The sequence below is a fragment of the Streptomyces sp. NPDC029014 genome (assembly GCF_055564695.1).
In genome coordinates this window covers 1-42677 of record NZ_JBVHVT010000079.1, presented here as the reverse complement: position 1 = coordinate 42677, position 42677 = coordinate 1, and the positions used below count along the sequence as shown (strand labels likewise).

The window sequence follows — 42677 nt, the reverse complement described above, 5'->3', positions numbered from 1 at the left end:
CCCGCCGACGGCACCGGCTCGCACCGCCTCGCCCTCGGCAGCACCACCGACACCTTCACCGACCCGGACGGATTCGTCTGGGAGGCCGCCGCGTAGCTCGCGCCCACGCCGCGCCGACCACCCGCCTCGCCTCACCGACCCGTCCTGTCACGCCTTGTATGAGAGGAAGACCGCCATGCCGTCCATGAAGTCGCCCACCGAGGAGTACAGCGGATTCACCGCCGAGGAGCGGGCCGCGATGAAGGAGCACGCACAGGAGCAGAAGAAGACGGCGGCGCGGCGCGGTGCGTCGAAGGCGGAGAAGGAGGCGGCAGCGGAACAGGACGTCCTCGTGAAGATCGCCGAGATGCCGGAAGCGGACCGGGTGCTCGCCGAGCGGATCCACGAGATCATCAAGGCTGCCGCTCCCGATCTCGCGCCCAGGCTCTGGTACGGGATGCCCGCGTACGCCAGGGACGGCAAGGTCGTCTGTCACTTCCAGAGCGCGGAGAAGTTCAAGTCGCGGTACGCGATGCTCGGGTTCAGCGACCAGGCGGCACTCGACGACGGTGCGATGTGGCCGACCGCCTTCGCCCTGAAGGAGCTGACCGCGGCCGACGAACAGCTCGTCAGCGCACTCGTGAAGAAGGCGTGCGCCTAGCCCGAGAGCGGCCGACGGTTCACTCTCCGGCGGTTCCGAGGGTCTCGGCGGCCGTCGCGAAGCGGTGCGGCGATGGCTTCGGCTCCAGCACGTCGCGCAGGTAGCCGAAGTACTCCGTTTCCGCCGTTCCTGTGAGTACCGCCAGCAGGAAGGCGACGCACCCCATGTCGTGGTGCTCCCATAGCGGGCCGCGCCCCTCGTTGTAGAGCACGGTCCACTCGTCGGGGTGCTGACCGGGCCGCGCCAGCCAGTACAGGAAGGCCCCCGTGCCCTCCTCGAAGGCCCAGGGCACAACCCTCGCTCCCGCCTCCTGCAGGGCGGCGGGCTTGTCCTCGAACTCCCACAGGTCCGCCAGGATCTCCTCCCGTTCCGCCGTCTGTGCGTACAGGTCGCAGTCGTCGTAGGCGGAGTCGGGGACGAGCAGCCAGATCGTCTCGTCGAAGATGCCGTCGCCGTATTTTTCGACGAGCTGCTCGTAGTCGGCGGGCAGACCCGCACCCAGGATGCGTTCGGCTTGCGCCCAGTCCACCGCGGGGGGCGGATCGGTGGGCGGCGGGCACAGGCGGACGAGTGCATCGAGGGGCATCACGGGAGGGACGCTACAGGCCGAGCGGGCCGATGGCGGCCTTGTCCACTCCGGACCGGCTCCGCCGCTGGGGGAAGCGGCTGGGCGGTTCCTCCACCATCCGGTCCTGCTCGCGCCGGCGCCGGGCGGGCAGCGGGCGGTGCCGCGGTTCCTCGCGGACCTCGGCGAGGGCGTGCCGCAGCCCGGAGGCGGTGGCGAACGGATCACCCGGAACACCGTCTCCTTCGGGAACGGGCGGCCGGCCTTCTTCGCCCGGAGCACGTTCTGCTTCCTCAGCCGGATCTCGCCGGATCTCGGAGATGAACGTCCCGTCCGGCAGGTCGTGCTGCTTGCGGCCGAGCTTGTCGGACGGCAACCGGGCCAGCAGATGGGCGCCCTGGACCGCGCGGAAGTCGCGGTAGAACGCCGAGCTCCAGAAGCCGCGGGCGGCGATGACCAAGTCGTCCGGCCCGACGACCGAGCGGGCGAGGGGCTCAGCGACGAGACGCCGCCGCTCGCCCCGGCCGTACTCGGCTATCACCGCGTCCACCAGCTGCGGCGTGAACACCTCGGTCAGCGCGCCGAGCCCCAGCCAGCGGACCGGCCCCCTCGAAGGTCCACGCCGGGGCAACGGGTTCGGCGGGCCGGAGGCAACGGCACCGCTCGTTGCCCGACCGCCTCGGACGGCGGGACGCTGGTGGCGCGACCCGACGGATTCGGCGCTGCCCGTGGTGCCGGACGGCGCTGCCGAAGGACGCGCCCGCCCGGCAGACGTTCTGCGGGCCGGTCTGCCGCAAGCGGGCCCGGCGCCGCCGCCAGGGCCGGGACCTGCTGACCAGCAGGGGCACCGCGGTCATCTTCAGCGACAACGTGTTCGTCCCCGAGGCCGCCTCGCTGGTTTGAGCCCGGTGCCGCGACTGACGAACCTGGCGGAGAGTCGTTTCCTACCGGCTCGGGGCGCGGCCAACCGCTCCCGCTACGTCCTAGTGCTCCGGCTCCCAGGCGCGGAGCAGGTCGAGCAGCCCTGCATCTCCGTCGACGTGCAAGGACTGGGCCGGGATACGGTCGTACAAGTAGATGATCAACTCACTGGCCGTGCCATGGATGGAGACGCCGGCTGCGTCCGAGTCCTCGCCGGTCGCGGCAGTGGGCGCGGGGATGCGGGTGGAGCGTGCGCCGTCGCCGTCGACCGTGAGGCGCCAGGAGCGGCCCTCGGCGGTGTGGAAGTCGAAGGTGGCGGGCTCGTGCGGCCAGGCGCTGGGCGTCGCGACGCAGGTGAACAGGAACTCCTCCACACCGTCGAGTGCCACCTCGCCCGGCAGCGGCTGCGGGGCGCCCCCGGTGAGCTGGGCGTCGTACGTGTGGACCGCGGTCTCCTGGGCCCGGTGCCGGGCGACTCCGCCGGAGGTCCGCGGCGTCTGCAGGGCACTCCACCACGCCCAGCAGCCGGCGTCCGGGCCCGCCTCGCGCAGGGCGCTCAGCAGGAGCTGCGTCGACGCGGCCAGCCAGGCCAGCAGGGCCTCACGCTCCCGAGGCACTTCCAGAGCAGCGCGCGCAGCGGTGGCCTCGGCCGGGGGAGCGTCGGCAGGCCCCGCGCTGACTATGGCGGCCCAGAAACGGTCTCCCCCGCCCAGGTGCTTCACCAGGTCGAACAGCGTCCACTCGGGGCAGGTCGGCACCTGTGCGTCGAGACTGGGCGCGGCGGCGACTGCGGCGCGGAAGGCGGTCGACCGTTCGTCGATCAGTCGCAGCAGGTCAGGGAACTCAAGATTCTTTTCCACGCCGGATGTCTATCACTGTGCTCCGGTGATCGGACAGCCATTTTCACGGTCGCTGCCGGTTGGCCATTGCGGACGTCGTCGTCGCCTCCCACCGCTCGGGTGACAAGCTGCGCACTGCTGCGAGGACCCCGTCCTCGGCCGCGGCAACAAGTGCGCGGTCGCCACCCTGGTGGCCCGCCACCACGAACCGGCACCCCTGGTCCGCGACGGCGTGTTCTTCGCCTGTCCCGCCAGCCCCTGCTCGTCGACCGGGGCACGTTCGTCGTCAACGTGCTCGGCGCCCACCACGGCGCTTCGCTGCTCCGGGTGCGGACCGGTTCGCCGGCGGCGGGTTCGACACCTGGTCCGGCAGCGGTCTGCCCTGTCTGCCGGACGCTTCGGTGCTCCTGTGGTGACCTGCTGCTGAGCGGTCCGCTCGAGGTGGGCACGAACGGCTCGAGCGGGGCTCTTGTCCGGTACCAGCGAAGCTGCCGCGTTCCCGTGCAGACTCCCCCGCAGCGGACGGTGGCCGTCCGGGTGGCCTGACGACATGGGGGGCTCCGGTGGAACTGGCGTGGCGGGGCGGGGAACTCGGCCTGCTGGACGAGCTCTTCACGGCTGCCCGGCAAGGCGGGGGCCGCGCGGCACTCGTCACGGGCAGCCCCGGCACCGGCAAGAGCGCCCTGCTGCGCGGAACTGCCGAACGGGCCGGCCGCGCGGGCGCGCTGGTGCTGAGCGCGACCGCCACCCCGGCCGAGACCGATCTGCCGCTCGGCGTCGTGGGGCAGCTGCTCAGCGGCGTGGGCCCCGACGCCCTACCGCCCGCCTCCGCACCGCCCCACGTCCTCCACGCGGCGCTACGCGACCATGCGGGGCACGCGCCCGTCGTGGCCCTCGTCGACGACGCCCACCATATGGACGAGGCATCCGCGCGGTGCCTGCTGTACGTGTGCGGACGGCTCGCCGGCACCAGGATGCTGCTGGTACTGAGCGGCCGGCCGGCGTCCCCTTCCCCGGGGGGCCCGCTGCCGCTGCCGCTGGCCGAACTGCTGAGACACCCCCGCTGCATGCCCGTACCGCTCACCGTCCACGACGAGGACGCGGTGGCCGGCTTCCTGGCCGCGCCCGAGGGCGGCGCGATGGACGAGGCGACGGCACGGCGGCTCGCCTCCGACTGGCACCGGTTCACCGGTGGGAACCCACGACTGCTGCACGGACTGCTCGACGACCACCGGGCCTGCGAACCGGTGCGGCCCTCCCGCCCGGTGGCGGGCACGGCGTTCCGGCGGGCCGTCACCGGTTGCCTGCACGGCGCCGGAGCGCCGGTGGGGTCCGTCGCGCGCGCCTTGGCCGTACTCGCCGACACGGCAACGCTCACCCTGCTGGCCCGGCTGCTGGAACTGCCCGAACGGGCCGTCGCGGCCTGCCTCGACGAGCTGGACGCGGCCGGGCTGCTGGAGGACGGGCGGCTGCGCCACGAGGGCGTGCGGGCAGCGGTGCTGGAGGAGTTGTCCGCCGAGGAGTCGACGCGGCTGCACAGCGCGGCGGCCCGCATGCTCTACGAGAACGGCGCCGAACCCGCGCCGGTCGCCCGCCACCTGGTGGCCGCGGACGCCTCGGGCCGCCGGCCGCCCGGCCCGGCGTGGGCCGTTCCGCTGCTCGCCGAGGCGGCCCGGCAGGCGCTGGGCTCCGGCGAGGCCCGTCAGGCCGCCGAGTTCCTGCGCACCGCCCACCGGTCGGGTTCGGGTGCCGAGGAGGACGGCGGGCTGCTCACGGCACTGGCCCACGCCGAGTGGGAGGCCGACCCCGCCGCCGTCATCCGCCACCTGCCGGCCCTCGAACGGGACCTGGCCGCCGGGCGGCCGGACGCCGAGGACGCGGCGGGCGCCGTGGGACTGCTGCTGTGGCACGGGCGTCCGGCCGGGGCCACACAGGCCGCCGCGCACCTCGGGGATGCGGGCGGTGCGGGCCCGTTGGCGGCGGCCGCGTACGTCTATCCGTACCTGCGCCCCGGGGACGCTCCGGAGGGGCGCCCGCACGAGGACATGGACGAGCACACCGAGCGGGTGCTGGAGTCGGTCGTCTACGACCACGCCCCGCAGGGGTCCGTCGCCGACGTGCTGTGCGCCCTGCTGCACGCGGGGGAGACCGGGCGGGCGGACCGCTGGTGCGCGCTGACGGCCGGCGCGGAGCGGGCCGAGGCGGCGACCCCGGCGCGGCGGGCGGGGGCGCTCGCGGCGGCCGCCGTGGTGCACTCCCGCACCGGGGCCCACGACGCCGCCGCCCGGTACGCGCAGAGGGCGCTGTCGCTGCTGTCGCCGGGCGCCTGGGGCGTGGCCATCGGCATGCCGCTGTCGGCCGCCGTGCTGGCGGCGACCCGCCGGGGCGCCCACGAGGAGGCGGCCGCGTGGCTGCGCGTACCGGTGCCCGCCGCGATGTTCCGCACCCGGGCCGGGCTCCACTACCTGCTGGCCAGGGGCCGCTACCACCAGGCCGTCGACCGGCCCCGGGCCGCCCTCGGCGACTTCCACGCCTGCCGGGACCTGCTGGAGCGGTGGCGGCTGGAGCCGCGCGGCGCCCTGGACTGGCGTACACCCGCCGACGGTGCGCTGCGGGCACTGCGCGGCGGGCAGGAGGCGGGCGCGGACCCGATCGCCGAACTGACCAGGGCCGAGCGGCGGGTCGCGGTGCTGGCCGCCGACGGGTGCACCAACGGGGCCATCGCGGCCCGGCTGTACGTCACCACCAGCACGGTGGAACAGCACCTGACGCGGATCTACCGCAAGCTGCAGGTCACGTCCCGTACGGACCTGGCCGCCCTGGCGGCGGCGCACCCGCGCTGACGGCCGGTCGGAGTCGGGCGTCCGCAGTCAGCGCCGGGCATCCGCCGTACGCAGCCCGCGCCCGTTCTTGCGGCCCAGCAGCCCGGCGGCCACCAGCTCCTCCAGTGCCGGCGCCGGTACGTACTCGGGGGTGCCGAAGCGTTCGTACAGCCGGTGCTGGATGGCGAGCGAGACGTCGAGACCGATGGTGTCCAGCAGGGCGAACGGCCCCATGGGGAAGCCGAATCCGTGCCGGATCGCGTCGTCGGTCTTCTCGATGTCCACGTCGTGCCGTTCCAGCAGGGCGAGGGCCGCCCCCAGGTAGGGGAAGAGCAGGCTGTTGACGATGAAGCCGGTGCGGTCCGGGCACTCCACCGCCGTCTTGCGCAGCGTGTGGCAGAAGGCCCGCGCCGTGGCGAGGACGCCCGGGTCCACCGTGCCGGTGTGCACCAGCTCGATCAGCTTCATCACCGGTGCCGGGTTGAAGAAGTGGATGCCCACGACGTCGGCCGGTCGGCCGGACGCCTCGGCGCACGCGGCGACGGAGAGACTGGAGGTGGTGGTGGCCAGCACCGTGCCGGGGGCGCACACCTCGCCCAGCGCCTCGAACCGCTCGCGCTTGACGTCCGGGTCCTCGGCGACCGCCTCGATCACCAGGTCGCAGTCGGTGAGCGCGGCCATGCCGTCGGCCCCGGTGAGCAGCTCGAGGGCGGCCGCCTTGGCCTGGGCGCTGACCTTGCCCCGGCGCACCCCGCGGGTGAGCGAGTCGGCGATGGACTCCAGCGCCTGGTCCGCCTTGGCGGCGCTGCGGGCGACCAGGACCGTGGGATATCCGGCCGTGGCGGTGACCTCGGCGATGCCGCGCGCCATGGCGCCGGAACCGAGCACGCCGACGCGGCGCACGGCACGGCCCGCCGGCTCCCCACCGCCGTACGCCGGGCCGTCGGAGAGGACGGCTCCCGTCTCGTCGTACGCGTAGAACCCGTCGCCGGTCTTGCGGCCGAGGCGCCCGGTGGCGACCATCCGGGTCAAGCGCGGAGCGGGTTCGAAGGCGGTGTCACCAGTGCGCCGCCACCGGTCGGTCAGCTGGGCGTGGACCGTGTCGAGGCCCATGCGGTCGAGCGTCTCGAGAGGGCCGGCCGGCAGTCCGCAGCCGAGCCGCATGGCGGTGTCGATGGCGCGCTGGGTGGCGTAGCCCTCGTCGAGGAGCGCGACGGCGCGGTTGAGGAAGGCGAGGACCAGGTCGGTCGCGTCGGCGGCCGGGCGGGCGCCGATCGTCACCGGGGTGAGCCCGGCCGCCGTCATCAGCCGGTCCAGCGCGTCGGCCGCTTCCGGGGAGGTCAGGGCGGTACGCACCGGCTCGGCGGGGGCGCCGGGGGCGGGCGGGGTGAACAGGCGCAGCCCCGCGACGTCCGCCGGGCGGCCGGTGGCGATGGCCAGGCGGGCGACGGACAGCGTGGCCGTGGTGATCACGACGGGGGTGCCGGGCGGGCAGACGGAGGTGATCGTGGCGAGGACCGCCGCCTTGACGGCCGGGTCGTCGGGAACGGCCTCGACGACCAGGCCGGCCATGCGCAGCGCCGTGTGGTCGGCGGTGAAGGTGACGTCGGGCCGGTCGCCGGCTTCGGCGCCCGCCGTCTCCGCCGCGGCGGTGACGGCCTTGAGCCGCCCGGCCACCCGGGCGAGGACGTCCAGGTCGGTGTCGACGGCGACGACGGTGTGGCCCGCCTGGTACAGCAGGTGCAGCAGGGCCTCGCCGATCGAGCCGAGGCCGACGACGGCCGTCACCGGTGCGGTGTTCTGTCGCTCCGTCATGAGGTCTGTGCCGTCCTTTCACGGAAGCGGTTGATGGCGTGGACGTGCCGGTCGCGCATCTCCTCGTCCCGGACGCCCAGCCCCTCGTGGGGGGCGAGGGCGAGGACCCCGACCTTGCCCTGGTGGAGGTTGCGGTGGACGTCGTACGCGGCCTGGCCGGTCTCCTCCAGGGAGTAGACCTTCGACAGGGTGGGGTGGATCTTGCCCTTGGCGATGAGCCGGTTGGCCTCCCAGGCCTCGCGGTAGTTGGCGAAGTGGGAGCCGACGATGCGCTTGAGGGACATCCACAGGTAGCGGTTGTCGTACTCGTGCATGTAGCCCGAGGTGGAGGCGCAGGTGGTGATGGTGCCGCCCTTGCGGGTGACGTAGACGGAAGCGCCGAAGGTCTCGCGGCCCGGGTGCTCGAAGACGATGTCCACGTCCTCGCCGCCCGTCAGCTCGCGGATGCGCTTGCCGAAGCGCTTCCACTCCCGCGGGTCCTGGGTGCGCTCGTCCTTCCAGAACCGATAGCCCTCGGCGTTGCGGTCGATGACCGCCTCTGCGCCCATCGAGCGGCAGATCTCCGCCTTCCCGGGGGAGGAGACGACACAGATCGGCGTGGCCCCGCCGGCCAGCGCCAGCTGGGTGGCGTACGAGCCGAGGCCGCCGCTCGCGCCCCAGATGAGCACGTTGTCGCCCTGCTTCATCCCGGCGCCGTTGCGCGAGACGAGCTGGCGGTACGCGGTGGAGTTCACCAGGCCCGGCGCCGCCGCCTCCTCCCAGCTGAGGTGCTCCGGCTTGGGCATGAGCTGGTTGGACTTGACCAGGGCCAGCTGCGCCAGGCCGCCGAAGTTCGTCTCGAAGCCCCAGATCCGCTGCTCCGGGTCGAGCATCGTGTCGTCGTGGCCGTCCGCCGACTCCAGCTCCACCGACAGACAGTGCGCGACGACCCGGTCGCCGGGCTTCCAGCGGTTGACGCCCGGGCCGGTGCGCAGCACGACGCCGGCCAGGTCGGAGCCGAGGACGTGGTACGGCTGGTCGTGGCGCTCGGCGGCGGGGGAGAGCTTCGCGTACCGCTCCAGGAAGCCGAAGGTCGGCAGCGGCTCGAAGATCGAGCTCCACACGGTGTTGTAGTTGACCGAGCTGGCCATCACCGCGACCAGAGCCTCCCCGGCCGACGGCAGCGGCACCGGCACGTCCTGGAGGTGCAGGGACTTGCGGGGGTCTTTGTCCGCGGAGTCCATGCCGTCGAACATGCCGGTGTCCTCCTTGCGGACGACGGCACCGCGGTAGCTCTCCGGGAGGCGTACGGCCGCGAAGTCCTGCGGTGTCGCGTCCTCGGAGAGAAGGGCACTGATGATCTCGTCCACGTGAATTCCCTGTTTCTCTTGAGAGCCGAGGAGGGCGGGCCACTGCGTACCAGCGTCGGACGGCACGCGGCGGCGCGGCACCCCTGTCCGCCCCCTCAACGGGCACGCCCCTCACAGGGGCCCTCTGAGGGGTGGGTGAGGGGGGTCGGTTAGGGGGGCCGGAGGGGCCGCCCGCACGCATCCTGGGCCGAGGCTCCACTCCCCTCGGCTAGGAGAACTCATGACGGGAATCCCCGGCGACAGCCCCTGGTTCAGGAACTACCGTCCCGCTCCCGACGCGCCCGTGCGCCTGGTGTGCCTGCCGCATGCCGGTGGCTCGGCCAGCTTCTACTTCCCCGTCGCGCGGGAACTGTCGCCACGCGTCGAGGTGCTGGCCGTCCAGTATCCGGGCCGCCAGGACCGGCGCGCGGAGCCGGCCGTCACGGACCTTCAGGCGCTGGCCGACCGGATCGCCGGGGCGCTCGGCCCGTGGACGGACCGGCCGTACGCCCTGTTCGGGCACAGCATGGGCGCCGTCCTCGGCTTCGAGGTGGCCCGGCGCATGGAGGCCGCTGGCAGCGGCCCCACCGCACTGTTCGTCTCGGGCCGCGGCGCGCCCTCCGTGGACCGCGCGGACGAGTGGCACCCGGAGACCGACGAGGAGGTCGTCGCCGAGATCCGCAAGCTCGACGGGACCGGGGACGCGCTCCTCGACGACGAGGAGACGCTGCGCATGATCCTTCCGGCGTTGCGTGCCGACTACCGGGCGGTGCGCGGCTACCGCTACCGGCCCGGACCCGCCCTGGACTGCCCCGTCACCGCGTTCACCGGCGACCGCGATCCCCATGCCCTCGTCGAGGAGGTACGGGCCTGGGAGAACCACACCCGGTCCGGTTTCGGCCTGCGGGTCCTGCCCGGCGGCCACTTCTTCCTGGTCGACCAGCAGGCGGAGGTGCTCCGTACGGTCGAGGACCGGCTGGCCAGGACACCCGTGGCGGCCTCGCTCTGACCCCGCCCATTCGGGCACGGCTGGTAGAGGCTTTGGGCGGGGAGCCCTCGCCGCGGCTCCAGCGGCTGCACCGGTCGCCGACTTCCGCCCACGGTCCGGAAGGCCGTGGGCCGGCCTACGTCCTGCAGGCCGAGGCCGAGATGACCGCTTGTGGCGGGGAAGCGGTGCCGCATCGGCCCGCCTGCGCAGGGCTCGGCCCCACCCGGTGCCGCGGCACCGCAACCGGCCGCTCTCCTCACGCGAGCACGTGCTGGCCACGGAACGCTACGGGGGCCGGGCCGTGACCTGGCGCAAGGGCTCCAAAGCCGCGATGAGCGCTCGTCCGGCTGATCGCGCAGTGGCCCGAAGGCGAGGCGGAACTGGGCCTGGACCACTTCGAAGGGCGCTCGTTCACCGGCTGGCACCGCCACGCCACCCTCGTCACCGCCGCACACCTGTTCGCCCTGCACGAGACGGGGCTGCCCGGGCCGGCGCTGCTCGCCGTCGGTGCCTGCCCGACGCCGGGAGCGACCCGTCGGACGCCTTGGGGCGCCTCCGACGAGCGGTTGCCCGGGCTGCTCGACGGGGTCGGCGCCGTCCCGGAGGGGGCGGCGCCCCCGAGGGTTCTGGGATCGGGCCGTGACGCCAGTGCTCTGCGACGACCTGGCCCTCGCCCACGACCTGCGCGTCGCCGCCCGCCGGCCGGCCGTGGCCGGGCCGCGTCGTTCGGCGCACCGCGCCGGGCCGCGTCGTTCGGCGCACCGCGCCGGGCCGCGTCGTTCGGCGCACCGCGCCGGCCCTCATGCGGGCCGGCGCCCCATGAGCGGCGGCGGCACGGCTCCGACGGGCTGACCCGCGCCCCGATCAGAACGACACGTGGTCGTGCGTGATCCGGCGCTCCCGGGTGCGCAGCTCGCCCTCCTCGTACACCAGAACGTCGTCCACCACGCTGCTCAGCGCGACGGCCGGAGCCGGGTCCCAGGGGCGGCTGGTCATCGTCAGCATGTAGAAGCTCGTGAGCAGGGTGCCCTCCGGACCCGGCTCCACGTGCAGCATGTTGAACCAGTGGCGGCAGCGCACCGGCTCCGTGCCGAAGCGGCGGGTGTGGGCCTCGCGCAGCGCCGCCGCGATGCCGTCGCGGCCGAGCACCGCGGGGACGTCGGGCGGCGCCGCGAACACCCCGTCTGCGGTGAACGTCGACGCGAACTCATCCAGCCGCAGCGCGTCGAGCAGCCGAACCTGCCGGGCGTAGTACCGCTGAGCCTCCACGTACAGGGTGGTCAGGCTGGTGCCGGGCCGGGGCTCGGTCGCGTACGTCGTCATGGCGTTCTCCTTCGGTTCGTCAGGTGAGGTCGTCGCGGGTCACGACGCCATGGCGGGTGCGCCACTCGCCGCGCGAGCGGACCGAGGTCCTCCATGACACAGGTACGGTGCAGCCTCGGCTCGCCTCCGGGCGACGTCGCGCGTGCACCAGCGCGTAGGCGCGTGTGCGCAGGGTCCCGTCCGGGTCCGGCGTGACGCCGAGCATCCCGATCCAGTGCCGCAGCCGCTCGCCGTCGCGCCCCCGCTGGGCCCTGTTGCAGTGGACGCTTCGCGGCCGGTCCGGCACGTCGAAGGACGGCGTCCTCGGTGAACGTCCCGGCCCGGCGTGCGGCCTCGTGCGCGTCGAAGAGCTGCATCCGGTGCGCTCAGGGCTGCTGGACCCGTGCGTGCAGGCCGCCGAAGTCCGGTACCTCGGCGGGTGCCCGCCCGGGTGCTCGCGGGGTGGCCCTCGCGCGGCCGGGCAACATGGTGGTCATGGGACCGGCCCTCCGTTCCATCGGGTACGGACAGCCTCCGCGGAGCAGATCGAGCGCTCGTCGAAGATCCCTCAAGCGGCCCGGCCGAACGTGTTCCCGTACCGGGCCGGCGGCTGGCCCGAACTGCTTCCGCACGTCTCCCGCCCGGTCCTGACCGAAGACGCCCCGGCCTCCAGGCCATGGCCGTGGACACCACCACCGCCGACGGCCGCACCCACACCACCGAGTCCCTCCGCCTCTGTTTCCCCCACGCCGGCCGCCTCGACTACGAACAGACCGCCACCCCCGCCCTGGTGCCCGCGCACACCGGCGAATGGACCGTCACCCCCGACACACGCCCGGCACGGTGGAGCGTCCACCGCTGCTCCGGTCCCGCTCGAGCCACCGCCGTGAGAGTCGGCTGAGACGGACTTCCTCGGAGGGGGAACGGGGCAGCAGTGGGCACTCGACTCTTCCCGGCCAGCCGTACACCTCAAGGAGAGGCATGAGCCCCAACATCATCACCGCCGAGAAAACCCGCGACCGGACGGCGCTGTCGCCCCACGGGCCGATCCCGTGGCACCTCGCCCTGGTCAGCGGGGCCAACGGCACGTCGCTCGACGCCGGACTGGCCGGGCTGAAGGCCCGGTTCACCGGGTCGCCGGCACTGGAGGACGTTCCGGTGCGGATACGCACCGTCGGCGCCGCCGACGGCGGCCACCGCGGTGCCGTGCTGGCCGGCGAGGGCGGTGCGACGGAGCTGGGCACCAAGGAGCCCGTGCAGGCCGCCGCGCCCGTCGCGTTCATGTTCCCCGGCCTCGGCGACCACTACGTGGACATGGGCCGCGAGCTGTACCGCGACTTCCCCGTCTTCCGGGACGCCGTCGACACCTGCGCCGACGCCCTCGTCCCCGAGCTGGGCCTGGACATCCGCGAGGTCGTCTTCCCCGACCCCACGCCCTCGGAGCGCACCGCCGAGGCCCCGGCCGTGGACCTGCGGCGCATGCTCGGCCGCGACACCGGCCCGCAGAGCGAGAGCGAGCGCAGGCTCAACGCCACCCGCTTCGCCCAGCCGGCGCTGTTCGTCGTCGAGTACGCCCTGGCCAGGCTCTGGGAGTCGTGGGGCGCCCGGCCCCGCATCATGATCGGATACAGCCTGGGCGAGTACGTCGCGGCCACCCTGGCCGGAGTGCTGTCCCTCGAGGGCGCGCTGACGCTGGTCGCCCGCCGCGCCGCGCTCATCGACGCGCTGCCGCACGGCGCCATGCTCGCCGTGATGCTCCCCGAGGAGCAGGTCCGCCCGCTGCTCGGCGACGGTGTCTCGCTCTCCGCCGTCAACGGCCCCGAGTTCTGCGTGGCGGCCGGACCGGTCGCCGCCGTCGAGGCGCTGGAGCGCGACCTCACGGAGCGGGGCGTCGTCCACCGCCGCGTCCAGTCCACGCACGCCTTCCACTCGTCGATGATGGAGCCCATCGCCGACCAGGTGACCGAGCTGGCGCGCGGCCTCGCGCTGAACCCGCCGAGCATCCCGTACATCTCCAACGTCACCGGCCGTCCCATCACCGACGAGGAGGCCACGGACCCGGCGTACTGGGCGCGCCACCTGGTCAGCCCGGTCCGCTTCGCCGACGGCCTCGCCGCGCTCGGCACCGGCGACCTGCTGCTGGAGAACGGCCCCGGCCAGACCCTGAGCAGCATGGCCGCCATGGTCCGCGGCAGCGACGCGGGCACCGTCGTCGCCTCCATGCGCCACCCGCTGGAGCGCCAGAGCGACTCGGCTGTCGCCCTCAAGGCGCTGGGCAGGCTGTGGCTCGCGGGCGCCGACATCGACTGGGCCGGCTTCCCCGCCTCCGAGCTGGACGTCGTGGCCGACGGCGCCCCCGCCGCCGCCCGGGACACCGACGAGGCCGCCGCCCCCACCCCCACCGAGCTCGAGCTGCACGCCCTGTGGGCCAAGCTCCTGAAGACCGAGCGGCTGCCCCGTGACGTCAGCTTCTTCGAGGTCGGCGGCAACTCGCTGATCGCCGCCCGGCTGATCCTGCGCATCAAGCGGACCTTCGGCACCGAGCTCACGCTGCGCCAGGTCTACGAGTGGGCCACCCTCACGAGGATGGCCGCCGCGATCGACGTCCTGCGGGCCGGCGACGAGCTGCCCCGCGCGCACGAGGGCTCCTCGCACACGGGCAACTCGCTGGCCCGTTTCACGCTGCCCAACGGCCTGACGGTGTCCCACCAGAACGAGGCGGAGACCCTCCACTTCTACGAGGACATCTTCGACCACCGTACGTACGCCAAGAACGGCATCTCGATCCCGGACGGCGCGACGGTCGTCGACGTCGGCGGCAACATCGGCCTGTTCACGCTCTTCGCGCACTACGAGGCCAAGGACGTACGCGTCTTCACCTTCGAGCCGGCGCCCCCGATGTTCGAACTGCTGAGCCGGAACGTCGCCGAGCACGGCGTCAACGCCAAGGTCTTCCGTCTCGGCGTCTCCGACGTCGAGGCCGAGGCGAACTTCACCTTCTACCCGCGCAGCTCGGGCATGTCCTCGTTCCACCCGGACGAGGACGAGGAGAAGCACAACCTCCGCACCATCATCGCCAACCAGCAGAAGGCCGGGGAGGCCGATGCGGAGGTCGCCGAGCTGGTCTCCTCCGACGAGCTGCTCGACGTCCGGTTCGAGGCCATCGAGTTCACCGCCACGCTCCGCCCGCTCAGCGCGGTCATCCGCGAGGAGGGCATCGAGCGCATCGACCTGATCAAGATCGACGTGCAGAAGAGCGAGCGCCAGGTCATCGACGGCATCGCCGACGAGGACTGGCCGAAGATCCAGCAGATGGTGCTGGAGGCGCACGACGCCGACGGCGAGGTCGCCCGGCTCGTCGCTCTCCTGGAGAGCCGCGGCTTCACGGTCAGGGCCGAACAGGACGAGCTGTACGTCGGCACGGACATCCACAACATCTACGCCGTACGCGGCGCACGCTAACGGAGTCGGACGAGAAATGGAATTCACGACGGTAGGGGTGGTCGGCGCCGGTGTCATGGGCGTCGGTGTCGCACAGAACCTCGCGCAGACCGGGCACCGGGTGGTGCTCGTCGACGTCTCCGACGAGGTCCTCGACAACGCGCGCCGCGAGCTGCGCACCAGCCTGCGCGCCTACGCCCTGTTCAACAAGGGCTCCCGCGTCGACGTGGCCGAGGTCTTCGAGAAGATCGAGTTCACCACCGACTACGAGCTGCTGGCCAAGGCCGACTTCGTCGTCGAGAACGTCACCGAGGACTGGGGCGTCAAGCAGCAGGTGTACGAGCGGATCGACCGCATCGTGCGCCCGGAGGTGGTCTTCGCCGTCAACACCTCGGCGATCTCCATCACGCGCGTCGGCTCGGTGACCTCGCGGCCCGAGCGGGTCGTCGGCATGCACTTCATGAACCCCGTGCCGATGAAGCCGATGGTCGAGGTGATCCGCGGCCACCACACCACGCCCGAGACCCTCGACACCGCGCGCCGCTTCCTCGCAGGGATGGGCAAGGACTGCATCGTGGTCGAGGACGTCCCCGGCTTCGTGTCGAACCGCGTCCTGATGCTCACCATCAACGAGGCCGCCTTCCTCGTCCAGGACGGGGTGGCTCCCGCGGCCGACGTCGACCGGATCTTCAAGACCTGTTTCGACCACAAGATGGGCCCGCTGGAGACCGCCGACCTGATCGGCCTCGACACCATCCTCAAGTCCGTCGAGGTGCTCTACGAGAGCTTCAACGACAGCAAGTACCGGCCTGCTCCCCTGCTCAAGAAGATGGTCGCCGCCGGCCTCCTCGGCAGGAAGAGCGGCGAGGGCTTCCACAAGTACCACTGACCTCGAAGACGACAGGACGGAACAAAGATGAGCACGGACAACAGGACCAGGATCGCCGAGTACCTGTCCCGCTTCTTCCCGGTGCACGGCCTCAAGGACGACGACGACATCTTCGAGCTCGGCTTCGTCAGCTCGATGTTCGCGATGCAGCTCGTCTCGTTCATCGAGCACGACTTCGGCATCACGATCGAGAACGAGGACCTGGAGCTGGAGTACTTCCGCTCCATCGACGCCCTCGACGCCTTCGTGACCCGCAAGCTGTCCGCCCCGGTCGCCCGGTAGAGACGAGAGCGGACGCCACGACATGACCGCGACGCTGACCGCGCAGCAACGGCAGGCGCAGGAGGAGTTCCGCGCCTTCGCCGACCACCACATCGCACCGGACGCCGACTCCTGGCACCGGTCGCAGCGCACCCCGCCCGAGGTCGTCCGGCTGCTGGCGCGCGAAGGGCTGCTCGGGCTGCCCATCCCGCGTGAGTACGGCGGCGGCGGCGGTGACGCGGTCACCCTCGGCCTGCTCGCCGGCGAGCTCGGCCGGGCGTGCTCCTCGGTACGCAGCCTGCTCACCGTCCACACGATGGTGGCGCACGCGATCAACCGGTGGGGCAGCCGGGTCCAGCGGGACACCTGGCTGCCCCGGCTCGCCGCCGGCGAACGCATCGGCGCTCTCGCCGTGTCCGAGCCGGGCGTCGGCAGCGACGCGGCGGCCGTGACCACCCGGCTCGTCCGCGACGGTGACGACTGGGTGGTCAACGGCCACAAGAAGTGGACGACGTACGGGGAGACCGCCGACCTGTTCCTGGTCGTGGGCCGCTCCGAGGAGGGGCCCACCGCCCTGCTCATAGAGCGGGACACCCCGGGCGTCAAGACCGAGCTGATCGAGGACATGATCGGCATCCGGGCCTCCATGACCGCCGACGTGTACTTCGACGACTGCCGGGTCCCGGACGCCAACGTCCTGGCCCGGCCCGGTCTCGGCGTCTCCCACGTGGTCGGCGCAGCCCTCGACCTCGGTCGCTACACCGTCGGCTGGGGATGTGTCGGCATCCTCGACGCCTGCCTGGGGGCGAGCGTCGACTACGCCTCCACCCGCGAGCAGTTCGGCTCCCTCATCAAGGAGCACCAGCTCGTCAGACGCATGATCAGCACCATGTACACGGACGCCCGCGCCGCCCGGCTGCTGTGCCTGGAGGCCGGCCGGCTGCGCGATCAGCGCGACCCCGGCGCCCTGGCCGCGACCTCGACCGCCAAGTACTTCGCCGCCACCGCCGCGGGACGCGCCGCCGCCGACGCCGTCCAGATCCACGGCGCCAACGGCTGCAGCTCCGACTACCCCGTACAGCGCTACCTCGGGGACTCCAGAGTCATGGAAATCATCGAGGGCAGCGCCCAGCTCCACCAAGTGGGCCTTGCCGAGTACGCGTTCCAGGAACGCGGACTGCGAAGGAGACAACGATGACCGCGACGGCCGTCACCACCGTCAAGTGTGTGGTGTGGGACCTCGACAACACCGTGTGGGACGGCGTGCTCCTCGAGGACGGTGACGTCACGCTCAGACCCGCCGTCGTGGACGTCATCCGCGCCCTCGACGAGCGCGGCATCCTCCACTCCATCGCCAGCCGCAACGACCACGACGCGGCCATGGCCAAGCTGGAGGAGTTCGGCATCGCCGAGTACTTCCTCCACCCGCAGATCAACTGGGGCAACAAGTCCGACTCCGTGAAGGCCGTCGCCGAGGCGTTCAACATCGGCATCGACACCCTCGCCTTCGTCGACGACCAGCCCTTCGAACGCGACGAGGTGCGCTTCGCCCACGAGCAGGTGCTGTGCGTCGACGCCGTCGACGCCGAGCGGATCCCCGGCATGCCGCAGATGCAGCCCCGGTTCGTCACCGCCGACTCGCGCGAGCGCCGCCACCTGTACCGCGCCGACGTGGAGCGCCAGGAGGCCCAGGACGCCCACCTCGGCACCGACGAGGAGTTCCTCGCCTCCCTCGGCATGCGCTTCACCATCGCGCCGGCCCAGGAGCGTGACCTGCAGCGCGCCGAGGAACTCACCGTACGCACCAACCAGCTCAACGCCACGGGCTACACCTACTCCTACGAGGAGCTGGACGCGTTCCGCCGCTCGCCCGACCACGACCTGCTCGTGGCCGGGCTGGAGGACAAGTACGGCACCTACGGCAAGATCGGCCTCGCCCTCGTCGAACGCGGTGATGCGAGCTGGACCGTGAAGCTGCTGCTGATGTCCTGCCGTGTGATGTCCCGGGGCGTCGGCTCGGTCCTGCTCGGGCACCTGATCCGCAGCGCCCACGACGCGGGCGTGACGCTGCGCGCCGAGTTCGTGCCCACCAGCCGCAACCGGACCATGTACGTCACCTACAAGTTCGCCGGCTTCCGCGAGGTCGCCAAGAACGGCGACGTGTCCGTCCTCGAGCACGACGGCACCCGCTTGCAGGGCTTCCCGCCGTACATGGACGTCACGGTCGAGAGCTGACCGCCGCAGGCGGACCCCGCCCACCGGCTACCCGGACTTATGGAGAGAGACGGAAGGCAACGATGAACGCCCAAGCCAACGAGGAGCGACTGCGCAGGGCGATGGCCGCCGTCCTGCAACTCCAGCAGCGCAACGCGGAGCTGGAGAACCAGCGCCACGAGCCAGTGGCGATCGTCGCCATGGCCTGCCGGCTGCCCGGCGGGGTCGACACGCCCCGGGCGTTCTGGGACCTGCTCGCCGAGGAACGGGACGCCATCGGTCCCCTCCCCTCCCGGTGGGACGCCTTCGACCTGTACGACCCCGACCCGGGCGCCCCGGGCAAGAGCTACGCGCGTGAGGGCGGCTTCCTCGACGGCGTCGAGAAGTTCGACGCCGACTTCTTCGGCATCTCGCCGCGCGAGGCACAGTCCATGGAGCCGCAGCAGCGGGTCGTCCTGGAGGCCTCCTGGGAGGCGCTGGAGCGGGCCGGGCTGCGGAGCGACCAGTTCAAGGGGAGCCGCACCGGCGTCTACATCGGCGCGATGCGTCCCGACTACGAGACGATCCGCACCGACCTGGAACTGCTCGACGGTTACCAGGGCACCGGCGTGTCGTGCAGCGTCATCTCCGGCCGCGTCTCCTACGCACTGGGCCTCCAGGGCCCGGCGGTGACGGTCGACACCGCGTGCTCGTCCTCACTGGTGGCGATCCACCTGGCCGCCACCGCGCTGCGCAACGGCGAATGCGACATGGCCCTGGCCGGTGGTGTGACGGTCATGAGCTCCCCCGGCATGTTCGTGGAGTCCAGTCGGCTCGGGGCGATGTCCCCGGACGGGCGGTGCAAGAGCTTCTCGGCCGAGGCGGACGGCGGCGGTTGGTCCGAGGGCGTCGGCATCCTGGTCCTGAAGCGGCTCTCCGCCGCCGAGCGCGACGGCGACCGGGTGCTGGCCGTGATCCGGGGCAGCGCCGTCAACCAGGACGGCCGCAGCCAGGGGCTGACGGCACCCAACGGACCCGCGCAGCAGCGGGTCATCCGAGACGCCCTCGCCGCCGCCCGTCTCACCCCGGAGGACATCGACGCCATCGAGGCGCACGGCACCGGCACACCGCTGGGCGACCCGATCGAAGCGGGCGCGCTCGCCGGGGTGTTCGCCTCCGGGCGTACCGCCGGGGAACCGGTGTACCTCGGATCGTCCAAGTCCAACATCGGGCACTGTCAGGCCGCCGCCGGTGTCGTCGGCGTCATGAAGATGGTGCTCGCCCTCCAGAACGACACCCTCCCCAAGACCCTGCACGCCGAGCGGCCGAGCCCGCACATCGCCTGGGAAGGCAGCGGTCTGGAACTCCTGCGGGAGGCCCGCACCTGGCCGCGGGGCGGGCGCACCCGTCGCGCGGGTGTGTCGGCCTTCGGCATCAGCGGCACCAACGCACACGTGGTGCTGGAAGAGGCCCCGGTGCCCGGGACCGTGGACCCCGAAGCGGGCTCCACGGCCCCGGAGGGGCTGCCGGCCACGCTGCCGCTGGTGCTGTCCGGCCACGACGCGCAGGCGCTGGGCGCACAGGCCGAACGCTGGGCCGCCTGGCTGGAGGCCCGGCGCGACGTGCCGTTCGCCGATCTGGTGCGCACGGCCGCCCTGCACCGCTCCCACGGGGAGATCCGGGCTTCCGTCCCCGCCGCCGGAGCCGAGGAGGCCTCCGCGGCCCTGCGGGCGCTGGCGGACGGCCTCGCGCACTCGGACACGGTGGTGGGCAGCGCGCGGGAGCGCGGCAAGGCCGTGTTCGTCTTCCCCGGCCAGGGTAGTCAGTGGGCCGGGATGGGGCGCGCGCTGCTCGCCGAGTCGGAGGTGTTCCGCGCCGCGGTGGAGAGGTGCGACGCCGCACTGAAGCCGTTCACCGGGTGGTCCGTCCTGGAGCTGCTCCGCGGTGACGCGGGCGAGGACCTGCCGTCCCTGGAGCGGATCGACGTCCTGCAACCGGCTTTGTTCGCCGTCATGATCGGCCTGGCCGAGCTGTGGCGCACCCTGGGCGTGGAGCCCGCCGCCGTGGTGGGCTCCAGCCAGGGCGAGGTGCCGGCCGCCGTGGTCGCCGGCGCCCTGTCCCTCGAGGACGGCGCCCGCCTGACGGCGTTGCGCTCCCAGGGGCAGCTGCGGGAGTGCAGCGGTCGCGGTGCGATGGCTCTGGTCGAGATGCCCCTCGCCGAGGTCGAAGCGCTGATCGCCCCGTACGGAGAAGCGCTGTCGGTCGCCGTGGTCAACACCGCCGCCTCCGTGGTGGTCTCCGGCGACGTCGCCGCGGTCGAGTCGCTCCTGGAGGAGCTGGCGGGCCGTGACGTCTTCAGCCGCCGCATCCAGTCCGACACCGCGGGGCACTGCGCCCACGTGGACCCGGTCCTGCCGTGGCTGGCCGAGCAGCTCGACGGCATCGAGGCCCGCCCGGCACAGGTGCCGTTCTACTCCACGGTGACCGGCGGGCTCCTCGACGGCACGCGGCTCGACGCCGCGTACTGGTGCCGCAACGTCCGCGACACCGTCCGCATGGACCTGGCACTGGGCGAACTGGTCGCGAACGGCTACGACGTCTTCGTGGAGATCAGCCCCCATCCGGTGCTGAGCATGCCGCTGACCAGCGCCACGGCCGGCGTGGACGGCGTGGTCGTGGGCAGCCTCGGCCGTGACCGCGGCGGGCTGTCCCAGGTGCTGCGTTCCGTCGGCGCCCTGCACGTGCGGGGCTACCAGGTCGACTGGAGCCGTGTCCTGGGCGGCGGCCCCGCCGCCGACCCCGCCGACGCACCGACCTACCCCTTCCAGCGCCGCCACTACTGGGCCGACCCGCCGGCCCCGGCGTCCACCGCCCGGCCGGCGGCCCCGAAGCAGGTCGCGCGGGACGGCGCCGCCGACGGCGGCCCCCGCAAGCCTGCCGGGCTGCGCGGGCGACTGGCCGGCCTCGCGGACCACGAGCGGCTCGCCGCGCTGACCGACATCATCCGGCGGGAGGCCGCCGCGGTGCTCGGCGCCGCGCAGCCCGTGCCCGCGGACAAGAGGCTGCAGGAGCTCGGCCTCGACTCCATCATGGGCCTGCAACTGCGCAACCGCCTGTGCGACCTGGCGGGCAGCACGCTGCCCACGAACATCGCCTTCGCCTGCCCCACCGCCGCGGACCTCGCGGAGCACCTGCTCTCGGACGTCCTCGCCGCGGGCGCCGACGACGCGGGGCCACTGCCCCTGACGCGTGCCGAGGACCGTGACGTCCACCCGGCCACGGAGGGCCAGCGGCGCCTGTGGTTCCTGGAGCAGATGAACCCGGGCTCGGCCCAGTACAAGGTCGCCCTGCGGATCCGGACCGCCCGGCCGCTCGACCACACGACGCTGACCCGCGCCCTCGAGTGGATCGTCGCCCGTCACGAGGGGCTGCGCACCGGACTGGAATCCCGGGACGGCGACCTCGTCCAGGTCGTCCACACGGGCGTACCGGTCGCCGTCACCTTCGAAGACCTCCGCGGCCTCGGCCCGGACGCGCTCGACGAGCACCTGCGGTACGAGGAGCAGGAGCCGTTCCGCCTGGGCGGCGCCTCGCTGTTCCGCTGCCGCGTGCTGGACCTGGCGGCGGACGACCAGGTGGTGTGCTTCAGCTTCCACCACGCGGTCACCGACGGCTGGGCGATCTCGCTGTTCCTGATGGAGCTGTTCCACGCCTACGAGGAGTACGCGGCGGGACGCGCACCGGACCCGGCGCAGGCCGAGTTCCACCTCGGTGACTATGCCGCCTGGGAGCGGCGCAGCATCGCGGAGGGACGCTTCGAGGAGGCGCTCCGCTTCTTCGCGACGGAGCTCGAGGGCGTGGAGCGGCTGGAGCTGCCGCCCGGCCCCGACACCGTCGCCGAGGGCGACGAGGGCGGGGACACGCTGTACTTCACCGTCCCGGCCGACCTGCGGGCCGGGCTGGAGGCGCTCGCCTCCCGCACCTCCGTCACCCCGTACACCGTGCTGGTCAGCGCCTTCGCCACGCTGCTGGCGCGCACCACCGACCAGTACGACTTCGCCGTGGGCACCGTCTGGTCCAGCCGCCATCTGCCGGCCACGGACGGTATCCACGGGTTCCTCGCCAACACGCTGCCGCTGCGGTGCGACCTGACGGGAGACCCGCGGTTCGACGACCTGCTCGCCGCGATGTCGCCGCGGGTGCGGGGCGTGTTCGAGCACCAGAGCGTCCCGCTGACCGAGGTCGTCCGCGCCGTCGGCGGTGTGCGCACGGGTGACGAGAACCCGCTCTTCCGCGCCGTCTTCAACTACGGGGGCGCCGCGATGCCCACCATCGGGGAGGGCGACGCGACCTGGCACCTCCCCTCGTCCGGCAGCCTCGGGGGCAACGTCCGAGGCGCCTCCAAGTTCGAACTCGGCATCACGCTCATCCCGTGCGGGGACGAGCTGCGGGGTGAGTTCGAATACCAGGCGCACGTCATGGGCAGGGCGGCCGCGCAGCGCATGGTCGCCGGTTTCCGCACCCTCCTCGAGTCGATCGTGCGGGATCCGGAACGCCCCCTCAGCCGTCACGCGCTCCTCGCCGACGAGGAACTGGCCTGGCTCGTCGAACGCGGCGGCCACGTCACCCCGCACGCCCCCGGTACGGCGACCGCTCCGGAGCTGGTCTGGGACCAGGTGCGCCGGACGCCCGACGCGGTGGCACTGGTGTCCGACGGGCACGAGCTGACCTACCGCGAGATGGCGTGGCGTGCTTCCGCCCTGGCGGACAAGCTGCGCGCCGCCGGCGTCGGCCCCGAGACCCCGGTCGGTGTGCACCTGCCCAGGTCCGCCGAGCTCGTCGTCTCGGCCCTCGCCATCTGGCTGGCCGGCGGCGCCTACCTGCCGGTGGACCCGGGGTACCCGCAGGCACGGGTCGAGTACGTCATCGAGGACAGCGGGATCGAGGTCGTCGTCACCCGTGGCGCCACCGCCGCCGACCTGGCCGGCACCGGTGTGCGGATCCTGCTGGCCGACGACATCCACGACGCCCCCGTCCCCGCCGGGGACGCGCTTCCGGACATCGCCGCCCCCGCCCTGAGGGACCTGGCCTACGTCATCTACACCTCCGGCTCGACGGGCAAGCCCAAGGGCGTGCTGATCGAGCACGGCCAGTTCGTGAACTTCTGCCACGCGGTGGACGAGCGCATCGGCGGCGGTCCGGGAGACACCTGGCTCGCCGTCACCAGCCCCTCGTTCGACATCTCGACCGTCGAACTGCTCTGGACGCTGACCCGCGGCTACCGTGTGGTGATCGCCCAGGGCAGCGTCGGCGAGTGGTCGTCCTACCGCTCGTACGCACCCACCCACCTCCAGTGCACGCCCTCCCTCGCCCGGCTCCTCCTGGCCGACTCCGCCGGACGCGCCCTGCTGCGCGGACTCGACCGGATGATCGTCGGCGGGGAGGCGCTGGACCGGGGCCTGGCGGCCAGGCTCATGAGCACCTGCAGGGGCGGGCTCACGAACATCTACGGCCCTTCCGAGACGACGGTGTGGTCCACCACCTGGCACGCCGAACCCGGAGAGGTGTCCCTGGGCGACGCCGTCCGCAACACCAGCCTGTACCTCCTCGACCGGTACGGCTCACGCGTGCCCCGCGGCAGCCGCGGCGAACTGTTCATCGGCGGCCTGGGCGTCACCCGCGGATACCTGAACCGGCCGGAGCTCACCGCCGAACGGTTCGTGCACGACCCGTTCGCCGAGGACGGCGACGCCCGGATGTACGGCACCGGGGACATCGTCCGGTACCGCGAGGACGGCAGCCTCGAGTACTGCGGTCGCAGCGACGCCCAGATCAAGCTGCACGGACACAGGATCGAGCTGGGCGAGGTCGAGGCGGTCGGCGGCGAGCACCCGGCCGTCGCCGAGTGCGCCGCCGTGGTCCGCCGCGACGAGGGCGCCGACCCCAGGCTCTGCCTGTACTACGTCCCGTCCGACGCCCACGGCCCCGACGACGACGAACTGCTGCGGTACTTCCTCGCCCGGGTCCCGTCGTACATGGTGCCTTCGCAGCTGGTCGCCATGGACGAACTGCCCCACACGCCCAACAAGAAGGTCGACCGCAAGGCGATTCTCGCCCTGCCCGCGCCCGGCCCCTCCGCAGCGCCGGCGGCGGCCCGGGGCGGTGACGACTCACTGGAGGACCTCGTCGCCCGTGCGTGGGCCGAGGTGCTCAACCGCACCGAGGTGGACCGGGACCGGGGCTTCTTCGAGCTGGGCGCCAGCTCGATGACCGCGCTCCGGGCACACCAGGCGATCTGTGAGGGACTGGGACGCGAGTTCCCGCTCTCGGCGCTCTTCCGCCACCCCACCGTCCGCCAGCTGTCGGCCTTCCTGGGCGGTGCCTCGCACACCACCGCGCCCGGCCGCGCCCCGGTCCGCCGAAGCACGTCCGCCGACGAGCCGGTCGCGGTCATCGGCTTCGCCTGCCGCCTGCCGGGCGCCCCGGACGTCGACACCTTCTGGAACAACCTCAAGAACGGCACCGACTCGATCCGGCACTTCAGCGTGGAGGAGCTGAGGGCGGCGGGCATCGGGGACGACGCCCTGTCCGACCCCGACTACGTACGGGCGAAGGGGTACGTCGACGGCGGCTCCCTCTTCGACGCCGCGTTCTTCGACTACTCCCCTGCCGAGGCCGAGGCGATGGACCCGCAGCACCGGCTCTTCCTGGAGTGTTCCTGGGAGGCGCTGGAGCACGCGGGCCGGATGCCGCAGCGGTTCGACGGTGCCATCGGCGTCTTCGCCGGTGCCGGGGTGAGCGGCTACCGCAGCAGTGACGAAGCAACCGACATGTCCGACTTCTACCGCACCATGGTGGGAACGAAGAACGACTTCCTGGCCACGAGGGTTGCGCACAAGCTCAACCTGCGCGGACCCGCACTGACGGTGCAGACCGCGTGCTCCACGAGCCTCGTCGCCACCCACCTCGCCCGGGAGAGCCTCCTGCGCGGCGAGTCCGACATCGCCCTCGCGGGCGGCGTCTCGCTCAGCTATCCGCTGGAGCAGGGCTACGTCCACCAGGACGGTCTGGTGTTCTCGCCCGACGGCGCCTGCCGGGCCTTCGACGCCAAGGGAGCGGGCACGGTCCTCGCCAACGGCGCCGGTGTGGTCGTGCTGCGCCGGCTGGCGGACGCGATCGCTGCGGGCGACACGGTCTACGCCGTGCTGCGCGGCAGCGCCGTCAACAACGACGGTTCCCACAAGGTCGGTTTCACCGCGCCCAGCGTGGACGGGCAGGCCCGCGTCATCGAGGCCGCGCACCGGGACGCCGGAGTGACCGCGGACACCATCGGATACGTCGAGGCCCACGGGACGGGAACCGCGCTCGGCGACCCGATCGAGGTCCAGGCACTCCAGCAGGTCTTCGCGACCGCCGAGCGCGCCGAGCCGTGCGCCCTGGGCTCGGTGAAGACCAACATCGGACACACCGACACCGCCGCCGGAGTCGCCGGACTCATCAAGGCGGCGCTGTCCCTCCACCACCGGCAGCTGGTACCGAGCCTGCACTTCGACAAGCCGAACCCGGAGATGGAGCTGGACCCGGAGCTGCTGTACGTCAACACGGAGCTGAAGCACTGGGAGCAGGCCGACGGCCCGCGTCGGGCCGGAGTGTCCGCCTTCGGCCTGGGCGGCACCAACGCGCACGTGGTGCTCGAGGAGGCACCGGTCGTGGAGCCGGTGGAGCCGGTCGCCGTGGACCGTCCGCTGCCGGTGGTGGTGTCCGCGCGTGACGAGGAGGCACTGCGTGAGCAGGCCGCCCGCTGGGCGGACTGGCTGGCGGGCCGCGACGGTGTACGCCTGGCCGACGTGGCGGTGACGGCGGCCCGGCACCGTACCCACTTCGAGCACCGGGCGAGCGTCCTCGCGGCCGACACCACCGAACTGGTCGAGGGGCTGCGCGCCCTGGCCGACGGCAGGTCCCACGCGGCGGTGGCCGAGGGAATCGCGCAGCGGCGCGGGAAGACGGTGTTCGTGTTCCCGGGTCAGGGCGCACAGTGGCCCGGCATGGGCCGCGAGCTCCTGGACACCTCGCCCGTGTTCGCCGAGCACATGGCCGCCTGCGAACAGGCCCTGGCCCCGCACGTCGACTGGTCCCTGACCGCCGTCGTCCGCGAGGAACCCGGCGCTCCCGGACTCGACCGCGTCGATGTCCTGCAACCCGTCACCTTCGCCGTCATGGTCAGCCTCGCCGCACTCTGGCGCTCCGCCGGCATCGAACCCGGCGCCGTCGTCGGCCACTCCCAGGGCGAAGTCGCCGCCGCACACATCGCCGGCGCCCTCTCCCTCGAAGACGCCGCACGCATCGTCTGCGTCCGCAGCCAGGCCCTCACCCGCATCGCCGGACGGGGCGCCATGCTCGCCCTGCCCCTGCCCACCCACCAGATCACCGAACGCCTCGCCCCCTGGAACGGACGCCTGTCCCTCGCCGCCGTCAACGGCCCCACCTCCGCCGTCGTCTCCGGCGACCCCGACGCCGTCGAGGAACTCCGGCAAGCCTGCCTCGCCGAAGGCATCCGGGCCCGCACCGTCCAGTCCGACTGTGCCGGACACTCCGCCCAGGTCGACCCCCTCCACGACCACGTCGTGGGCGGCCTCACCGGCATCCGACCCCGGACCCCCCGCATCCCCCTCTACTCCACCGTCACCGGACACCCCCTCCACACCGATCAGCCCCTCGACCCCGCCTACTGGTACCGCAACCTCCGCGACACCGTCCGCTTCGACCAGGCCGTCGACCGGCTCCTCGAGGACGGACACAGCGTCTTCATCGAGGTCTCCACCCACCCGGTGCTGGCCCTGCCCCTGACCGACGCGAGCGCCGAGCACGGCGGCGTCGTCGCCGGCACCCTCGCCCGCGACCACGGCACCCACGCCCAGTTCCTCCGCAACCTCGGACTCCTCCACGTCCACGGCCACGACATCGACTGGGACAAGGCCCTGGACGTCGAACCCGCGACGCTGGTCACCCTTCCCGCCTACGCCTTCCAGCGCGAGCTCCACTGGCGGCAGGCCCGGCCCGCGACCTCGCCCGTCGCCCTCGGAGCGGCCGGAGCCCTGTGGGAGGCCGTCAGCTCCGGTGACCCGGCCGGGGTCATGGAGCTGCTGGACGCGCCGCAGGGCCTCAAGGAGAGCGTCGCGGACGTCATCCCGCTGCTGGAGGGGTGGCTCAGGAAGCAGGCGGTTCCGACCGCCGCGGAACAGCGGAGCCCCGGGGCTTCCCGAAGCCGTCGCGTCGGCTTCGGCGAACGCCTCGCCGGGGCGGCCGTGAGCGACCGGCTGCCGATGGCGCTGGAACTGGTCGTCCAGGAGGCGGCCGGGGCGCTGGGCGTACCCGGCGACGAGGTCGCCGTCGGCCGGCCGCTGATCCAGCTCGGCATGGACTCCCTGATGGCCGTCGGAGTACGCAGCCGTATCGCACGCGCGACGGGCCTGAGTGTCCCGGTGCAGGTCATCCTCGGGGAGGAGGGCTGCCTGGGCATAGCGGGCCACCTGGTCGGGGAGCTGGTCGGCGCCGGCGAGGGCGAGGCCACCGCGGGGTCGTCCGGTCTCTGGCTGCGGACGCTGAAGCCGGCCGCCGAGCCGTACGCCCGCATCGTCTGCATCGCGGGTGGCGGCGGGACGACCGCCGGTCACGTTCCCCTGATCCGGCACCTTCCGGAGGGTGTGGAACTGCTCGCCGTGCAGATGCCCGGCCGCGAGAGCCGGATGGGGGAGGCCCCCGCGACCTCCATGCGCGAGGTGGTGGCGGCGATCACCGCCGAGCTGACGAGCCGTACGCCCGTACCGACCGTCGTCTACGGCCACAGCCAGGGGTCGTGGATGGCCTGGGAGCTGGCGCACTCGCTGTCGGCGCTGCCGGACGCGCCCCCGCTCACCCTGGTACCGGCCTGTGCCATGCCGCCGTACGGGGAGGTGCCGCCCGAGATGCGGCGGATGGAGGAGCTGGCGAAGTCGCTGGACGAGGTCACCGTCACCGAGCTGGCGGTCGCCCTCAAGGGCATCCTGCCGGACGACGTCCTGGCGAATGAGGAGCTTCTGACCACGTATTACTCCGCGCTCCACCACGACGCGACCCTGTCGATGAATCATCGGGACTCCCTGCTGCGTGCCGAGCGGGAGCCACTGCGCATCCCCGTCGTCGCCATCTCGGCCAAGGACGATCCTGTCCTTCCCGAGGAGACGGCGCGGGGCTGGCGGAACCTGACGCGCGGGGAGTTCGTGCACCGCGTCATCGACGGCAGCCACGCGGCTCCGATCGAGAACTGTGAAGCGATGGCTGCGGAGCTGGTGGCGGCAATACGGAAAGCCATGGGAGAGAAGAATGTCTGAGATCGTTCGTCCGGACGGTGCGCGGATCCACTACGAGGTGCACGGCGAGGGCTTCCCCGTGCTACTGCTGGCCCCGGGTGGGGTGAGCAGCGAGGCGCGGTCCTGGGAGGAGAACTTCTACCAGCCGGTCCGCGAGCTGTCGCAGCACTTCCAGGTCATCGTGATGGACCAGCGCCACGCCGGCCGCAGCTGCGCACCCGCCGTGCCGTTCTCGTACGAGCAGACGGCCGGGGATCAGCTCGCGGTGCTCGACGAGGTCGGGGCCGAGCAGGCCCACGTGGTGGCCGCCGGGTTCGGCTGCGCCCACGCCTGGCGGCTGGCGCACGACGCGCCGGGCCGGGTGCGCTCGGTGGTGGCCCAGGAGCCGGTCGGCCGCGGTGAGGGCAACGCGCTGGGAGACTTCCTCGGGCTCTTCGACGAGGCGATGCGGCTTCCGCGTGCGGCCGGCTTCGACGACCCGGAGACCGAGGGACTCGGGGCGGTCTTCGAGGCCGCGGCCAGGGACGGCGTCTTCGCCCGGAACCCGGAGGCGGGCCCGTTCGCCCAGCGGCTGCACGACGACGAGGACTTCCGGAAGGAACTCCTCACCTTCCGGCGCGAGAAGTACATCACCCTGCTGGTCCGATTCCGGGACGCGATGTTCCCGGACGGCCGGGCGTACTTCTCCGTCCCCGACTCGGCCCTCGGCGAGCTCACCGCTCCGCTGCTCGTGCTGGCGGGCACGTCCCTGCGCGCGCCCGAGGACGTCGCCGGGCGGATCGCCGCTCAGGCGTCCGCGGCGACCCTCGTGGAGCCGGGTTTCGACGCGCCGCAGCAGCGTGAGAGGACCGTGGCGTCGATCGTCGAGTTCCTGCTGAAGAACAACCCGAGCTGAAGAGCTGAGGAAAGGTAAGTGGCCATGCAATCGCTTGCAGCGATCGACATCACGAGCGAGCAGCTCTACGACGACAAGGGTTACCCGTGGGAGGAGTGGGACCGGCTGCGGGAGGAGTCTCCCGTCCACTGGTACCACCGCCCCGGATACGAGCCTTTCTGGGCGCTGACCAAGCACGAGGACATCTCCCTGGTCGCCCGCAGCACTGACGTGTTCTCCTGCCGCGAACGCACGGCGATCGAGACCCCCGACGAGATCGACCCGTGGGAGATGGAGCGCGAGCGCCGCGGCCAGGTCTACGGTCACGTGGCCGACTACCCCGCGGGGCTCGGCTTCATGGACGCGCCCCTGCACCGCCAGGTCCGACAGGCCATGTACCCGTGTTTCACGCCCAAGGCGATGGCGGCCATGGAGGAGCGCTTCTTCGAGCTCTCCACCTCCTACGTCGCCGACTTCGTCGAGCGCCTCGACACGGACGGCGCGGCCGACGTCGCGCACGACCTCGCCGCCCGGCTTCCGCTGGCCGCCATCTTCGAGCTGCTCGGAGTGCCGGGGGAGGACTGGGACCACCTCTTCCGCGTGCACCAGGACACCGCCTCCGCCTTCCACAAGGGCTACAAGCAGGAGGAGGGGGAGGACGCGCAGGCCCGCTTCATGCGAGCGATGATCGAGCTGGACCAGTACATGTCCGGTCTGGCCAAGAGGCGCATGGAGGAAGGCGGCAGCGGCGGCACCGACGTCCTCAGCCGGCTCGCCAGGGCCAACGTCCAGGGCAGCCCGCTGGCCTTCCACGACATGTCGTACCAGCTGTTCAACCTGGTCCAGGCGGGCAACGGCACCACGCGCAACGCCATCGCCGGCGGCATCAAGGTGCTGCTGGAGAACCCGGACCAGCTCCAGAAGCTGATCGACGACCCGACGCTGCTGGACGGGGCCGTCGACGAGATCCTCCGGTGGACCTCGGTCGCCGTGGTGATGGCACGCACGGCCATGCAGGACACGGAGATACGCGGTCAGCGCATCCGCAAGGGCGAGACCGTGGCCATGTTCTTCCCGGCGGCCAACCGCGACCCGGACGTCTTCCCCGATCCGTACCGCTTCGACATCACCCGCAGCCCCAACCGGCACATCGCGTTCGGCGGCAACGGGGAGCACCGCTGCATCGGTGCCGCCCTGGCGAGGACCGAACTGCGGGCCATGTTCCGTGCCCTGCTGCCCGTGCTGCCGACCCTGGAGCTGGCCGGCGAGTCGAAGATGCTGGTGCTGCGCCTGCTCATCTCCGAGTTCGTGCAGCTGCCGGTCCGCCGGAAGGAGGCGACGGAATGACGGCGGATCCCGGCCTGGACCTCGCGTCCCGGCCGGTTCCCACCACGCTCGAGGAGTTCGCCGCCTGCGACGAGTCCGACCTCGAGATCGTGGTGCCCTGGACGGGGCCCGGCATCGACCCGGAGACGGGCGCTCTGAAGGCGCCGCTGCCCGACACCTACGTCGTGGCCACGTCCGGAGGCTGGCCCAAGCCGAACGCGATCGAGGTCGCCACCGAGCTGAACCGGGTCCTCCTGGAGGAGCTGTGGGGCCGTCAGGGGCTGATCGCGGCCACGTTCGCCATTTCCCAGAAATGCTGGATGAGCTCGCGCGCCCTCGCCGTCTGGGAGGACGAGGAAGCCCTGATGGGGTTCCTCGGGTCCGAGGGGCACATGAACGCGGTGCGCAAGACGAAGGAAATGGCGTATGCCTGGGAAGGGACCCGCTGGGTGAGTCATTCGCCGACCCTTCCCACTTTCGACGACGTACGGGCAAGACTGGCCCAACAGAGGAGGAACAAGTGACTGTATCCGCGATGGCCCCGGCCACGGACGCCCTGGGCGCGCATCTGCTCCAGGAATTCGATCTCGCTTACGAGATGATTCTGGAGCTCATCGATGGTTTCGACGACGAGACTGCGCGCACGGCGCCGGAGGGGCACATGCCCGCACTCTGGTTCCTCGGCCACCTGATGTGCTCCAAGGACTATGTGTCCGGGCTTTACCAGGAAGGCGGAGCTGCCCTCTCCCTCGAGTTCTACGACAAGTGGGCCGGCGACTGTGACAAGGTCGACTGGGAGGGTGCCCCCTCGCTGGACGAGATGGTCGGCCTCTACAAGCAGATCCACCAGCGGCTGCGTGAACTCGTCAGCACGCTGACGGCCGAGGATCTGCACCGTGAGTCCCCCGTGGAGATTCAAGCCGCGCTTGATGATTACTGGAAGACCCGTCTCGCCAAGCTCGGGTCCGCGCTCTCGCTGGTGCAGATGCACGACGCCTACCACGGCGGCCAACTGGGCAGTCTCCGAGGAGCGCTGGGGATGACGGTCCCCTTCTGAGGCAGTGCGGGCCGTTGACGGCGGCGCCGGGGCTGGGCCGCTGGTAAGGTCCCGGATTGCCGTCAACGGAATCCCCTATCGTCGCAAGGAGAAGGTGTTCGATGACATCTCACATCGCGTTCTTTAACTTTCCCGCTTTCGGGCATCTGAACCCGACGTTGGGAGTTGTGGCGGAACTCGTCAAGCGTGGTCACCGGGTCACCTGTACCACCACGGATCACTTCGCTCCGGCCATTGAGTCGCTCGGTGCGGAAGCGGTCCGATACGACTCCGTATTCGGCCAGTACTACACCAACCCCTTCACGGCGGAAGCGATTTCCGGAGAGGGGCTGCGGACCCTGGAGGATTCCCTTTCCCTGGTCGACCAGGTGGACGGGTTCTACCGGGAGAACCGCCCCGATGTGATTCTCCACGACTTCATGGCGTGGGGTGGGCGTTTCTACGGGGCGATGCAGGACATTCCGGTGATGCGGCTCTTCCCGTCGTACGGAATGAACGAGCACTTCTCCATCCAGGCCAAGTTCCCCATGGCCGAGCTCTCCGACCCCCTGGTCATGGAGATGATTGCCAAGCTCGAGGAGAAGCTCCCCGATCTCGGATTCCCCGGGAAGACGGCCATGGAATTCTTCATGGAGCCGGCCCGGAGCAGCGTCATCTTCCTGCCGCGTGACTTCCACTACGACGGGGACACGTTCGACGAGCGGTTCGTCTTCGCCGGGCCCTGCCTCGGCGACCGGTCCGGCTTCCAGGGCTCGTGGCAGCCCGCCTCGCAGGACCGTCCGGTCCTCCTCATCTCCCTCGGCACGGCCGCCACCGGCTGGCCGGAGTTCTTCAGGACCTGTGTGGAGGCGTTCACCGGCTCCCGCTGGGACGTCGTCATGGCCGTCGGCGACAACCTCGACCCGGCGGAACTGTCCCCGCTGCCCGACAACTTCGAGGTCCGACGCAGCGTCCCGCAGCTGGACGTGCTGCGCCACGCCGAGCTGTTCCTCACGCACGGCGGCATGAACAGCGTCATGGAGTCCCTCTACCACGGGGTGCCGATGGTGGTCAGCCCGCAGATGAGCGAGCAGCGCGCCAATGCCCTGCGCGTCGAGGAGCTGGGCTTCGGCCGGATGCTCACCCGCGACGACTTCAGCCTGGAGAGCCTGCGCAAGGCCGTCGACGAGGTGTCGGCGGACCGGGCGGTCGCCGACCGCACCCGGGCGATGGGCGAGCAGATGCGCAAGGTCGACGGTCCCGCCGTCGCCGCGGACGCCGTCGAGGCCTACCTGGCCGCGAGCAGCCGCTGAGTTCGAGCCACGTTCAAGCGGACGGGGCGATGATGCCGGTGTGGCACCGCGCGAGTTCCGTCCGCCGCTGTCGACTCGACCGGGCACACCCCCCGTCACGACACCGGCCACGTCATTCCCGCGCGGGATGGCGTGGCCGGTTCTGTCTGTCCGCCCTGTCGGACGCCGGAAGTCCGGACGCCGGAAGTCCGGGACGTGGGTACGTCGGCGGCTCGCCACACGAATCCGCCTCCGAACGAGGAAGACAGCGTGAAAAGACTGATAGGCACGACCCTGGCGGCAACTCTGCTCGCCGCCGTCCTCACGCCCGGGGCGCACGCCCACGGCGGCACGCGGGTGGACGGAAGCAGGCCCGACAAGGTGTCCTTCCCCGCCATCGGCTCGCTCTCACAGCCTGCGGGCAAGGGGAGCTTCCGATTCGGTGTCTCGAGCTCCGCGACGCAGATCGAGGATCAGAACACCCACAACGACTGGTACCTGTGGTCCAAGCCGGCCCCCGAGGGGCTCGGCAAGAGCCCGTTCGTCGGCGACGGGGTCGGCGGCTACACGCGGGCCGTCCAGGACACCAACCTGGTCGACGGCCTCAACGTGGACTCGTACCGGTTCAGCATCGAGTGGTCCAGGATCGAGCCGCAGCGCAACAAGATCGACGAAGAGGCGCTGGCGCACTACGACCAGCAGATCAACGCGCTCGTCGCCAAGGGCATCCGCCCGATGATCACGCTCCACCACTTCGCCAACCCCGTATGGGTCGACGACCCGCGGGACCCCGACTGCAAGAACGGTCCGAGCGACACCAACCTGTGCGGCCTGGACCACCCTGAGGGCGGAAAGCTGGTCGTCCAGGAGATGGCCGAGTTCGCCAAGCTCATCGCCGCACGCTACGGCGACCGGGTCGACGAGTGGGTGACCCTGAACGAGCCGATGGTCTACATGACCTTCTCCCACGCCTTCGGGGCCGGCCCGCCCGGAAAGGCCAACCTCAACCCGGCGAACCTCGCCAAGTTCACGACGGCGCAGCGCCGCTACATCGAGGCGCACGTGGCGATGTACCGGGCCATCAAGGCCGCCGACCGCGTCGACGCCGACGGTGACCGCGCGGCCTCCAGTGTCGGCCTGACCGTCGGCGCCCAGGAGTACGTCCCCATCCGCGACGGCAAGGTCAGCAAGGACCCCCGCGACATCGCGGCCCGCGACCGCTACCGCCAGTACACCGACTACGGGTTCGTCGACGCCCTGTGGCAGGGCACCTTCGACAGCAACCTCGACGGTGTCGTCGACGAGCGGCACCCCGAATGGACGGGCACGCTCGACTGGCTCGGGCCCCAGTCGTACGCCCGTATCGGCGTCTCCGCGCCGGGCGCGTCCGGCGGCGGCAACCCGGCCTACCCGGTGATCAACGTCGACCTGTGCACCACGGCGCCCTGCCTCCCCTACCGCGACCCGTCCTACTTCGTGCCCGCCATGGGATACGAGGCGTCCATGCAGGGGCTGGGCACCGTCCTGCGGGAGTACGGCAAGCGGTACCGCGGACTGCCGCTCGTGGTCACCGAGTCAGGCATCGCCACCGAGAACGGTGCCCGCCGGTCCCAGCACATCGTGCGCACGCTGGAGCAGATCGCCCAGGTACGCGCCGAGGGCGTCGACGTGCGCGGCTACTACCACTGGAGCCTGCTCGACAACTTCGAGTGGCTGAGCGGCTACGCGGCACGCTTCGGCCTCTACGAGGTGGACCGCACCACCATGAAGCGCATTCCCACGTCCTCCGTGCCGGTCTACAGCGGAATCGCCGGGTCGCGTTCCCTGTCGCCCCAGATCAGGCGTGAGTTCGGCGGTACAGGACCGCTCTCCCCGGAGACCGCGGGCAGCGCCGCCCGCTGACACCGGACGAACGCGCGGGAGCCGTCCCGTCCGGGACGGCCCCCCGCTGATTTCTCCCCCCGTGTGCCGGAAGTCCGGTCCGACGAGCAAGGAAGAGCAGATGAGCTTTGCCCAGCTGAACAGTGACGTCGCGGCCCCCCTGCCGGGCGCCGAGGACATCGCCGACTTCCTGCGCGACTCCGTCGCGACAGCTCTCGGCATCCGCCCGGAGTCCGTCGACGCCGGCCGGCCGCTGCGCGACCTCGGACTGGACTCCCTGAAGGTCATGTCGCTCGTCGCGGCCCTCTCCCAGCACCTCGAACGCCCCGTGCCCAGCTGGGTGGTGTGGCAGTACCCCACCATCGCCGGCCTCTCGGAGTACCTGGCCGGCGGCGACCCGGCCCCCGCCGTCGCCGAGCCCGGGCGCGGACGCGCACACGCCCACCCCGCCGCCGACGAGCCCGTCGCCATCGTCGGCCTCGGCTGCCGGCTGCCCGGCGGCATCGAGACCCCCGAGGCGCTGTGGGAGAGCCTGTGCGAGGGACTCGACGCCGTCCGCGAGGTCCCGTCGGACCGCTGGAACGCCCAGGAATGGCTCGACCCCGACCCCCGCGCACCGGGCAGGATGACCACCCGTTGGGGCGGCTTCCTCGACGACGTCGCCGGCTTCGACGCCGAACTGTTCCGGATCTCGCCCGCCGAGGCGAAGCACATGGACCCGCAGCAGCGCATGGCGCTCGAGGTCGCGTGGGCCGCGTTCGAGGACGCCCGGATCGTCCCCTCCGACCTGTCCGGCACCCGCACGGGCGTGTTCTTCGGCACCATGGCGCAGGAGTACCACCTGGCCACCGGCGCCGACGCCGAGGCCATCGGGACGCACTCCGCCGTGGGCTGGGACAACTCCATCATCCCGGCCCGTATCGCCTACACGCTGGGCCTGCAGGGCCCCGCCATGGCCGTCGCCACGGCCTGCAGCTCCTCGCTCACCGCCACCCACCTCGCCGTGCAGAGCCTGCGCCGCGGCGAGAGCGACCTCGCCCTCGCGGGCGGGGTCAACGTCATGCTGCACCCCCACACCACCGTCGCCATGACCAAGTTCGGCGGCATGAACCCCGACGGCCAGTGCCGGGCCTTCGACGCGGGCGCCAACGGATACGTACGCGGAGAAGGCTGCGGCGTCCTCGTCCTGCGCCGGCTCTCCGACGCCCTGGCCGCGGGCGACCGCGTCTACGCCGTGATCCGCGGCACGGCCGTCAACAACGACGGCGCCTCCAACGGACTGACCGCCCCCAACCCCCAGGCCCAGGTCGACGTGGTGCGCACCGCCTGGCGGGACGCGGGCGTCGAAACCAAGGACGTCTCCTATGTGGAGGCCCACGGCACCGGCACCCTCCTCGGCGACCCCATCGAGGCCGCGGCCCTCGGCACCGTGTTCGCCGAAGGCCGCGACGAACCGCTGCGCCTGGGCTCCGCCAAGAGCAACTTCGGTCACCTGGAGCCGGCGGCGGGCGTCACCGGCCTGCTCAAGACCGCCCTGGCCCTGTACCACGGCGAACTTCCCGCCAGCCTGCACTTCGAGGTACCCAACCCGCACATCGACTTCGAGGGCAACAAGCTCCAGGTCGTCGCCGAACGCCAGCCGTGGCCCGCCGCCCGCCGCCGTTACGCGGGTGTCAGCGGCTTCGGCTTCGGCGGCACCAACGCCCACGTCGCCCTCGAGGAGGCGCCCTACCGCCGGCGCCTCCTCGTCCCCGTCACCGCCGGGAGCGAGGAGGCACTGCACGACGCCGTCGCCGCGCTCGGCGCCCAGGACACGGCCCCGGCCCGCCCGCACACCGGCCAGGTCCCGGCCGGCGAAACGGGTGGCCACCGTGCCGTCGCCGCCCTGGCCGGCCCCGGACGGGCCCGGATCGTCAGCGGCCCGCACACCACCACCGAACGGCCGTCGCTCGCCTTCTTCTTCTCCGGACACGGCGCGCAGTGGATCGGCATGGGCCGCGACCTGCTCGCCGAGCCCGCCTTCCGCGCGGCCCTCGACGCGTGCGATCGCGCGGTGGGGCAGTTCACCGACTGGTCCGTGACGGACGAGCTCCTGGCCGACGCGAGCAGCTCGCGGCTCGACCGCACCGACGTCGTCCAGCCCGTCCTCTTCTCCGTCCAGGTCGCCCTCGCCCGCACCCTGACCGCCTGGGGCCTGGAGCCCGACGCCGTCTTCGGCCAGAGCATCGGAGAGGTGGCCGCCGCCGTCGTCGCGGGCGCCCTCCCGCTGGACGAAGGCGCCCGGCTCATCACCACCTGGTCGGCCCTGATCGCCGAACGCGCCGCGGGACGCGGCACCCTCCTCGTCTGCGACCTCACCCTCGAGGAGGCCGCCCGGCTCGCCGCCGACGAGCCCCGCGGCGTCTGCGTAGCCGGACACCTCGCACCGGACCAGGTCTGCCTGTCCGGGGCGACCGACGCCATCGCCGCCCTGGAGCGGGACCTGTCCGAGAACGGCCACCGCACCCTGCGCGTCAACATCGACTACGCCTCCCACAGCGCACAGCTGGAGGACCTCGCCCCCGAACTCGTCCGCCGGCTCGGCACCCTGGACACGCGCGCCGCGTCCGTCCCCTTCTGGTCGACGGTCGCCGACGACTTCGTCGACGGCACCGCGCTCGACGCCGACTACTGGGCGCGGAACATGTGCGCACCCATGCTGCTGGCCGAGGCGGCCGGCGCGCTCGCCCGGACCGGGCCGGCCGCCGTGCGCGGTCTGCGCGTCGTCGAGATCGCCCCGCACCCCGTCGCCCGGCACTCCCTTGAGCGGACGTTCGCCGCGATCGAGGCCACCGACGCGGTCGTCCTCGCCGCCTGCCGCCGTGACCGTCCCGCCCGCCGGACCCTGGAGGACGTGGCGGCCCGGCTGTGGTGCGAGGGCCACGACATCGACTGGACGGCCTTCCACGGCCACACCGGGCGGCCCGGGCCCAAGGCACCGGTCGTCCTGACCGTCTCGGGCAAGACCGAGGAGGCCCGCGCCGAGAACGCCGCCCGGCTCGCCGCCCACCTGGAGGGCAGGGGCGAGGCGGAGCTCCTCGACATCGCCTACAGCGCCGCCCGCCACCGCCCCCACCTGGAGCACCGGGCCGGCGCCGTCGCGGCCACCCCCGCGCGGGCCCGCGAAGCGCTGCGGGCCCTCGCCGACGGCCGGGCCCACCCCGACCTCGTCGAGGGCACGGCGGTCGACGGCGGCCTCGCCATGCTGTTCACCGGCCAGGGCAGTCAGCGGATCGCCATGGGCCGGGAGCTGTACGCGGCGTTCCCCGTGTTCCGTGAGGCGTTCGACGAGATCTGCGCGGCACTCGACCCGCACCTGCGGGTGCCGCTGGCGGCGGTCGTGTTCGCCCCCGAGGGGAGCGCGGACGCGGCGCTGGTGCACGAGACGGAATTCACCCAGCCGGGGTTGTTCGCGGTCGAGGTGGCCCTGTTCCGGCTGTGGCAGGCCTGGGGCGTGGTGCCCGACGCGGTGGCCGGTCACTCGATCGGCGAGCTGGCCGCCGCCCACGTGGCCGGCGTGCTGGACCTGCCGGACGCGGCGCGGCTGGTGGCGGCACGCGGGCGACTGATGCAGGCGTGTGAGCGCGGTGGGGCGATGGCGTCGGTGGAGGCATCGGAGTCCGAGGTGCTGGAGGTCCTGGCCGGTGTGGGGGGCCGGGTGTCGGTGGCGGGCCTGAACGGTCCGGCGCAGACCGTGGTCAGCGGCGACACCGAAGCGGTCCTGCGGGTCGTCGACCACTTCGCAAGTGTGGGGCGGCGTACGCGGCGCCTGGAGGTGTCGCACGCGTTCCACTCGCCGCACATGGACGCGATGCTCGCGCGGTACGAGGAGGTCGCGGCGGACTGCGCGTTCGCGGCCCCGGGCATTCCGCTGGTGTCGACGGTGACGGGTGACTGGGTCACCGAGGAGGTGACCGATCCGGCGTACTGGGTGCGTCAGGTGCGCGACGCCGTCCGTTTCCTCGACGCGATGCGGACCCTCGAACAGGCCGGGTACGCCCGGTTCCTGGAGTGCGGCCCCGCCGCGGTGCTGTCCGCGATGGGTGCCGGGTGCGTCGAGGGAGACGCGGTCTTCACCGCCTCGCAGAGAGCGGGTGACGCCGACGAGGTCCACACCCTCGTCCACGCCCTCGCCGCCGTGCACGTGGCGGGCCGGGACATCGCCTGGGACCGCGTCCTGGCCGACGGAGTCCCCGTCGACCTGCCCACCTACGCCTTCCAGCGCCGCCCCTACTGGATCGAGCCCGGGCCGAAGAAGAGCGCTGGTCACGAGCGTTCACCGGCCGAGGAAGCCCTGTGGCGGGCCGTCGCCGACGGGGAGAGCGAGCGCGTGTCCGAACTCCTCGGAGCCGGCGACACCACCGCCGTCGCCACGCTCCTGCCCTACCTCGCCACCTGGCGCGAGCGGCAGGACCGGGCCGGCGAGATCGCCGAGTGGAGCTACGAGGAGACCTGGCAGCCCTCCGCGGTGGCGCGGACCGCGCCACGACCGGACGGCCACTGGCTGCTCGTCGCCCCGGCCGCCGCGCACCCCCTCACCGCGCAGCTCGCCGAGGCACTGGGCGGCGCGGGCGCCTCCGCGCACATCCTGACCACCGACACCGACAGCTGCACCGGCGCCGACGGCGGACGCACCGCGTACGCCGAACAGATCGGCGAGCTGACCGCGGCGCTCGGCGACCGGACCCTGCGCGGCGTCATCGCCCTCACGGCCGTCGACATCACGCCCCACCCCGACCACCCCGCCGTGACCACCGGGGCCGTTCGCAGCCTCACGCTCGTACAGGCCCTGAAGGACGCCTCGGTACGGGCCCCGCTGTGGTTCGTCACCCAGGGCGCGGTCCGCGCCCACGACACGGACGGCGCCCCCGCACCGGAGCAGGCCCTCGTCTGGGGCCTCGGCCACGTCGTCGCCCTCGAACACGCCAACTGCTGGGGCGGGCTCCTCGACCTGCCCGCGGCGCTCGACGCGACCACGACCCGGCAACTCCTGGCCACCCTCGCCACCCACGGCACCCCGGACGCCGAGGAGCACGTGGCGCTGCGCCCCGCCGGGCGCCTCGCCCGCCGGCTCCGCCGTACGACCCTCACCCCCGCCGCACGGCCCTGGACTCCGCGCGGCACTGTTCTGGTCACCGGAGGCAGCGGCGCCCTCGCCGCCCACCTCGCCCGCCGCCTCGCCGAACGCGGCGCCGAGCACCTGGTGCTGGTGTCCCGGCGCGGACCCGAGGCCGAGGGGGCAGCCGAACTCGCCGCCGAACTGCGCGCCGCGGGCGCCCGCGTCACCCTCGCCGCCTGCGACGTCACCGACCCGCACGGCCTCGGCGAGCTCCTCACCGCACTCGACCGGGACGAGGCGCCGCTGCGCGCCGTCTTCCACACCGCGGGCGTCCTCGACGACCGGCTGCTCGACCGCCAGGACGCCGCGTCCCTCGCGGCCGCCGCCGCGCCGAAGCTGGCCGCCGCCCGGCATCTGCACGAGCTCACCCTCGACCGCGACCTCGACGCCTTCGTCCTGTACGCCTCCGTCGTCGGCGTCCTCGGCAACGTCGGCCAGGCCAACTACGCCATGGCCAACGCCGCCCTCGACGCGCTCGCCGCACAGCGCAGGGCCCTGGGGCTGCCCGCCGTCTCCATCGGCTGGGGTCCCTGGGCCGACGGCGGCATGACCCACGGCGCCGCCGAGGCCCAGCTGCGCCGCGGCGGCCTCGAACCGATGCCCGCCGACCGGGCTCTGGACGCCCTCGACGCGGCCCTCGCCCACGGCGGTACGACCGTCGTCGCCAGGACCGACTGGGCGAAGGTGACCGCCGCGTACGCCGAGAACGGCGACCGCCCCTTCCTCCGCGACATCCCCGAGGCCCGCGCCGCCGCCGACGCCCCGGCCGAGCAGGGCGACCCGCTGCGCACCACCCTGCTCGCTCTCCCCGAGAGCGCCCGCGAGGACCACCTGCGCGGCCTGCTCGCGACGGAGGCCGCAGCGGTCCTCGGCGTGGCGAACCCCGCGTCGCTCGACCCCGAACGCGGCTTCAAGGACCTCGGGTTCGACTCGATGATGGCCGTCGACCTCAGCACCCGCGTCCAGAAGCGCACCGGGGTCATCACGCCCAAGACCCTCATCTTCGACCAGCCGAACCTGACGTCCGCCGCTCGGTGGCTGCTCGGCGAACTCGCCCCCGCACTCACGGACACCACCGACACCGTCGCCGCCCACCGCAGCGAAGAGCCGCTCGCCGTCGTCGGCGTCGGGCTGCGCATGCCGGGCGACGCCCACGACCTGGACAGCCTCTGGGACGTCCTCGCCGAGGGCCGCGACACGGTGAGCGAGGTCCCGGCCGACCGCTTCGACATCGACGCCTTCCACGACGCCGACCCGGACGCCGAGGGCAAGACCTACGCCCGCCGCGCCTCCTTCCTCGGCGACGTGGCCCACTTCGACGCCTCGTTCTTCGGGATCAGCCCGCGTGAGGCCGAGCCGATGGACCCGCAGCACCGACTGCTCCTCGAAGCGGCCTGGACCTCGCTGGAGAACGCCGGCATCCGCCCGCGCGAGCTGCGCGACTCCCGCACCGGTGTCTTCGTGGGCGCCGGCGTGGGCGAGTACGGCAAGTACCGCCAGGGCGGGGCCCCCGACACCTACACGCTGACCGGCACCCTGCCCAGTTTCAACGCCGGCCGCCTCTCCTACCACCTCGGGCTCCAGGGCCCGGCGCTGTCCATCGACACGGCGTGCTCGTCGTCGCTGGTGGCGCTGCACCTGGCCTGCGAGGCGCTGCGCAACGACGAGTGCGAACTGGCGCTCGCGGGCGGTGTGCAGGTCCTCGCCGACCCGGGCTCGTTCATCGCGCTCAGCCGGTCGCACGCGCTCTCCCCGGACGGCCGCAGCAAGGCGTTCTCGGCCGACGCGGACGGATACGGGCGCGGTGAGGGCGTCGGCGTCATCGCCGTCATGCGGCTCTCCGACGCGGTCGCGCAGGACCGCGCGGTCCTGGGCGTCATCCGTGCCACCGCCGTCAACCACGACGGCGCCAGCAGCGGCATCACCGCCCCCAACGGCTCCTCCCAGCAGAAGGTCATCCGCGCGGCCCTCCGCTCGGCCGGCCTGTCCGCCGGGGACGTCGACTACGTCGAGTGCCACGGCACGGGTACGTCGCTGGGCGACCCGATCGAGGTGCAGGCGCTGGCCGCCGTGTACGGGGAGGGCCGCGAGCCGGGGCGGGAACTTGGCCTCGGTACTGCCAAGTCCGTCATCGGTCACCTGGAGTCGGCGGCGGGCATCGCCGGAGTGTGCAAGATGCTGGCCGCCTTCAAGAACGACGCGCTGCCCGGCACGCGGTACAGCACGCCGCGCAACCCGAACATCGCGTGGGACGACCTTCCGGTACACGTGGTCGACGAGCTCACCACGTGGGAGCGGGACGCGGCACGCCCGCGTCGGGCCGGCGTGTCCTCCTTCGGCCTCAGCGGCACCAACGCCCACGTCATCATCGAGGAACCGCCGGTCACCGAGCCGGCCCCGGTACCTGACGTGAACGGTCCGCTGCCGGTGGTGGTGTCGGGCCGTGACGAGGCGGCGTTGCGGGAGCAGGCGGGACGCTGGGCGTCCTGGCTGTCGGGCCGTGACGACGTAGCCCTGGCGGATGTGGCGGTGACGGCGGCCCGGCACCGTACGCACTTCGAGGCGCGGGCCAGTGTGGTGGCGGCCGACCCGGCCGGGCTGGTCGAGGCGTTGGAGGCGCTGGCCGACGGCACCTCGCACGAGGCGGTGGTGACCGGCCGTGCCGAGCGGCGTGGGAAGGTCGTGTTCGTCTACCCCGGTCAGGGCTCGCAGTGGGTGGGCATGGGCCGGGCGCTGCTCGCGGAGAACGCTGTCTTC

Annotated in this window: 25 protein-coding genes and 1 pseudogene; 20 read left to right on the top strand and 6 right to left on the bottom strand. The window is 72.5% G+C overall.

Features of this window, described 5'->3' with window-relative positions:
• A pseudogene (locus ACZ4VL_RS32235) lies at positions 1-96 on the top strand (glyoxalase); the annotation flags it as partial.
• Positions 97-175: 79 nt separating this feature from the next.
• Positions 176-640, top strand: a complete 465-nt coding sequence (locus ACZ4VL_RS32230) for an iron chaperone (protein WP_468207091.1) — start codon at positions 176-178, stop codon at positions 638-640.
• A 19-nt stretch (positions 641-659) separates the two neighbouring features.
• Here the strand turns inward: ACZ4VL_RS32230 and ACZ4VL_RS32225 are convergent, their stop codons facing one another.
• Entirely contained in the window at positions 660-1226 is a 567-nt protein-coding gene (locus ACZ4VL_RS32225) for an SMI1/KNR4 family protein (protein WP_468207089.1), read from the bottom strand.
• 13 nt (positions 1227-1239) lie between these two features.
• Positions 1240-1773, bottom strand: coding sequence for a hypothetical protein (locus ACZ4VL_RS32220; protein ID WP_468207086.1), 534 nt, complete (start codon positions 1771-1773; stop codon positions 1240-1242).
• Positions 1774-1871: 98 nt separating this feature from the next.
• Between ACZ4VL_RS32220 and ACZ4VL_RS32215 the strand changes: the two genes are divergently transcribed.
• The gene (locus ACZ4VL_RS32215; protein WP_468207083.1) at positions 1872-2108 is read left to right on the top strand and encodes a hypothetical protein; all 237 of its coding nucleotides are present in this window, start codon (positions 1872-1874) and stop codon (positions 2106-2108) included.
• Between the two features lie 80 nt (positions 2109-2188).
• Here the strand turns inward: ACZ4VL_RS32215 and ACZ4VL_RS32210 are convergent, their stop codons facing one another.
• Entirely contained in the window at positions 2189-2986 is a 798-nt protein-coding gene (locus ACZ4VL_RS32210) for a maleylpyruvate isomerase family mycothiol-dependent enzyme (RefSeq protein WP_468207080.1), read from the bottom strand.
• Positions 2987-3528: 542 nt separating this feature from the next.
• Between ACZ4VL_RS32210 and ACZ4VL_RS32205 the strand changes: the two genes are divergently transcribed.
• On the top strand, positions 3529-5808 hold the full coding sequence (locus ACZ4VL_RS32205; protein ID WP_468207077.1) for an AAA family ATPase: 2280 nt from the start codon (positions 3529-3531) through the stop codon (positions 5806-5808).
• A 27-nt stretch (positions 5809-5835) separates the two neighbouring features.
• Here ACZ4VL_RS32205 and ACZ4VL_RS32200 read toward each other — a convergent pair whose 3' ends face one another.
• Entirely contained in the window at positions 5836-7602 is a 1767-nt protein-coding gene (locus tag ACZ4VL_RS32200; protein WP_468207074.1) for a 3-hydroxyacyl-CoA dehydrogenase family protein, read from the bottom strand.
• Entirely contained in the window at positions 7599-8951 is a 1353-nt protein-coding gene (ccrA, locus tag ACZ4VL_RS32195; RefSeq protein WP_468207071.1) for a crotonyl-CoA carboxylase/reductase, read from the bottom strand. The genes ACZ4VL_RS32200 and ccrA overlap by 4 nt, the downstream gene beginning before the upstream one ends.
• 220 nt (positions 8952-9171) lie before the next feature.
• Between ccrA and ACZ4VL_RS32190 the strand changes: the two genes are divergently transcribed.
• Positions 9172-9939: a thioesterase II family protein gene (locus ACZ4VL_RS32190; RefSeq protein ID WP_468207069.1), complete on the top strand. Its 768-nt coding sequence runs from the start codon at positions 9172-9174 to the stop codon at positions 9937-9939.
• Positions 9940-10557: 618 nt separating this feature from the next.
• On the top strand, positions 10558-10770 hold the full coding sequence (locus ACZ4VL_RS32185; protein ID WP_468207066.1) for a hypothetical protein: 213 nt from the start codon (positions 10558-10560) through the stop codon (positions 10768-10770).
• Positions 10771-10782: 12 nt separating this feature from the next.
• Here ACZ4VL_RS32185 and ACZ4VL_RS32180 read toward each other — a convergent pair whose 3' ends face one another.
• Positions 10783-11241: a nuclear transport factor 2 family protein gene (locus ACZ4VL_RS32180; protein WP_468207063.1), complete on the bottom strand. Its 459-nt coding sequence runs from the start codon at positions 11239-11241 to the stop codon at positions 10783-10785.
• A 655-nt stretch (positions 11242-11896) separates the two neighbouring features.
• On the opposite strand from ACZ4VL_RS32180, the gene ACZ4VL_RS32175 reads away from it, so the two are divergent.
• The 14 genes from ACZ4VL_RS32175 to ACZ4VL_RS32110 form a co-directional block, all read left to right on the top strand.
• Positions 11897-12121 carry a hypothetical protein gene (locus tag ACZ4VL_RS32175; protein ID WP_468207060.1) on the top strand — a complete coding sequence of 75 codons (225 nt, stop codon included), beginning with the start codon at positions 11897-11899 and terminating at the stop codon, positions 12119-12121.
• A gap of 80 nt (positions 12122-12201) precedes the next feature.
• Positions 12202-14682 (top strand): FkbM family methyltransferase, encoded by a 2481-nt coding sequence (locus tag ACZ4VL_RS32170; RefSeq protein ID WP_468207057.1) that lies wholly within the window; start codon positions 12202-12204, stop codon positions 14680-14682.
• Between the two features lie 16 nt (positions 14683-14698).
• Entirely contained in the window at positions 14699-15550 is an 852-nt protein-coding gene (locus ACZ4VL_RS32165; protein WP_468207055.1) for a 3-hydroxyacyl-CoA dehydrogenase family protein, read from the top strand.
• 27 nt (positions 15551-15577) lie between these two features.
• Positions 15578-15832 (top strand): phosphopantetheine-binding protein, encoded by a 255-nt coding sequence (locus tag ACZ4VL_RS32160; protein WP_468207052.1) that lies wholly within the window; start codon positions 15578-15580, stop codon positions 15830-15832.
• Between the two features lie 22 nt (positions 15833-15854).
• Positions 15855-17009: an acyl-CoA dehydrogenase family protein gene (locus ACZ4VL_RS32155; RefSeq protein WP_468207050.1), complete on the top strand. Its 1155-nt coding sequence runs from the start codon at positions 15855-15857 to the stop codon at positions 17007-17009.
• Positions 17006-18046 (top strand): HAD-IIIC family phosphatase, encoded by a 1041-nt coding sequence (locus ACZ4VL_RS32150; protein WP_468207047.1) that lies wholly within the window; start codon positions 17006-17008, stop codon positions 18044-18046. Before ACZ4VL_RS32155 ends, ACZ4VL_RS32150 begins: the two co-directional genes overlap by 4 nt.
• 62 nt (positions 18047-18108) lie before the next feature.
• Positions 18109-28374, top strand: a complete 10266-nt coding sequence (locus ACZ4VL_RS32145; protein ID WP_468207044.1) for an amino acid adenylation domain-containing protein — start codon at positions 18109-18111, stop codon at positions 28372-28374.
• Positions 28367-29248: an alpha/beta fold hydrolase gene (locus tag ACZ4VL_RS32140; RefSeq protein WP_468207041.1), complete on the top strand. Its 882-nt coding sequence runs from the start codon at positions 28367-28369 to the stop codon at positions 29246-29248. The genes ACZ4VL_RS32145 and ACZ4VL_RS32140 overlap by 8 nt, the downstream gene beginning before the upstream one ends.
• A gap of 24 nt (positions 29249-29272) precedes the next feature.
• The gene (locus ACZ4VL_RS32135; RefSeq protein WP_468207038.1) at positions 29273-30574 is read left to right on the top strand and encodes a cytochrome P450; all 1302 of its coding nucleotides are present in this window, start codon (positions 29273-29275) and stop codon (positions 30572-30574) included.
• Positions 30571-31077, top strand: a complete 507-nt coding sequence (locus tag ACZ4VL_RS32130) for a hypothetical protein (protein WP_468207036.1) — start codon at positions 30571-30573, stop codon at positions 31075-31077. The genes ACZ4VL_RS32135 and ACZ4VL_RS32130 overlap by 4 nt, the downstream gene beginning before the upstream one ends.
• Positions 31074-31610, top strand: coding sequence for a DinB family protein (locus tag ACZ4VL_RS32125; RefSeq protein WP_468207033.1), 537 nt, complete (start codon positions 31074-31076; stop codon positions 31608-31610). Before ACZ4VL_RS32130 ends, ACZ4VL_RS32125 begins: the two co-directional genes overlap by 4 nt.
• A 101-nt stretch (positions 31611-31711) precedes the next feature.
• Entirely contained in the window at positions 31712-32902 is a 1191-nt protein-coding gene (locus ACZ4VL_RS32120) for a macrolide family glycosyltransferase (RefSeq protein WP_468207031.1), read from the top strand.
• Positions 32903-33151: 249 nt separating this feature from the next.
• Positions 33152-34783, top strand: a complete 1632-nt coding sequence (locus ACZ4VL_RS32115) for a glycoside hydrolase family 1 protein (protein ID WP_468207028.1) — start codon at positions 33152-33154, stop codon at positions 34781-34783.
• A 100-nt stretch (positions 34784-34883) separates the two neighbouring features.
• On the top strand, positions 34884-42677 hold a 7794-nt coding region (locus tag ACZ4VL_RS32110; protein WP_468207025.1), incomplete at its 3' end, for an SDR family NAD(P)-dependent oxidoreductase.

Coding starts and splice junctions, on each gene's coding strand:
- ACZ4VL_RS32190 (WP_468207069.1), top strand. CDS start 9,172: ATGACGGGAATCCCCGGCGACAGCCCCTGGTTCAGGAACTACCGTCCC.
- ACZ4VL_RS32225 (WP_468207089.1), bottom strand. CDS start 1,226: ATGCCCCTCGATGCACTCGTCCGCCTGTGCCCGCCGCCCACCGATCCG.
- ACZ4VL_RS32155 (WP_468207050.1), top strand. CDS start 15,855: ATGACCGCGACGCTGACCGCGCAGCAACGGCAGGCGCAGGAGGAGTTC.
- ACZ4VL_RS32135 (WP_468207038.1), top strand. CDS start 29,273: ATGCAATCGCTTGCAGCGATCGACATCACGAGCGAGCAGCTCTACGAC.
- ACZ4VL_RS32160 (WP_468207052.1), top strand. CDS start 15,578: ATGAGCACGGACAACAGGACCAGGATCGCCGAGTACCTGTCCCGCTTC.
- ACZ4VL_RS32140 (WP_468207041.1), top strand. CDS start 28,367: ATGTCTGAGATCGTTCGTCCGGACGGTGCGCGGATCCACTACGAGGTG.
- ACZ4VL_RS32180 (WP_468207063.1), bottom strand. CDS start 11,241: ATGACGACGTACGCGACCGAGCCCCGGCCCGGCACCAGCCTGACCACC.
- ACZ4VL_RS32150 (WP_468207047.1), top strand. CDS start 17,006: ATGACCGCGACGGCCGTCACCACCGTCAAGTGTGTGGTGTGGGACCTC.
- ACZ4VL_RS32230 (WP_468207091.1), top strand. CDS start 176: ATGCCGTCCATGAAGTCGCCCACCGAGGAGTACAGCGGATTCACCGCC.
- ACZ4VL_RS32130 (WP_468207036.1), top strand. CDS start 30,571: ATGACGGCGGATCCCGGCCTGGACCTCGCGTCCCGGCCGGTTCCCACC.
- ACZ4VL_RS32145 (WP_468207044.1), top strand. CDS start 18,109: ATGAACGCCCAAGCCAACGAGGAGCGACTGCGCAGGGCGATGGCCGCC.
- ACZ4VL_RS32170 (WP_468207057.1), top strand. CDS start 12,202: ATGAGCCCCAACATCATCACCGCCGAGAAAACCCGCGACCGGACGGCG.
- ACZ4VL_RS32175 (WP_468207060.1), top strand. CDS start 11,897: ATGGCCGTGGACACCACCACCGCCGACGGCCGCACCCACACCACCGAG.
- ACZ4VL_RS32200 (WP_468207074.1), bottom strand. CDS start 7,602: ATGACGGAGCGACAGAACACCGCACCGGTGACGGCCGTCGTCGGCCTC.
- ACZ4VL_RS32165 (WP_468207055.1), top strand. CDS start 14,699: ATGGAATTCACGACGGTAGGGGTGGTCGGCGCCGGTGTCATGGGCGTC.
- ACZ4VL_RS32120 (WP_468207031.1), top strand. CDS start 31,712: ATGACATCTCACATCGCGTTCTTTAACTTTCCCGCTTTCGGGCATCTG.